This is a genomic window from Nonomuraea sp. bgisy101 (genome assembly GCF_057708945.1).
The window spans coordinates 170,142-227,812 of record NZ_JBYITD010000017.1 but is presented as its reverse complement, the minus strand read 5'-3'; the positions used below and the strand labels follow the sequence as shown (position 1 = coordinate 227,812).

At 72.1% G+C, this 57,671-nt stretch carries 43 protein-coding genes (1 of these 43 only partly in view); 16 read left to right on the top strand and 27 right to left on the bottom strand.

Annotation, left to right across the window (positions count from 1 at the left end; translation table 11 throughout):
* Positions 1–156: 156 nt before the first annotated feature.
* The 8 genes from AC3EO4_RS30260 to AC3EO4_RS30225 form a co-directional block, all read right to left on the bottom strand.
* Entirely contained in the window at positions 157–504 is a 348-nt protein-coding gene (locus AC3EO4_RS30260) for a hypothetical protein (RefSeq protein ID WP_431898769.1), read from the bottom strand.
* Between the two features lie 151 nt (positions 505–655).
* On the bottom strand, positions 656–1,297 hold the full coding sequence (locus tag AC3EO4_RS30255; protein ID WP_379574259.1) for a TetR/AcrR family transcriptional regulator: 642 nt from the start codon (positions 1,295–1,297) through the stop codon (positions 656–658).
* Positions 1,298–1,358: 61 nt separating this feature from the next.
* Complete coding sequence (locus AC3EO4_RS30250) at positions 1,359–3,530, bottom strand: glycosyltransferase family 39 protein (protein ID WP_431898768.1); 2,172 nt, start codon at positions 3,528–3,530, stop codon at positions 1,359–1,361.
* Positions 3,527–4,699 (bottom strand): bifunctional glycosyltransferase family 2/GtrA family protein, encoded by a 1,173-nt coding sequence (locus AC3EO4_RS30245; RefSeq protein ID WP_431898767.1) that lies wholly within the window; start codon positions 4,697–4,699, stop codon positions 3,527–3,529. The genes AC3EO4_RS30250 and AC3EO4_RS30245 overlap by 4 nt, the downstream gene beginning before the upstream one ends.
* Positions 4,700–4,744: 45 nt before the next feature.
* Complete coding sequence (locus tag AC3EO4_RS30240; protein WP_379574256.1) at positions 4,745–6,118, bottom strand: sensor histidine kinase; 1,374 nt, start codon at positions 6,116–6,118, stop codon at positions 4,745–4,747.
* Positions 6,115–6,810: a response regulator transcription factor gene (locus tag AC3EO4_RS30235; protein WP_431898766.1), complete on the bottom strand. Its 696-nt coding sequence runs from the start codon at positions 6,808–6,810 to the stop codon at positions 6,115–6,117. Before AC3EO4_RS30235 ends, AC3EO4_RS30240 begins: the two co-directional genes overlap by 4 nt.
* A gap of 33 nt (positions 6,811–6,843) precedes the next feature.
* Positions 6,844–8,337, bottom strand: coding sequence for a phytoene desaturase family protein (locus AC3EO4_RS30230; RefSeq protein ID WP_431898765.1), 1,494 nt, complete (start codon positions 8,335–8,337; stop codon positions 6,844–6,846).
* Between the two features lie 41 nt (positions 8,338–8,378).
* Positions 8,379–9,269 (bottom strand): LysR substrate-binding domain-containing protein, encoded by an 891-nt coding sequence (locus AC3EO4_RS30225; RefSeq protein WP_431898764.1) that lies wholly within the window; start codon positions 9,267–9,269, stop codon positions 8,379–8,381.
* A gap of 70 nt (positions 9,270–9,339) precedes the next feature.
* On the opposite strand from AC3EO4_RS30225, the gene AC3EO4_RS30220 reads away from it, so the two are divergent.
* The 4 genes from AC3EO4_RS30220 to AC3EO4_RS30205 all read left to right on the top strand — a co-directional run bounded on the left by AC3EO4_RS30220 (position 9,340) and on the right by AC3EO4_RS30205 (position 14,746).
* Complete coding sequence (locus AC3EO4_RS30220; RefSeq protein ID WP_431898763.1) at positions 9,340–10,374, top strand: YeiH family protein; 1,035 nt, start codon at positions 9,340–9,342, stop codon at positions 10,372–10,374.
* A gap of 95 nt (positions 10,375–10,469) precedes the next feature.
* Positions 10,470–11,396: a pseudouridine-5'-phosphate glycosidase gene (locus AC3EO4_RS30215; RefSeq protein ID WP_379574251.1), complete on the top strand. Its 927-nt coding sequence runs from the start codon at positions 10,470–10,472 to the stop codon at positions 11,394–11,396.
* Complete coding sequence (locus tag AC3EO4_RS30210; protein ID WP_379574250.1) at positions 11,393–12,319, top strand: carbohydrate kinase family protein; 927 nt, start codon at positions 11,393–11,395, stop codon at positions 12,317–12,319. The genes AC3EO4_RS30215 and AC3EO4_RS30210 overlap by 4 nt, the downstream gene beginning before the upstream one ends.
* Positions 12,320–12,388: 69 nt before the next feature.
* A complete protein-coding gene (locus tag AC3EO4_RS30205; RefSeq protein ID WP_431898762.1) occupies positions 12,389–14,746 on the top strand; it encodes a hypothetical protein in 2,358 nt (785 codons plus the stop codon).
* A 456-nt stretch (positions 14,747–15,202) separates the two neighbouring features.
* Here the strand turns inward: AC3EO4_RS30205 and AC3EO4_RS30200 are convergent, their stop codons facing one another.
* The 6 genes from AC3EO4_RS30200 to AC3EO4_RS30175 form a co-directional block, all read right to left on the bottom strand.
* A complete protein-coding gene (locus tag AC3EO4_RS30200; protein WP_431898760.1) occupies positions 15,203–18,439 on the bottom strand; it encodes a helix-turn-helix transcriptional regulator in 3,237 nt (1,078 codons plus the stop codon).
* Positions 18,440–18,472: 33 nt separating this feature from the next.
* Positions 18,473–18,907: a GNAT family N-acetyltransferase gene (locus tag AC3EO4_RS30195; protein ID WP_379574247.1), complete on the bottom strand. Its 435-nt coding sequence runs from the start codon at positions 18,905–18,907 to the stop codon at positions 18,473–18,475.
* Between the two features lie 80 nt (positions 18,908–18,987).
* Entirely contained in the window at positions 18,988–20,124 is a 1,137-nt protein-coding gene (locus AC3EO4_RS30190) for an acyl-CoA dehydrogenase family protein (RefSeq protein WP_431898759.1), read from the bottom strand.
* Between the two features lie 6 nt (positions 20,125–20,130).
* Positions 20,131–21,036: a hydroxymethylglutaryl-CoA lyase gene (locus AC3EO4_RS30185; RefSeq protein ID WP_431898758.1), complete on the bottom strand. Its 906-nt coding sequence runs from the start codon at positions 21,034–21,036 to the stop codon at positions 20,131–20,133.
* Positions 21,037–21,041: 5 nt separating this feature from the next.
* A complete protein-coding gene (locus tag AC3EO4_RS30180; RefSeq protein ID WP_431898757.1) occupies positions 21,042–22,982 on the bottom strand; it encodes an acetyl/propionyl/methylcrotonyl-CoA carboxylase subunit alpha in 1,941 nt (646 codons plus the stop codon).
* Positions 22,983–22,984: 2 nt separating this feature from the next.
* On the bottom strand, positions 22,985–24,505 hold the full coding sequence (locus tag AC3EO4_RS30175) for a carboxyl transferase domain-containing protein (RefSeq protein WP_431898756.1): 1,521 nt from the start codon (positions 24,503–24,505) through the stop codon (positions 22,985–22,987).
* A gap of 38 nt (positions 24,506–24,543) precedes the next feature.
* Here AC3EO4_RS30175 and AC3EO4_RS30170 point away from each other — a divergent pair, with 38 nt between their 5' ends.
* The 4 genes from AC3EO4_RS30170 (at position 24,544) to AC3EO4_RS30155 (ending at position 27,530) form a co-directional block, all read left to right on the top strand.
* Complete coding sequence (locus AC3EO4_RS30170) at positions 24,544–25,122, top strand: SACE_7040 family transcriptional regulator (RefSeq protein WP_431898782.1); 579 nt, start codon at positions 24,544–24,546, stop codon at positions 25,120–25,122.
* A 130-nt stretch (positions 25,123–25,252) separates the two neighbouring features.
* Complete coding sequence (locus tag AC3EO4_RS30165; protein WP_431898755.1) at positions 25,253–25,714, top strand: PadR family transcriptional regulator; 462 nt, start codon at positions 25,253–25,255, stop codon at positions 25,712–25,714.
* Positions 25,711–26,676 (top strand): ATP-binding cassette domain-containing protein, encoded by a 966-nt coding sequence (locus AC3EO4_RS30160; protein ID WP_379574242.1) that lies wholly within the window; start codon positions 25,711–25,713, stop codon positions 26,674–26,676. The genes AC3EO4_RS30165 and AC3EO4_RS30160 overlap by 4 nt, the downstream gene beginning before the upstream one ends.
* The gene (locus AC3EO4_RS30155; RefSeq protein ID WP_379574241.1) at positions 26,676–27,530 is read left to right on the top strand and encodes an ABC transporter permease; all 855 of its coding nucleotides are present in this window, start codon (positions 26,676–26,678) and stop codon (positions 27,528–27,530) included. Before AC3EO4_RS30160 ends, AC3EO4_RS30155 begins: the two co-directional genes overlap by 1 nt.
* 63 nt (positions 27,531–27,593) lie before the next feature.
* Here the strand turns inward: AC3EO4_RS30155 and AC3EO4_RS30150 are convergent, their stop codons facing one another.
* A complete protein-coding gene (locus tag AC3EO4_RS30150; protein WP_379574239.1) occupies positions 27,594–28,850 on the bottom strand; it encodes a hypothetical protein in 1,257 nt (418 codons plus the stop codon).
* Between the two features lie 295 nt (positions 28,851–29,145).
* Here AC3EO4_RS30150 and AC3EO4_RS30145 point away from each other — a divergent pair, with 295 nt between their 5' ends.
* Entirely contained in the window at positions 29,146–31,368 is a 2,223-nt protein-coding gene (locus AC3EO4_RS30145) for a thiamine pyrophosphate-dependent enzyme (RefSeq protein WP_431898754.1), read from the top strand.
* A gap of 60 nt (positions 31,369–31,428) precedes the next feature.
* Here AC3EO4_RS30145 and AC3EO4_RS30140 read toward each other — a convergent pair whose 3' ends face one another.
* The 3 genes from AC3EO4_RS30140 to AC3EO4_RS30130 are packed head-to-tail and all read right to left on the bottom strand — an operon-like array spanning position 31,429 to position 33,902.
* The gene (locus AC3EO4_RS30140; RefSeq protein ID WP_379574237.1) at positions 31,429–32,523 is read right to left on the bottom strand and encodes a magnesium and cobalt transport protein CorA; all 1,095 of its coding nucleotides are present in this window, start codon (positions 32,521–32,523) and stop codon (positions 31,429–31,431) included.
* Between the two features lie 10 nt (positions 32,524–32,533).
* A complete protein-coding gene (locus AC3EO4_RS30135) occupies positions 32,534–33,007 on the bottom strand; it encodes a nuclear transport factor 2 family protein (RefSeq protein WP_431898753.1) in 474 nt (157 codons plus the stop codon).
* Between the two features lie 16 nt (positions 33,008–33,023).
* Complete coding sequence (locus AC3EO4_RS30130) at positions 33,024–33,902, bottom strand: amidohydrolase family protein (RefSeq protein WP_379574235.1); 879 nt, start codon at positions 33,900–33,902, stop codon at positions 33,024–33,026.
* Positions 33,903–34,080: 178 nt separating this feature from the next.
* On the opposite strand from AC3EO4_RS30130, the gene AC3EO4_RS30125 reads away from it, so the two are divergent.
* The gene (locus tag AC3EO4_RS30125) at positions 34,081–34,797 is read left to right on the top strand and encodes a M50 family metallopeptidase (RefSeq protein ID WP_379574234.1); all 717 of its coding nucleotides are present in this window, start codon (positions 34,081–34,083) and stop codon (positions 34,795–34,797) included.
* A gap of 71 nt (positions 34,798–34,868) precedes the next feature.
* Positions 34,869–36,671: a serine/threonine-protein kinase gene (locus AC3EO4_RS30120; RefSeq protein ID WP_431898752.1), complete on the top strand. Its 1,803-nt coding sequence runs from the start codon at positions 34,869–34,871 to the stop codon at positions 36,669–36,671.
* On the opposite strand, the gene AC3EO4_RS30115 is transcribed toward AC3EO4_RS30120, so the two are convergent.
* From AC3EO4_RS30115 to AC3EO4_RS30095, 5 genes are all read right to left on the bottom strand, one after another.
* Complete coding sequence (locus AC3EO4_RS30115; RefSeq protein WP_431898751.1) at positions 36,649–37,674, bottom strand: winged helix DNA-binding domain-containing protein; 1,026 nt, start codon at positions 37,672–37,674, stop codon at positions 36,649–36,651. The two genes, AC3EO4_RS30120 and AC3EO4_RS30115, sit on opposite strands and share 23 nt — an antisense overlap.
* A gap of 79 nt (positions 37,675–37,753) precedes the next feature.
* On the bottom strand, positions 37,754–39,814 hold the full coding sequence (locus AC3EO4_RS30110) for a transglutaminase TgpA family protein (protein ID WP_431898750.1): 2,061 nt from the start codon (positions 39,812–39,814) through the stop codon (positions 37,754–37,756).
* A gap of 60 nt (positions 39,815–39,874) precedes the next feature.
* A complete protein-coding gene (locus AC3EO4_RS30105; protein ID WP_431898749.1) occupies positions 39,875–40,948 on the bottom strand; it encodes a DUF58 domain-containing protein in 1,074 nt (357 codons plus the stop codon).
* Position 40,949: 1 nt separating this feature from the next.
* Positions 40,950–41,885, bottom strand: a complete 936-nt coding sequence (locus AC3EO4_RS30100) for an AAA family ATPase (protein ID WP_379574566.1) — start codon at positions 41,883–41,885, stop codon at positions 40,950–40,952.
* A 25-nt stretch (positions 41,886–41,910) separates the two neighbouring features.
* Positions 41,911–44,025, bottom strand: a complete 2,115-nt coding sequence (locus AC3EO4_RS30095; protein WP_431898748.1) for a hypothetical protein — start codon at positions 44,023–44,025, stop codon at positions 41,911–41,913.
* 258 nt (positions 44,026–44,283) lie between these two features.
* Here AC3EO4_RS30095 and AC3EO4_RS30090 point away from each other — a divergent pair, with 258 nt between their 5' ends.
* The 4 genes from AC3EO4_RS30090 (at position 44,284) to AC3EO4_RS30075 (ending at position 51,285) form a co-directional block, all read left to right on the top strand.
* A complete protein-coding gene (locus tag AC3EO4_RS30090; RefSeq protein ID WP_379574228.1) occupies positions 44,284–45,483 on the top strand; it encodes a hypothetical protein in 1,200 nt (399 codons plus the stop codon).
* Complete coding sequence (locus AC3EO4_RS30085; protein WP_431898747.1) at positions 45,480–46,766, top strand: hypothetical protein; 1,287 nt, start codon at positions 45,480–45,482, stop codon at positions 46,764–46,766. The genes AC3EO4_RS30090 and AC3EO4_RS30085 overlap by 4 nt, the downstream gene beginning before the upstream one ends.
* Positions 46,767–49,892, top strand: a complete 3,126-nt coding sequence (locus tag AC3EO4_RS30080; protein WP_431898746.1) for a coiled-coil domain-containing protein — start codon at positions 46,767–46,769, stop codon at positions 49,890–49,892. It abuts the gene before it with no gap.
* Between the two features lie 97 nt (positions 49,893–49,989).
* Complete coding sequence (locus AC3EO4_RS30075; RefSeq protein WP_379574225.1) at positions 49,990–51,285, top strand: threonine/serine exporter family protein; 1,296 nt, start codon at positions 49,990–49,992, stop codon at positions 51,283–51,285.
* A gap of 384 nt (positions 51,286–51,669) precedes the next feature.
* Here the strand turns inward: AC3EO4_RS30075 and AC3EO4_RS30070 are convergent, their stop codons facing one another.
* Entirely contained in the window at positions 51,670–53,463 is a 1,794-nt protein-coding gene (locus AC3EO4_RS30070; protein WP_488186359.1) for a citrate/2-methylcitrate synthase, read from the bottom strand.
* Between the two features lie 53 nt (positions 53,464–53,516).
* Here AC3EO4_RS30070 and AC3EO4_RS30065 point away from each other — a divergent pair, with 53 nt between their 5' ends.
* Complete coding sequence (locus AC3EO4_RS30065) at positions 53,517–54,740, top strand: homocitrate synthase/isopropylmalate synthase family protein (protein ID WP_431898744.1); 1,224 nt, start codon at positions 53,517–53,519, stop codon at positions 54,738–54,740.
* A gap of 559 nt (positions 54,741–55,299) precedes the next feature.
* Here the strand turns inward: AC3EO4_RS30065 and AC3EO4_RS30060 are convergent.
* The 3 genes from AC3EO4_RS30060 to AC3EO4_RS30050 all read right to left on the bottom strand — a co-directional run.
* Complete coding sequence (locus AC3EO4_RS30060) at positions 55,300–56,589, bottom strand: MFS transporter (RefSeq protein ID WP_431898743.1); 1,290 nt, start codon at positions 56,587–56,589, stop codon at positions 55,300–55,302.
* Positions 56,586–56,957 (bottom strand): VOC family protein, encoded by a 372-nt coding sequence (locus tag AC3EO4_RS30055; RefSeq protein WP_379574221.1) that lies wholly within the window; start codon positions 56,955–56,957, stop codon positions 56,586–56,588. The genes AC3EO4_RS30060 and AC3EO4_RS30055 overlap by 4 nt, the downstream gene beginning before the upstream one ends.
* A gap of 160 nt (positions 56,958–57,117) precedes the next feature.
* A protein-coding gene (locus AC3EO4_RS30050; RefSeq protein WP_431898742.1) for an AAA family ATPase crosses the window boundary here: on the bottom strand, positions 57,118–57,671 show its final stretch. 3,841 nt of this gene lie beyond the right edge of the window; the window shows 554 of its 4,395 coding nt (coding positions 3,842–4,395); the start codon falls outside the window, past its right edge; its stop codon occupies positions 57,118–57,120.

The following is a 57,671-nucleotide window of genomic DNA, read 5'->3' as shown; positions in this document are numbered from 1 at the left end:
CGCGGGTCCGGAGATGCGATCAACACCGGACCTGGACCGTGCGCAGGCGGTGGACGGCTGTGGTGGTCGTCAGCCACGACGCCGTCCTGCTGCCGTCGCTGTGCGACCGCGTGCCGCGGATGCGCGACGGTGCCCCGGCCCATCCGGACCGACGCCTCAGACGGAGAAGAGCACCTGGGTCGCGACGAACAGGCCGGTGACGAGCAGGACGTGGCTGCCCAGGAGGAGCCCCAGGCCGATGGCGAACACCCGCTCGTCGCTGGGACGTCCCGTCGCTAGCAGCCGTCCCGTGCACAGGCCCGACAAAGGCACGCCTATGGTCAGCGACAGCGCCACGACCAGCGGCGCGCCCACGAGCCACTCGCGCAGCGTCCACAGGAACCAGGCGTGCGCGGACAGCGGCAGAGCCGCGAGAGTCGCGCAGACCAGCCCCGCGCGCTCCAGCGGGGCCCTGTTCGCGGCCGACGGGATCAGGGCTCGCGGAGACTCAGCCGGTGCGGTCATGGCCGACGGCTCACGGTCGGCGGGATCACATCGGACGCGGTCACAACAGACGCGGTCACAACGGACACGGTCACTCGTTTCACAGTCGGCGCGGCCACCGTCAGCGCGGTCACCGTCAGCGGGTCACGGCTGGGGCGTCACGGCTGGGGCGTCAGGGCTTGGGGGCGAAGGCGTCGGGGGAGATGCCGACCTCGCGGGCCGCGGCCATGTGCGCGTGTTCGAGCAGCCTGGGACGGGAGAGCACGTTCGGGTGGAGCGTGTAGCGGATGATGAGCCCGTCCAGCATCGCGTCGATGCGTTCGGCCGCCCCCGCGGGATCCTCGCAGGTGAACTCGCCGGAGTCGGCGCCCTCGGAGATCACCTGCTCCAGGGCGCGCATCCAGGTCGTCTCCAGCTCCAGCACGATTGTGCGGACCGCGGGCTCCCTGAGCGCGGCGTTCCACGCGTCGATCCACAGCAGCCAGCTCTGGTCGGAGCGCGACTGCGGGATGTAGAAGCGCAGCACCCTGTCGAGGCGCTCGACGGCGTCGCCCTCGCCGGAGACGAGCTGGTCGAGCCGCGCGCTCTCGATGTCGAGCGTGGCCCGCAGCATGGCGGTGATCAGCTCGTCCTTGGTGGCGAAATGGTAGTGGATGAGCCCGCCGCTGACGTTGACCGCCTTGGCGATGTCGGCGACCCTCGTGTTGGCCAGCCCCCGTTCGAGCACGACCTTGCGGGTGGCCTCCAGCAGCTCGGCCCTGCGCTGGTCAGCCTGGTCCGCCCTGCTGCCTCGGGCACTGTCCGCACGTCGCACCGGCCAAGAGTAGCCGATGGCGGAACGGCCGGCGCCCGAGGCCGCCCTGGGTCATGAGGGGTCACGGGCTGCAGCGGTACAGACCCTCCTGTCCCTCCACGGGCGGGCAGTTCTCCTCCACCCACGCGGTGACCTCTGCGCTGCCGCCGTCCCGCCCGCCGCCACCGCCGGCCAGGACGTATGTCAGCTGCCCTGAGGAGACGAGCTCCCGCAGCCGGTCGGCGGTCATCGCGGGGTCGGCGCCGGTGAAGCCGCCCATCGCGATCACGGGCTCGCCGGTCTCCAGGATGAGCGACGAGGCCTGCCCCGCGCTGCCGACCGCGACGAGCCAGGTGGCGCCGTTCCGGTGCTCCTTCAGATAGGCGGTCAGCTCGTCGCTGATCTCCCACCCAGGACCACCACCCCGCATCCGCCCCGCATCCTGCCCACCCTGCCCGCTCTCGCCCCGCCGCCCGTCCTGCCCGCTCCACCCCGGCTGGCCGTCCTGCGCGGCCTCGCCCGACTGGCCGCTCCACCCCGACTGGCCGAGCTGTGCGGCCTCGCCCGACTGGCCGGTCTGGTCCGACTGGGCGGACTGGCCTGTGGGAGGCGGGCCGTCCTGGCCCTGCTGTCCCGCAGGCGGGCGGCCCATCGCGCCGGACCCGCCAGGGCCGCCGCCGAAACGATCAGCTCCGCCCGAAGGTCCCGCCGTCGGGTTGGTCCCGTTGACCGGTGAGCTCAGCGGCGTCACCGCGTACGCCGCGGGCCCCGCCAGCCCCGCGAGCAGCGCCACGGCCACCGCCCACGCCGCCGGCCGCCACGGCCCCCGCCGCCCCGACCCGCCGGCATGCGGCGCACCCGCCCAAGGCCCACTCGCACGCGGCCCACCCGCACACGACCCGCCGGCACGCGGCGCACCCGCCCCGAGCGCGGCGACGATCAGTACGGCGACCGCGAGCGCCGCCGCGGCCGCCACCGCCCACGCCAGCCACGGCACGAACGAGGGCGTACGGCGCAACGCCACGAACGCCCACGCACCGGTCAGCGCCACCGACGCAGGCAGTACCCACGCCCACGCCCTCGACTCCCCGTAGGCCCGCCACATCAGCACCCCGCCCATCCCGGTCACCGCGGCCACGGCCGGAGCCATGGCGGTGGCGTAGTACGGATGGAAGGTGCCGCTGGAGAAGCTGAACACCGCGTAGTGGACCAGCAGCCAGCCGCCCCACACCGCCCATGCCGCCCCCTGCCCCCGCAGCGCCCGCCACCTCGCCGCCGCGAACACCAGCGCCACCGCGCAGAACGGCAGCAGCCACGAGATCTGCCCCGCCATGACGTCGTTGAACAGTCGCCCCGCTCCCGGCTCGCCGCCGAAGGAGGGCCCGCCCCGCCCGCCGCCCTGCCCGAAGATCCGGCCGAGCCCGTTGTAGCCGATGACCAGGTCCCACACCGAGTTGTCCGTCGAGCCGCCCACGTACGGCCGTGACGCGGCGGGCCACAGGTCGACGATCACCATCCACCACGCGCTGGAGGCCACCAGAACGACGCCGGCCGCCGACAGGTGAAGGAGCCGCTTCGCGAACGGAGCCCGGGCGAACACCGCGTAGGCGAGCGCGAAGGCGGGCACGACCAGGTAGGCCTGCAACATCTTGGTGTTGAACGCCAGCCCCACGAACAGCGCGCACAGCAGCAGCGAGCGCGGCCGTCCCCGCCTGACCGCCTCCAGGGCGAACCAGGCGCCCGTCACCAGGAGCAGCACCAGGACGGTGTCGGGGTTGTTGTCGCGGTTGATCGCCACCGTGATCGGCGTCAGCGTCATGACGAGCGCCGCGACCAGCCCCGCGGCGTGGCCCGCGCTGCGCCGTACCGCGGAGGAGACGACGGCGACGGCGGCCACGCCCGCCACGGCCTGGGGCAGCAGCATGCTCCAGGTGCCGAACCCGAACACCCGCGCCGACAGGCCCATCACCCACAGCGCCAGCGGCGGCTTGTCGACGGTGATGAAGGAGCCCGCGTCGAGGGCGCCGAAGAAGAAGGCCTTCCAGCTCTTGGTCCCCGACAGGATCGCGGCGGCGTAGTACTCGTTGGCCATGCCGCTCAGCGCCCACGCGTACAGGACGAAGGCGACGGCGAGCACGCCCCACAGGGCGGGCCGCGACCAGCGCGGATCGTCGACCGGGCCGAGCAGGGCGCGGGCGGGCCATCCACGGCTCGCCTCGGCCCCGGGGGAGGGCGGCTGCGCGGTGACGGTCATCGGGCGTTCCTCCGCTTCGGGTTGAACACCCACACCCGCAGGAGCAGGAAGCGTGCCAGCGTGGCGAGCCCGTTGGCGACGATGACCGTCATCAGCTCCGCCCAGTGCGGCGCGCCCTCGGGCACCATGGCCAGCCCGCCTGTGGTCAGCGCGAGCCCCACGAGGAAGGCGATCAGCCCTTCGACCTGGTGGCGCAGCACGCCTGCGCTCCCCTTCACGCCGAAGGTGAAGCGACGGTTGGCGGCGGTGTTGGCCACGGCCGTGGTGAACAGCGCGACCGCGTTTGCGGCGAAGGCGGGCACGACCAGGCGCAGCAGGGAGTAGAGCACCAGGTAGCTGACCGTGCTGACGACACCGATGACCGCGAAGCTGGGCAGTTGCCGTGCCATGCCCTGGGGCAGCTCGGCCTGCTGCACGCGCGGCGGGACGGTGAGGTTGGCCGCTCCCGACAGCGCCTTGCGGGCCACTCGCGTCATGCCGCGCAGGTCGTCCATGGCCGTCTTCACGATGTCGACCCTGGTGTCCGGATCGTCCACCCAGTCGACGGGCACCTCGTGGATGCGCAGGCCGTGCCGCTCGGCCAGGAGCAGCAGCTCGGTGTCGAAGAACCACTCCTGATCCTCGACAGCGGGCAGCAGCGCCTGGGCGATCTCGGTGCGCGCGGCCTTGAATCCGCACTGCGCGTCGGAGAACCGGGCGCCCATGACCCCGCGCAGCAGCAGGTTGTACACCCTGGAGATGAACTCGCGCTTGGGCCCGCGCACCACGTTGGCCGTCCTGGCCAGCCGGGTGCCGATCGCCAGGTCGCTGTGTCCTGACAGCAGCGGCGCGACCAGCGGCAGGAAGGCGTCCAGATCGGTCGACAGGTCGACGTCCATGTAGCTCACGACGTCGGCGTCGCTACCGGCCCACACGCTGCGCAGCGCCCTGCCGCGGCCCTTCTCGTCGAGGTGGACGGCTCGCACCTCGGGGTAGTGCGCGGCCAGCTCCTGCGCGATCCGCCAGGTGGAGTCCGAGCTGGCGTTGTCGGCGATCGTGATGCGGAAGCCGTAGGGGAAGGAGGTCGTGAGGTGCTCGTGCAGCCGGGCCACGCACACCGGCAGCGCCCGCTGCTCGTTGTGTACCGGGACGACCACCTCGACCAGGCGCGTCCTGAGTGCTGTCTTCATGTGTACAAGGTCGCGACAGCGTCTTGGACGCGACTGAGGTCGCTCTTAAGAGTGAGTGAGAACGGGCGAGCCTGGCAGCGTGATCCGCGCGATCGTGCCGCCGCCGTGGGCGTTGTCCAGCCGGACCTCACCCCCGGTCTCCTGTACGGCCTGCGCCACGATGGCGAGCCCGAGCCCCGATCCGGGCAGGCTGCGGGCCGAGGGCGAGCGCCAGAACCGTTCGAAGACGTGCGGGAGCTCGTCGGCCGGGATGCCGGGGCCGTGGTCGCGGACCGTCAGCTCGCCCTGGCGCAGCTCCACCTCGACCTTGCCGCCGGGGCTGAACTTGGCGGCGTTGTCGAGCAGGTTCATGACGGCGCGTTCGAGAGAGGACGGGTGGCCCTCGACGTACCAGGGCTCGAGGTCGGTGGTGACGTCGGCGCCGCGCAGCCTGGCGCGGGCGACGGCGGCGTTGACGACGTCGTGGAAGGCCAGTTCGACGTGCGGCTCGTGGTCGGACTCGCCGCGCGCCAGCTGCAGCAGGTCGCCGACCAGCGTGGACAGCTCCTCGAACTGCGCCTTGAGGTTGACGAGCAGGCGCTCCTTGGCCTTGGGCTCGATGGCCCTGCCGGTGTGCTCGCTGCGCAGCAGCAGGTCGATGTTGGTGCGCAGGCTGGTGAGCGGGGTGCGCAGCTCGTGTCCCGCGTCGGCGACGAGCTGCTGCTGGCGTTCGCGGGATCCGGCGAGGGCGGCGGTCATGGCGTTGAAGGAGCGGCTGAGCCTGGCGATCTCGTCGGTGCCGTCGACGGGGATGCTGGTGTTGAGGTCCTCGGTCTTGGCGATGTGCTCGACGGCTCTGGTGAGGCGGCCGACGGGGCGCAGGGCCGTACGGGAGACGAGCAGGCCGGCGGAGGCCGCCCCGAGCACGCCGATGGCGGCGACGGTGGTCAGCAGGACCGCGAGGGTGCGCAGCGTGCCCAGGATCTCGCCGAGCGGCCGGGTGTCCATGATCGCCATGCCGGGGCGTGGGGACTCGACGAAGACGCGCACCGGCTTGCCCGTGGCCGTGGTGCCGTCGTAGAGGTCCCATCCGCCCTCGGCGGCGATCCGCAGGTCCTTGGGACGGACGGTCAGTCCGGGGCCCATGTAGCAGTCGTGGCGTGACCTGTTCGCGTAGATCACCATGGTCGACTGCGGAGGGCGGCCGCCGTAGTGCGGGGTGGAGTCGGGTGTCGGCCGGCACTCGTGGAGCAGGCGGTCCACGTCCTGCTGCTTGATCCAGGCCGGCTTGGTCCGCTGCTCGTCGAAGGTCCGGTCGATCTGGTCGTACAGCTCATGCTCGACGATCACGTAGCAGCCGACGGCCGAGACGGCGATCGCGGCCGCCACCGCCAGCGTCACCAGCAGTGTCAACCGCGAGCGCAGGCTGCGTCGCCTCACGTGGCGGCCCGCAGCACGTACCCCACTCCTCGAACGGTGTGGATCAGCCGGGGCTCGCCCTCGGCCTCCAGCTTGCGCCGCAGGTACATCACGTAGACGTCCAGCGAGTTCGAGGTCGGCTCGAAGTCGAAGCCCCACACCTCGGTCAGGATCTGCTCCCTCGTCAGCACCTGGCGCGGATGGGCGAGCAGCAGTTCGAGCAGCAGGTACTCGGTCCTGGTCAGGTCGAGGCGGCGCCCGCCTCTGGTGACCTCGCGCGTGGAGCCGTCCATGCGCAGGTCGCCGAAGGCCAGCGCGTTGTCCGTGTTCGGCCCGCCGAGCGAGCTGCGGCGCAGCAGCGCCCGCACTCTCGCCAGCAGCTCGTCCAGTTCGAAGGGCTTGACGAGGTAGTCGTCGGCCCCAGCGTCGAGGCCCGAGACGCGGTCGCCGACCGCGTCCCTGGCGGTGAGCATCAGCACGGGTACGTGGTTGCCGGCCGCGCGCAGCCTGCGGCACGCGGTCAGGCCGTCCAGGCGCGGCATCATGACGTCGAGCAGCACCGCGTCGTAGCCCTCGCGGGCCAGCGCGTCGAGCGCGGCCTGGCCGTCGGAGGCGGTGGCGACCCTGTAGCCCTCGAACTCGAGGCTCGACTGCAGCGCCTCCCGCAGGGCGGGCTCGTCGTCCACCACCAGCAACCGCGCGCCATCACTCATGGTCACCAACGGTAGACCGCCTTCATGAGAACGTCATGAAGGTCCGGTCAGAACCGCCATGGCGGCGTTGTGTCCTGGAATGCCGCTGACGCCGCCGCCCCGCCTGGCTCCCGCGCCGCACAGCAGGATGCGCGGGTTCTCGGTTTCGACGCCCCAGGTGCCCGTCTCGCCGTACGGCCAGGTGAGGTCCCGGTGGAAGATGTGGCCGCCGGGCAGCCCCGCCTCCGTCTCCAGGTCGTGCGGCGTCTTGGCCTCGATGCACGGCTCGCCGTCGGGCCCGATGAGCAGGCAGTCCTCCAGGGGCTCGGCGAGGACGGAGTTGATCGACCGCAGGGTCGCGGCCACCGCCTCGTCACGATGTTCCGGGAACAGCCTGGCAGGCATGTGCAGGCCGAACAGCGTCATCGTCTCCGCCTTCAGGCCCGGTCCCAGGATGGAGGGGTCGGTGAGCGAGTGGCAGTAGACCTCCGCGGGCGGCAGGTCCGGCACCTCGCCGCCCGCGGCCTGCGCGTAGGCGCGAGCGAGCTGTTCGCGGCTCTCGTTGATGTGGAAGGTGCCGCTGAAGGCTTCGCGCGGGTCGACGTCGGCGTCCTTCAGCCTGGGCAGCCTGCTCAGCACCATGTTGACCTTGAGCTGCGCGCCTTCGGGGGTCGCCGGAGCGCGTCCCGTCAGCCGGTCGAGGACGGCGGGGGGCAGGTTGACCAGCACGTGCCGGCCGTTGACCGCGTGCTCGCCCTCCGCGTCGCGGAAGGTCACCTCACCCGAGGGGTCGATGCCCACGATCTCCGCGCCCGTCCTGATGGTGGCGCCAGCCTGCCTGGCGGCCTCCTCCAGCGCCCCGGTGACCGCGCCCATCCCGCCGACCGGCACGTTCCACTCGCCCGTGCCGTCGCCGATCACGTGGTAGAGGAAGCACCGGTTGGCCAGCAGGTCCTCCGCGGGATCGGCGAACGTGCCGATGAGCGCGTCGGTCAGCACCACGCCTCGCACGGTGTCGTCGGCGAACCGCTCGTCGACGACCTGCCCGATGGGCCGCTCGAACAGGTCGCGCCAGGCAGCCTCGTCGCCGATGGTCGCGCGCAGCTCGTCCGCGGAGCACAGCGGTTCGAGAAGGGTCGGGGCGACCCGCTCGGCGACGCGCGCCGTCATGGCGTAGAACTCCTGCCATGCCCGGTAGTCGGACTCTCCTCCTGTGACGCGCCTGAACGACGCGGCCGTGCGCTCGTCGTCGGCGTTGTCGACGAGCAGGCCGCCGTCGCCGACGGGCGTGTAGGAGGCGTAGCGCCGCCTGCGCAGTTCGAGGCGGAGTCCCAGATCCTTGACGATCTTCGTGGGGAGCAGGCTGACGAGATAGGAGTAGCGCGACAGGCGGGCGTCCACGCCGGGGAAGGCCCTGGTGGAGATGGCCAGGCCGCCCACGTGGTCCTGCCGTTCGAGGACGAGCACGCTGCGCCCTGCCCTGGCCAGGTAGGCGGCGGCGACCAGGCCGTTGTGCCCGGCGCCTGCGATCACGACGTCATATGACATACGACCTATTTGTCCTAGATATGCCTCGAACCGTCAAGGCGTCACGGACGGGAGGCGATCGCCAGCAGCGTGGCGGCCGGCCCGGTCAGCGACCTGCCTCGACGCCACACCGCCCGCAGGTTGCGCACCAGGTTGAGCCCGGCCAGCGGCACCTCCACCAGCCGCCCCGTGGCCACCTCGGCCTCCACCGCGTGCCCGCTCAGCACCGCGGGCGCCGCCCCCGCCTGGGCCGCGCCCTTCACCGCCGCGTTCGATCCGAGCTCCAGCCGGGGGCTGGCCACGCGCTGCCCCGCGAAGGCGAGGTCCAGGGTCTCCCTGGTGCCCGATCCCGGCTCGCGCACCACCAGCGGGGTACCTGCCAGCTCCGCCATCCGCAGCACCGTACGGCGGCGCGCCCACGGATGCCCCGGAGCGACCACGACGACCAGCCGGTCGGTGGCCACCACCCTGCTGGCCAGCCCGTCCGGGACCGACGGCCCCTCCACGAAGCCCAGCTCGACCTTCTCACCGAGCACCCGTACCGCCACGTCGGCGGAGTTCATCACGTCGAGCCCCACCTGGATGTCGGGCTCGCGGCTCTGCAGCTCACCCAGCCAGCGCGGCACGAGGTACTCCGCCACGGTCATGCTGGCCGCCACATGGAGCTGGGCGGCCTCGCCCTGCCGTACCGCCTCGACCGCGCGCATCAGCTCGTGCGCCGCGTCCAGCACCTGCGCCGCCCAGCCCGCGACCATCCTGCCCTCGGCGGTCAGCGTCGAGCCGCGAGGCGTGCGTTCGAGCAGCGGCACGCCGAGGCGGCGTTCGAGTCTGGCGATGCGCTTGCTGGCCGAGGGCTGCGCGATGCCCGCGGCCCTGGCCGCCTGCCCGAGGCTGCCGAGCCCGCCGACGTCGACCAGAAGCCGCAAGGACTCCAAGTCGGGCAATTCACTCATAGCCTCAGGCTATGACCTCCCAGTCAAGATCGGCCTACTGAACGCCGATACCGGCCCGAAGACTGGGAGCATGACTCTCACCGCCGGCCCACCCGCCGCCCGCGCCCGCACCTCGAACGTCCGCGGGCTGCTGCCAGGGCTCGGCCTGACCGCCGCCGCGGTCGTCGTGGCGCTGACGGTGAACAGGCTCGTGCCGGTGGTCAGCCCGGCCATCGTCGCGGTGGTCCTGGGCGCGGCCCTGGCCAACACCGTCGGCGTGGGCGCCGCGTTCGCCCCTGGCGTCAGGTTCGCCGCGCGGACGGTCCTGCGCGTCGCGATCGTCGTCCTCGGCGTGCAGATCGCCGTGCCGGACGTGCTGGCGCTCGGCTGGCAGCCGCTGGCGGTCATCGCGCTCGCCACCGGGGTCACCTTCACCCTCACCCCGCTGATCGGCCGGCGACTCGGCCTGTCGCAGGGCACCTCGCTGCTGGTCGCCACCGGCGTCTCCATCTGCGGCGCCGCGGCGGTGGCGGGCATGCACGAGGCCACGGGCGGCGAGGGCGGCGTCAGCGACGACGACGACGTGGCCGGCGCGCTGAGCGTGGTCGTCCTGTACGGCACGGCGCTGATCGTGCTGCTCCCCCTGATGGCCTCGTGGCTCGGCCTGACCGCGCACCAGCTGGGCGTGTGGGCGGGCGCGTCGGTCCACGAGGTCGCCCAGGTCGCCGCGATCGGCGCGGCCGGCGGCGCCGCCGTGCTCGCCGTGGCGGTGACGGTGAAGCTGGCCAGGGTCGTGCTGCTCGCACCGCTGGTGGCGCTGACCTCGCTGCGCCTGCGTGGCCAGGGCGTGGGCGCGGACAGGAAGCGCACGACGCCGCTGGTCCCGCTGTTCGTGCTCGGCTTCCTGCTGATGGTCGCGGTACGCGGCACAGGACTGGTCCCGCAGCCGATCACCGACGTCGCGCCCCAGATCAGCGGCCTGCTGCTTGCCGCCGCGCTGTTCGGTCTCGGCACCGGCATCGACGTGCGCAAACTCGCCAGGGGCGGGCGTGCGCTGCTGCTCGGCGGCATCGCCACCACCATGATCGTCGTGCTCTCGCTGGGCGGCGTGGCGCTCCTCGTCTGACCAGGGGTAACCTGCTCCTTTTGGAACAATTCCCGGCCATTGGCCCGTTCCAGAAGACACCAGCACCAGCGCGTCCAAGGAGCACGAACCACCTCATGCCCAGCACGACTGACCCCATCCTCCGCCCGTCCGCCGAGGTCGCGGAGGCGCTCGCCTCCGGCGCGCCCGTGGTGGCCCTGGAGTCCACGATCATCTCCCACGGCCTGCCCCAGCCGCGGAACCTGGAGGTCGCGAGGGAGCTGGAGGAGATCGTCCGCAAGACGGGCGCGGTGCCCGCCACGATCGCCGTGCTGGACGGAGTGGCCAGGGTGGGCCTGGACGAGGACGAGCTGGTCCGCATCGCCACCGAGCCCGGCCTACGCAAGCTGGGTCAGCGTGACCTGCCCGTCGCCGCGGCCCTCGGGGCCAGCGGCGCGACCACCGTGTCGGCGACCTCTTTCCTGGCCGCCCGCGCGGGCGTCAGGATCTTCGCCACCGGCGGCCTGGGCGGCGTGCACCGCGGCTGGACGCAGGACCAGGACGAGTCTGCCGACCTCGACACCCTCGCCCGCACCCGCATCACCATCGTCTGCGCGGGCGTGAAGTCGATCCTCGACGTGCCCGCCACCCTGCAGCGCCTGGAGACGCGTGGCGTCACCATCGCAGGGCTGCGCACCGACACCTTCCCCGGCTTCTACCTCCACAGCTCCGGCCAGCCGATCGACTGGCGGATCGAGTCGCCCGAGCAGGCCGCCGCCATCATGCGCGGCCAGGACGCCCTCGGCGGCCCCGAGACGGCCCTGATCGTCGCCAACCCCGTGCCGGTGGCCGAGCAGCTCGACCCCGCTCTGCACGACCGCGTGCTGGCCGAGGCGCTGGCCGCCGCCGAGCGCGAGGGCGTGACCGGCCAGGCCATCACCCCGTTCCTGCTCTCCTACCTGGTGCGCGGCACCGACGGCGCCTCCCTGGAGGCCAATCTCGCCGCCGTCCGCGGCAACGTCCGCGTCGCCGGCGACATCGCGGTCGCGTGGGCACGGGGATGAGCGCCGGACTCCTGGTGATCGGCGACGTCGTCACCGACGTCGTCGCCATCCACGGCTCCCCGGTCCGCACGGGCACCGACACCGCGGCCGACATCGTGCTACGACCCGGCGGCTCGGGCGCGAACACCGCCTCGTGGGCCGCCCACCTGGGCGCCGACTCGCGGCTGCTGACCAGGGTGGGCTTCGACACCGGCGAGTGGCACACCGCCGAGCTGGCCAAGGTCGGCGTGCGCCCGCACGTGCGCGTCGACCCCGACCACCCGACCGCTGTGGTCATCGCGATGGTCGACGTCACGGGCGAGCGCTCCATGCTCACCAACCGCGGCGCGGGTGGCCGCATCTCCGCCGACGACTGGTCACCCGACCTGCTGGACGGCGTGCGTCACCTGCACATCTCCGGCTACACGCTGTTCGCCGAGCCAGGACTCCAGCTGGCCAGGCTGGCCATGAGGGCGGCGGCGGAGCTGAACCTCTCGATCAGCGTCGACCCCGCCTCGACCGGCCCCCTGCGCGAGTTCGGCGTCGAACGCTTCCTGACCGAGACCGCCCCGGCGGGACTGGTCATCCCCAACAGGGACGAGGCGCTCCTGCTGAGCGGCGCCGGCTCTCCCGAGGCGGCCGCCGAGAGGCTCAGCACCCTGTACGGCACGGCGGCGGTCAAGCTCGGCGCGGACGGCGCGATCCTGGCCAGAAATGGACGTGTGACGGCCACGACCAAGGGCAGGGAACGCGCCGTGGTCGACTCCACCGGAGCGGGAGACGCCTTCGCCGCGGGTTTTCTCACGGCGATGCTCGCCGGTGCCGATGACCTGGCATCTCTCGACGCCGGATGCGACGCGGGAGCCGACGCTGTGGCCATCGTCGGGGGACGCCCACGGTACGGTTTGGGTGCCAACCGTCTTTACCCTATTCACACCGATTGATAGCTTGCGGCGTAGGCTGCACCATTAGCCACACGCGTCACAACTTTCTGGGGAGGATGCGGTCCGCCGATGGACGTCGAGTCATCGATCTGCCTGAGCGACCTGGTCCCAGCGCTGCGCTGGAGCCGTCCTCAGCAGGTCGCCGAAGCCTTGGCCGACCCTCGCCTCCCCACCGGCTGGTGGGGCTCGCTCTCGCTGTCGCGGGCGCTCGGCACCACCGGCGTCGAGTGGATGTGCGAGCGGCTCGCGCGACTCGCCGCCTCCCGATGGGACCACCTGCCGCTGGCGGACGTGCTGCCCGCGCTGCACGTGCACCACGTGGACCCCTCGCTGCCCGGCTGGCCCGAACCCGCCAGGACGGTGATCTCCGACCTCGGCGGGTGGCGGGTGCTGCGCCGGTTGAGCACCGGGGACCTGGGCTCTCCGGCCTCGTCGGCCTCGACCGAGGTCGTCGTGGAATCGGTGTTCAGAGAAGTACTGGGGCGCATCCCCGCGACCTCTGACGCTTCAGCCGTACGTCCCGCGGGAGCGCTCCCCCAACGACCGGCGGAGCGGCCGCAGACGCCGTCGCAGCCGCCTGAGGGCGGGTTCTTCGCCCCTCAGCAGGGTCAAGACCCAGGACAGGGCGCCCCGCTTCCCCAGCGGCCCGGCGCCCAGGGGCCGGGGCTACCCCAGCGACCCGGCGCGCAGGACCCCGCCGCCGCACGCCCCGGCGAGCCCTCCACCGGGTCGTTCCCCGCGGTTCCAGGCGGCCCCTCGACCGGGTCCTTCCCCGCCGTTCCCGGCCGGACCTCGACCGGCTCGTTCGCCTCCCAGCCCGGCGGCCCCTCGACAGGCTCCTTCCCCGCCGTCCCGGGCAGGACGCCCGCAGGCTCCTCTCCCTCCCCGTCCGGCGGTCCCTCGACGGGGTCCTTCCCGGCCGTTCCCGGCAGGCCCTCGACCGGGGCCTTCCCCGCCCAGCCCGGCGGGGCCCCAGGCCAGCCGGGTCAGCCAGGCCAGCCGGGTCAGCCAGGCCAGCCGGGTCAGCCAGGCCAGCCGGGTCAGCCGGGTCAGCCGGGCGGCGTGCCCGGAGCCGGTGCGCCCGGCCAGCCTGGCGCACCCGGCCAGCCTGGTAGGCCCGGCCAGCCCGGCATGCCCGGGCAGCCTGGTGGGCCGGGGCAGCCTGGTATGCCCGGCCGGCCCGCAGGCGCGCCCGGGCAGGGCACCGGCGCTCCCCCGCCCGCCCAGCAGGGCGGTGCGGCCGCTCCCCCGCCGAGCCAGACCTCGCCGTTCGCCGCGCAGCAGGGCGGCTCCTATCCGAGCCAGCCCCTCGCGGCACCCCCCGTGTCGGCTCCCGCGGGGACTCCCGACGACGACTACCCGATGGTCCGCGTGGTCGACGGCCTGTTCCGCTCCTTCGACCGGCTGGAGCTGGCGGTGGCGGTCAACCGCCTGTTCGCCGCCGAGCCCGACACGCTGCGCACCCTCGCTCACAAACTCCTGGTCGACAGGGACGTGCTGTCCCAGTCCCAGCGCACCGCCGAGGAACGCGTCCTGCACTGGCTGCGTTCCTCGGAGTCCGCGCCCGTCACGGGGCACATGTTCCGCCTCACCGAGTGGCTCGGCACCGCGGCCACCGAGGAACAGCTGATCGGCGCCGACCCCGCCCACCCCGTCATCGTGCCGACCCTGCGCAGCCCGCTGTGGCGGGTGCTGGTCACGCTCATGCCCGACCGCCGCTTGCAGGACGGCTGGCTCGTCGTCGGCGACCTGACCGGGTTGCAGGCGCGCACCAGGCAACTCCTCGCGGCCCATCCCGCCGACGCCGACGTGGAGGAACTGCTCGGCGAACTCGGCATCAGGCGGCACTCCGCCAAGGCATGGCTCGACGCCCTCCCCGCCGAGGCGCCCATCGAGGCGGCCTTCGCTCAGCCCGCCGTACAGCAGCCGCTGCCGCGCCGTACGCCGGGGGCCAACGGTCACCACCACAGGGGCGGCCAGCCCGTCCCGCCCACGCCCCAGGGACAGATCGACCCGAGCGCCGCGCTGGCGACGCTGTCGGCGCTGTCAGGCGGGCGCTCGCCGCTGCTGGCAGGAGCCTCCGCACCACCCCCGCTGCTGGCCGGCGCGCCCTCCTCGCCGCCGCCCCCGCCGCCGAGCCCCACCTCCGACCCGCGCCGCTGGCAGCGCATCGACGTCACCCCCGAGCATCTGCGCGGCGGGCCCGTGGCCGTCCCCGAGGGGTACGCGGCCCAGCTCGGCATGCGCCCGGGCACCCTGCTGTCGGTGACAGGGCCGGGCGACAACGCGGTCGTCCTGGTGTGGCGCGACCAGCAGCCGGTCTTCGACTCGTTGCAGCCGGTCCTGATGCGCCTGAACGCCCGGCCCGGCGACCAGGTCTACGTCACCGTCGACGGCTACCGCCTCGACGCCCAGCTCACCAGCTGACCCCAGGCTCTCACCCCGCCGAGGGCCCCACGACCCGAACGTCCCCTCCACCGCCGTCCCCTCCACTGCCCGGGTCCTCCCGTGGAGGGCCCGGGCACCCCCAAGAGGTCTACTCCCGATCTTTACGATCCCCCGCGGCCCCCTCGAAGCGTCCCCTCCCTGACTCCGCGAGCCTCGGGACGGCCGTGCCCCTTCGCTCCGTGCGCCTCCGCGGAGCGGTGCGATGGATCAGACCGCGCCGGTCACGCCGCGCCGATCGCTACGGGCCAGTCAGGGCGCGTCACCCCGCGACAGGCCAGTCAGGGCGAGTCGCCTGGCGACGGGCCGCGCCGATCACTACGGACCGGGCAGGGCGAGTCTTCCGGCGACCGGCCGCGCCGATCGCTACGGGCCAGTCAGGGCGCGTCACCCGGGGACAGGCCGCGCCGGTCACTGCGAGGCAGGCGAGGTGAGTGGTCAGGGGATGGGGGTGTCGTACAGGTGGAGGCGGTGGGCGGTGGCGGCCGCCTCGCCCCGGGACGCGGCGCCCAGCTTGCCCAGGATGTTGGAGACGTGCACGCTGACCGTCTTCACCGAGATGAACAGCTCGGCCGCGATCTCCTTGTTGCTCAGCCCGCGCGTGACCAGCTTGAGCACCTCGAACTCCCTCGCGGTCAACCCCAGCCTGCTGTCCTCGACCGGCGCCTCGCCCGTCAGCGGGATGCGCGCCCTCCGGGCCAGCGAGTCGATCTCCGCCAGGAGCGGTGCGGCGAGCAGGCGCTCGGCCAGCGTCCGCGCCACGGACAGCCGCTCGGCCGCCGCCTCCCTGCCGCTCGAAGCCGTGAAACCACCCGAGCCCGAGCCGCCCGCGCCAGAGAAACCGCCCGAGCCAGAGCCGCCCGAGCCAGAGCCAGAGCCACCGTCCGAGCCCGAGCCGTCCGTGCCGCCCACGGCCAGGCCGCCCGGCATGGCATCGGATCCTGGCATGCGACCGGATCCCGGAGCGGCGCCGGATCCCGGGGTACCGCCAGATCCCGGAGTCGCGGCAGATCCCGGGGTACCGCCAGATCCCGGAGTCGCGCCGGATCCGGGGGTGCCGACCGGCTGGGCCGAGGGGTCGGCGATCGCGGCGTGGGCCGCGCCGAGCAGCGCCACCGCCCGCTCGTACGGCTGGTCCAGCGCCTCCCACGCTCCCGCCGCCAGGTCCCACGCCGCCACGTCGTGCCCGAGCAGGGCCGCGAAGTTGAGGCGCAGCGCCCGCTGCAGGTCGCCCTTGACGTCGACCTTGGCCGCGATCCCGCTCAGCGCCGCCACCATCTCGTCGGCTGACGGCACGGGCTCGGCGGGGTCGGACAGGCCGAACCGTGGGTCCGCGCTCGAGCCTGCATACCCGGCCAGCCCCCGTGGCGGCACGGTGGTGAGGGCGTGCATCGCGGCGACCATGAACGGCCACGCGTAGCGCGGGCTGGCGGGCAGGTCCTGGGTGCGCAGCGCCCGCGCGATCACCTCGAGCGCGGCCTCCTGCCGGCCGCCGGCCAGCCGGAGCTTCAGCTCCCTGCCCAGGTTGGGCAGGATGGTCTGGTCACGGTAGAAGCCCGAGGACAGCAGCCCCGCGGCCTCCTTGAACTGCGTCTCCGCCCGGTCTGCGTCGCCGCGCGCGAGTGCGATGTCGGTGGCGAACCCCAGCAGGCTGGCCCGGTACGGCGGCGGCGGCGCCAGGTCGAGCGCGTGCTCGATGACCTCGAGCGCCTCGTCCCAGCGACCGAGCGAGACCAGCGGCTCGGCCAGGTTGATCGCGAGGAACGCGCCCGAGGTGCGGGCGAGGCCGTAGTCCTCGGCCTGGGCGATGCCCTGTCTGGCGACGACGGCGGCCGCCTCGTGGCGCCCCCAGCCCTCCAGCGTGTCGGACTCGGAGATGGCCGCCCGCATCAGCGCGTTGTAGGCGCCCGCCGCGCCGGCGATCCGCCTGGCCTCGGTGTAGCCGCCGAGCTGCTGGTCGGCCTCGGCGTTGTGGCTGGAAGCCCAGGTCAGCGTGATGAGAGCCTGTGCCTCGGTGGTGCCGTCGCCGATCCGGCGGGCGATGCGCAGCGCCTCCTCGGCGTGCGTCTGCCTCTCCGTCCAGACGTCCGGCGTGTTGAGCATGCGCGCGAGGGCTTCGAGGATCTTGGCGCGCAGCGGTGTCGGCGGCGAGGCGGGTACCAGGCGCGCCGCGGCGCGCAGGTCGTCGACGTATCCCTTGCGGCCGAGGTCGTAGCTGGCCAGGCCCCTGTGGCGCAGGAGCTTGGCGGTGGTGATCGGGTCGCTGTCGGCGTCGACCAGGCGCAGGGCGGCCCGTGAGAGGGAGATGGCCCGTTCGAACTCGCCCGCCAGATGGGAGACCATGATCTTGGCCCGCAGGACGTCGATGTAGGAGATCTGGATGAGCTCGGCGGCGTCGGGCACCTGCTCCCACAGCTCCAGCACCCGGGTGAGCATGGTGAGCTGCTCGTCGTAGGCGGTGGCCTTGCGCGCCGCGGCCGCCGCGCGCCACGCGCTGACCAGCGCGTGCTTGACGTCGTGGGCGGCGTGCCAGTGATGGGCCAGTTCGATGGCGGCCCTGGTCGCGGGGAGCAGCAGCGGGTTGTCCTCCAGCGTCCTGGCGAAGCGGGTGTGGAGGCGGGTGCGCTCGCCTGGCAGCAGGTCGTCGTGGACGGCCTCGCGGATCAGCGCGTGCCTGAAGGAGTAGCCCTCGCCGTCGACGACCAGCACGTTTCCCGCCACGGCGGGGCGCAGTGCCCTCGACAGGTCGCCGTCGTCGAGCCCCGCGACGGCGGTCAGCAGCGCGTGATCGATCCGCGCGCCGCCCGCACTGGCCACTCTCAGCAGTTCCTGGGTGTCGTCGGGCAGCCGCTCGACGCTGGCCAGCAGCAGGTCACGCAGCGACTCGGGGACGCTGTCGTGCCCGTCGCCCGCCAGCAGCGCCTCGACGAACAGCGGGTTGCCCTCGCTGCGGGAGTAGACGTCGTCGACGTCGAACCTGCCCGGCAGCCTGCCCAGGATGCCCGTGGCCTGCTCGACGACCTCGCGGCGGCTCAGCCTGCGCAGCTCGAGGCGCCTGACCCAGGCGACCCGCCCGAGCTCGGCGAGCAGCGGCCGCAGCGGATGGGTGCGGTGCAGGTCGTCGGCGCGGTAGGTGGCGATGATCAGCAGCGGCAGGTCGGAGCGCTGGTAACGCACGAGGAAGGACAGCAGGTCCCGGGTGGAGCGGTCGGCCCAGTGGACGTCCTCCACGATCAGGACGGTGGGCTCCCGCTCGGCCAGCCCCTCCAGCAGGCCGAGGACCTGCTCGAACAGCCTCGCGCGCGCCTCGGGCCCGTCGCCCTCGGGCTCGCCGAACTCGGGGAGCAGCCGGCCGAGGCCCCTGGTGGAGCCGCCGGGCACCATCGCGGCGATCGCGTCGCGGCCCAGGTCGCGCACGAGCCTGCGGAGCACCGCGGTGAAGGGAGCGAACGGCAGGCCGTCGGTGCCGAGCTCCAGGCAGCCGCCGACGAGCACCCTGGCATCGGTGACGCGCTCGGTGAACTCGCTGATCAGCCTGGTCTTGCCGACCCCCGCCTCCCCGCCGACCAGGACGGTGGAGGACGCGCCCTCGCGGGCACGGCGCAGCGCCGACTCCAGAGCGGCCAGTTCGTCGGTGCGGCCGACGAACCGGGGACTCACCGTATTGATGCTCACGCCCAACAGGATGCCATCAGATACTGACGAAACTCAGCGGAGCACCTTGCGGTAGAAGCTCGCCGACTGCTCGTAGCCCAGTGCCCGGTAGAACTCAGGGGCGCGGCGGGTGGCGAGGGCGACGTAGCCCGCCTGCTTCTCCCGTGCCCAGACCTCGAACTCCTCCAGCAGGCCGCGGCCGATGCCCTGCCTGCGGAACCCGGTCTGCACCATGGCCTCCTCCACCCATGCGACCGGCCCGTTGGCGAACAGGGTCAGGTGCACGTAGCCGAGCAGGTAGCCGTGGACGCGGCCCTCGGCCACCGCGGTGAGCACCAGCGCGTCCTTGTTCTCCAGCAGCTGCGGGAAGGCCAGGTCGAAGGCCGCGCGCTCGGGCCTGAAGGTCAGCCCGAACTCCCGCGCAAGCGCGAAGATCTCATCAGCGTCGCTCGGCTCCGCCCTCCGAATGTGCAGATCGTCTGAGGTCATGACGTGGACCATAGATCGTTCCCACTGGGTCGTCCAATTCGGAACTCCAGAATCACGAGCATATGCCCCCGATCCGGGCATCAGAGGTCCGCCATGCCGAGTTGCCTGGCGATGAGCATCCGCTGCACCTCGCTGGTTCCCTCGCCGATCTCCAGGATCTTCGCGTCGCGGTAGAAGCGACCCACGGGGAACTCGTTCATGAACCCGTAGCCGCCGAAGATCTGCGTCGCGTCGCGGGCGTTGTCCATGGCCGCGTTGGAGGAGACCAGCTTGGCGATGGCCGCCTCCTTCTTGAACGGCTTGCCCGCCATCATGAGCGAGGCGGCGTGGTAGTAGGCGAGCCTGGCGGTGTGGGCGCGGGCCTCCATGTCGGCGACCTTGAACTGGATGGCCTGGTAGTGGCCGATGGGGTGGCCGAAGGCGCGCCTGTCGCGGACGTAGCGCAGTGACTCGTCCACGCAGCCCTGCGCCAGGCCGACGCTCAGCGCGGCGATGGCGATGCGCCCCTCGTCGAGCGTCTGCAGGAACTGCGCGTAGCCCCTGCCCCGCTCCCCCAGCAGGTTGGCGGACGGCACGCGGCAGTCGGCGAAGGACAGCTCGCGGGTGTCGGAGGCGTTCCAGCCGACCTTGGAGTACTTCTTCGACACGGTGAAGCCGGGCGTGCCCGAGGGCACCAGAATCGTGGAGATCTCACGCTCGCCCGTCAGCGCGGCGACGGCGACGACGCCGGTGATGTCGGTGCCGGAGTTGGTGATGAACGCCTTGGTGCCGTTGATCACCCACTCGTCGCCGTCCAGCACGGCGGTGGTGCGCATGCCCCCGGGCACGTCACTGCCGCCTCCGGGCTCGGTCAGCCCGAAGGCGCCGAGCATGCGTCCCGAGGTCAGCTCGGGCAGCCACTGAGCCTTCTGCTCGGCCGTGCCGAACCGGTAGATCGGCATGGCGCCGAGGGAGACGGCCGCCTCCAGGGTGATGGACACGCTGGAGTCGACCCTGGCGAGCTCCTCCAGCGTGAGGCACAGCGCGAAGTAGTCGCCGCCCATCCCGCCGTACTCCTCGGGGATGGGCAGGCCGAACAGGCCCATGGCGCCCATCTGGCGGACGATGTCGTAGGGGAACTCCTCGCGCTCGTAGTAATCGCCGATCACAGGGGCGACCACGTCGCGGGCGAAGGCCTCGACGGTCTTGCGCAGCTCTTCGTACTCGTCGTTGAGCATGGTTGTTCAGCCTTTCGAGAGGGCCTGGACGACCCGGGACGGGCTGGGACGGCCGAGCCGTTCGGCGAGCCAGACGCTGGTGGCGACGAGCTTGCCGAGGTCGAGTCCCGTGTCGACGCCGAGTCCTTGGAGCATCCACACCAGGTCCTCGGTGGCGAGGTTGCCTGTGGCCGACTCGGCGTAGGGGCAGCCGCCGATGCCTCCGGTGGAGGCGTCGACGACGGTGACGCCCGCCTTGAGCGCGGCGAGCGTGTTGGCCAGGGCCTGGCCGTAGGTGTCGTGGAAGTGGACGGCCAGCCGGTCGGGCGACGGGAAGGCCTCGATGAGCGCGGTGGCGTGGCCCGGGGTGCCCACGCCGATCGTGTCGCCCAGCGACAGCTCGTGGCAGCCGAGGTCGAGCAGCCGGGTGCCGACCCGCACGACCTGCTCGACCGGCGTCGGGCCTTCCCACGGGTCGCCGAAGACCATCGACACGTAGGCGCGCACCTTCACGCCCGCGGCCAGGGCGCGGGCGATGACCGGCTCGAACATCTCGAACTGGCTGTCCAGGCCGCGGTTGAGGTTCTTGTTGGCGAAGGTCTCGGTCGCGCTGGCGAAGACGGCCACCTCGTCGACGCCGCTTTCCAGCGCCCTGTCCAGCCCGCGCTCGTTGGGGACGAGCACCGGATACCGGATGCCGGGGCGCCGCTCCAGCATGGCCAGCAGCTCAGCCGAGTCGGCCAGCTGAGGCACCCACTTCGGGTGGACGAAGCTGGTCGCCTCGATCACGGAGTGTCCCGCGTCGGCGAGCCTGTCGATGAAGGCGGCCTTGACCTCGACGGGGACGACGGCCTTCTCGTTCTGCAGGCCGTCGCGCGGCCCCACCTCGTAGACCGTGACCCGCTCGGGAAGCCCGTCCATGGCGTACGGCATGCGACTCACTCCTCCGATGAGACGACGGCGAGTACCGCGTCCATGTCGACGGGCTGGCCGGCCCTGACCGGCAGTTCGGTGACCGTGCCCTGGACGGGGGCGGTGACGGTGTGCTCCATCTTCATCGCCTCGACGACGACCAGCGGCTGCCCCTCGCTCACCTGGTCGCCGGCCGCGACCTTGACCAGCAGCACGGTGCCTGGCATGGGACTGCGCACGATCCCGTCGCCGCCGCCCGCTGCTCCCGGTCTGTCGCCGGGGTCGCCGATCCTGTGCCTGGTGAGCGTCCAGGCCGCGCCCTCGCGCCCCAGCCATACCGTGTCGCCCTCGCGGACCACGACGAACCGGAGGGAGCGGGCGCCGAGCGTGACGGCGAGTTCGCCGCCCTCGACGACCGCCCTGGCGCTCGTGACGCCGGTGGGCTCCAGGCGGACCTCGGCGCCGGAGGCGGGCAGGCCGCGCACCGCGACCTCGTGGACGCCGTCGCGCGACTCCAGCCGCCAGGTCGTCCACGCCCGCTCGCCGACCCGCCAGCCGTCGGCGACCTCCCACGGGTCCGTGGCGGGCGGCGCGGTGTGGAACAGCAGCGCCGCGGCGGCCACGACGTCGTCGGGGACGTCCGCGGTCGGTTCGAGCGCCGGCAGCACCCGTTCGACCAGGCCGGTGTCCAGCTCACCCGCGACGACGTCGGGGTGCCCGGCGAGCGCCCGCAGGAACGGAATGTTCGTCGTCACCCCGAGCACGGTCGTCTCCGCCAGAGCCCTGTCGAGGGTCCGCAGCGCGGTGGCGCGGTCCTCGCCCCAGGCGACCACCTTCGACAGCATCGGGTCGAAGTGGCTGCCGACGACCACGCCCTCGGCCAGCGAGGAGTCGACCCTGACCGTGGTGGGCTCGCGCAGGGCGCGGACCCTGCCGCCGGTCGGCAGGAAGCCGCGGGCGGGGTCCTCGGCGTAGACGCGCGCCTCGACGGCGTGGCCGCGCAGCCGTACCTCGTCCTGTCCGAACGGCAGCGGCTCGCCCGCGGCCACCCGCACCTGGAGCTCGACCAGGTCCAGTCCGGTGACCAGCTCGGTGACGGGGTGCTCGACCTGCAGGCGGGTGTTCATCTCCATGAAGTGGTAGTCGCCGGAGACGCCGTCGACGATGAACTCGACGGTGCCCGCGCCGGTGTAGCCGACCGAGCGGGCCGCCTCGACCGCCGCCGCGCCCATGCCCTCGCGCATCGCCTCGGTGACGAAGGGCGAGGGCGCCTCCTCGATGATCTTCTGGTGCCTGCGCTGCAGGCTGCACTCGCGCTCGCCCAGGTGGACGACGCCGCCGTGGGTGTCGGCGAGCACCTGGATCTCGATGTGCCTGGGGTTCTCGATGTAGCGCTCGATGAGCAGGGTGCCGTCGCCGAAGGCGGCCTCCGCCGTTCGGCGGGCCGAGGCGAGCGCCTCGGGCAGCTCGCCCGCCGTGCGCACCAGCACCATGCCCTTGCCGCCGCCGCCCGCCGATGGCTTGATCAGCGCGGGGAAGTCGGTCCACGTCTCCAGGTCGGCGCCGATCCCGCCGGGCACGACGGGCACGCCCGCCTCGGAGACGGTCCGCTTGGCGCGGATCTTGTCGCCCATGGCCTCGATGGCGTCGGCGGGCGGCCCGATGAAGACCAGCCCCTCGGCGGCGCACCTGCGCGCGAAGGCGGCGTTCTCGGCGAGGAAGCCGTAGCCGGGATGGACGGCCTGCGCGCCCGACGCCCTGGCCGCCGCGACCAGTGCCTCGATGTCCAGGTAGTGAGGGATCTGGAGTGCCTGGTCGGCCATGCGCACGTGCAGCGGGGCCGCGTCAGGGGCGGTGTAGTCGGACTCCGTGTAGACCGCGACAGAGGTGATCCCCATGGCGCGGAGCGTCCTGATGATCCGGACGGCGATCTCGCCCCGGTTGGCGATCAGTACGGTGCTGAACATCATCACATCCGGAAGACGCCGTAGCCGATGGGTTCGAGCGGCGCGTTGGCCGCCGCGGACAGGCCCAGCCCCAGGACGGTGCGGGTGTCGATCGGGTCGATCACGCCGTCGTCCCACAGGCGGGCCGTGGAGTAGTAGGGGTTGCCCTGGTCCTCGTACTGGGCCCTGATCGCGTCGGCGTCCGCTGTGCCGACGGTGGTGAGCACGTTGGCGGCCTGCTCGCCGCCCATCACCGAGATGCGGGCGTTCGGCCACATCCACAGGAAGCGCGGGGAGTAGGCCCTGCCCGCCATGGCGTAGTTGCCCGCTCCGAAGGACCCGCCGATGACGACGGTGAACTTGGGCACGCGGGCGCACGCCACCGCGGTGACCATCTTCGCGCCGTGTTTGGCGATGCCGCCGGCCTCGTACGCCTTGCCGACCATGAAGCCGCTGATGTTCTGCAGGAAGACCAGGGGGACGCGTCGCCGGTCGCACAGCTCGATGAAGTGCGCGCCCTTCAGCGCCGACTCGGCGAACAGGATGCCGTTGTTGGCGATGATCCCGACGGGGTGGCCGTGGATGTGGGCGAACCCGGTGACCAGCGTCGTGCCGTACTCGGCCTTGAACTCGAGGAAGCGGGAGCCGTCGACGATCCTGCGCACCACCTCGCGCACGTCGTACGGCGTGCGGGTGTCGGGCGGCACGATGCCGTACAGCTCCTGCGGGTCGAGGTGCGGCTCCTCGGGTGCCCGGCGCTCCCACGGCGCGGCCTGCCTGGGCGCGAGCGTGGAGACGATGTCGCGGACGATCGCCAGCGCGTGGGCGTCGTCCTCGGCCAGGTGGTCGGTGACGCCGCTGACGCGCGCGTGCAGGTCTCCCCCGCCGAGCTCCTCCGCGGTGACCTCCTCGCCCGTGGCGGCCTTCACCAGCGGAGGCCCGCCGAGGAAGATCGTGCCCTGGTTGCGCACGATCACGGCCTCGTCGCTCATGGCGGGGACGTAGGCGCCGCCCGCCGTGCACGAGCCGAGGACGGCGGCGATCTGCGGGATGCCGCGCGCCGACATCGTGGCCTGGTTGTAGAAGATGCGGCCGAAGTGCTCGCGGTCGGGGAAGACCTCGTCCTGCTTGGGGAGGAACGCGCCGCCCGAGTCGACCAGGTAGAGGCAGGGCAGGTGGTTCTGCAGCGCCACCTCCTGCGCGCGCAGGTGCTTCTTGACGGTCAGCGGGTAGTACGTGCCGCCCTTGACCGTCGCGTCGTTGGCCACGACCACGCACTCGCGGCCCGAGACCCTGCCGACCCCCGTGATGATGCCCGCCGCGGGAGCCTGGTCGTCGTAGAGGCCGTTGGCGGCCAGCGGCGACAGCTCCATGAAGCGGGACCCGGGGTCGAGCAGCCCGTCGACCCTGTCGCGTGGCAGCAGCTTGCCGCGCTCGACGTGGCGCTGCCTGGACCGCTCGGGACCACCCTTCGCGGCCTCGGCCAGGCGCTCGCGCAGCTCGGCCGCCAGCCGCTCGTTGACCTCGGCGTTGCGCTTGAACATGCCCTGAAGGTTAATCATCATTAACGTCTGTGTCTAGAATGTGGGATGTGAGCACTCCTACCCGCAATCGCCGAGGCGAGATCCTGGAGGCCGCGGCCACGCTGTTCGCCGCCCGCGGCTACCACGGCGTGTCCATCGAGGACCTCGGCGGCGCGGTCGGAGTGTCGGGGCCCGCGCTCTATCGCCACTTCAGCGGCAAGGAGGCGCTGCTGGTGGAGATGCTCACCGATATCAGCACGCGCCTGCGCGAGGCCGCGGTCGCCGTCGTGACGAGCGCCCACGACGCCACGTCAGCGCTGGAGGCGCTGCTGGACGTGCAGATCACGTTCGCGCTCGAGCAGCCCGCGCTGATCACGGTGCACGACAGGGAGCTGGGCAACGTGCCCGAGCCGCACCGGCGGCAGATCAGGCGGTTGCAGCGGCTCTACGTCGAGGAGTGGGTGACCGTGCTGGCGGAATTGCACCCCTCCTGCCCTCCGCCGCGCCTGCGTGCGGCGACCCACGCGGTGTTCGGGCTGCTCAACTCCACGCCGCACAGCGCGGGAGAACTGCCCGCCGAGGCGATGCGCGACCTGCTGCGCGGGATGGCGACGGCCGCCTTCGCCACCCTCGGTTAACGACCATTAACGACTGACCCGGCCCCCGAGCGAGCCTTCGGCGCCACATCCCCGTAGCCGTCCCGAAAACGGGTTGTTCTGCCAACTATCTAGATATATCTTTCGGGTATCTCGATAGTTGGAGAGCGACATGCCGGATTTCGCACCTCGAGTGCGCAAGGGTGATGTGCGGGCTGCGCTGCTCAGCCTGCTGGGCGAGGAGCCCAGGAACGGCTACCAGATGATCCAGGAAATCGAGGAGCGCAGCAGAGGCGTGTGGCGGCCCAGCCCCGGCTCGGTCTACCCGGCGCTCCAGCAGCTCGAGGACGAGGGGCTGCTCACCGGTGACGAGGCCGGCGGCAGCCGTACCTACCGGCTCACCGAGCTCGGGCGGAAACACCTCAGCGAGCGGGCGCAGACGCTGTCACCATGGGAGCAGGTGGCCGGCTCGGTGCCTGAGGACAGGCACGAGCTGCGGCTGCTGTGGGGACAGGTCAGCGAGGCGTTCGGACATCTGGCGCGCATCGCGGACGACCGCCAGGTCGCCGCGGCCAAGCAACTGCTCCAGCGAACCCGCAGGTCCATCTTCAAGATTCTGGCGGAGGGCGAATGAGCGCGGTCACGGTGAAGGGCCTGACCAAGACCTACGGCAAGGTCGAGGCCGTCAAGGGAGTCGACTTCGAGGTGCGGGCGGGCGAGGTCTTCGGCTTCCTCGGCCCCAACGGCGCCGGCAAGACCACCACGATCAGCATGCTGTGCACGCTGGTCAACCCCACGGGCGGCACCGCCGGCGTCGCGGGCCACGACGTGGTCAGGGAACGCGACCAGGTCCGCCAGAACATCGGCCTGGTCTTCCAGGACCCGACGCTGGACGGCTATCTGACCGCCGAGCAGAACCTCCGCTTCCACGCCGAGCTGTACGGCGTGCCCAAGAGCGCGGTCCCCGGCCGCATCCGGCAGGTCATGGAGATGGTCGCGCTGTGGGACCGCAAGGACGCCAAGGTGATGACGTTCTCCGGCGGCATGAAGCGCAGGCTGGAGATCGCCCGCGGCCTGCTGCACTCGCCGCGCGTGCTCTTCCTCGACGAGCCGACCGTCGGCCTCGACCCGCAGACCCGCTCGGCCATCTGGGGCTACATCAACAAGCTGCGCCACAAGGAGGACATCACGATCTTCATGACGACGCACTACATGGACGAGGCCGAGTACTGCGACAGGATCGCGATCATCGATCACGGCGAGATCGTCGTCATCGACTCCCCTGAGGCGCTGAAGGCGAGCGTCGGCAAGGACAGGGTGCAGATCCACACCGGCGACGACACCAGGGCCATCGCGGCGCTCCAGAGCAGGTTCGGCATCGAGGCGGCCGTCCACGAGGGCGCGGTGACGTTCGCGGTCGCCTCGGGCGAGGAGTTCGTGCCGCGGCTGTTCGCCGAGCTCGGGCTGCCCATCAGGTCGGTGAGCGTGTCGCGTCCCTCCCTCGACGACGTGTTCATGTCCTACACGGGCTCGACGATCAGGGACGCCGAGTCCGGTTCGGGCAACGAGTGGATGAAGGCGATGGTGAGGCGTTGATGGCGACCGACGTGGTGAGCGTGCGGATGCCCGCGCGCGGCATGGCGCACGACCTGCGCGCCGTCAAGGTGGTGCTGCACCGCGAGATGCTGCGCTTCGTCAACGACCGCACGCGCATGCTGTCGATGCTCATCCAGCCGGTTCTGTGGCTGTTCGTGATGGGCACCGGTCTCGGCACGCTGGTGCGCGGTTCGATCCCCGGCGTCGACTTCCGCACGTTCATGTACCCCGGCATGATCTCGATGACGGTCATCATGACCGCGATGTTCTCCGCCGGGTCGATCGTGTGGGACAGGGAGTTCGGCTTCCTGAGGGAGATGCTGGTCGCGCCCGTCTCTCGCGGGTCGATCGTCGTGGGCAAGTGCCTGGGCGGCGCGGTGGTGGCCGTCGGGCAGGGCGTCATCATCCTGGCGATGGCCGGGCTGGTGGGCGTGCCGTACTCGCCGGAGCTGATGGTGACGCTGCTGGCGGAGATGTTCCTCGCCGCGTTCACCATCACCGCCTTCGGTGTGACGCTGGCGGCCCGCATGCGCAACATGCAGACCTTCTTCGGGCTGATGCAGATGGCGATCATGCCCATGATGTTCCTGTCCGGCGCGATGTTCCCCTTGGCGAACCTGCCCTCGTGGCTGCACGTGCTGACCACCGTCAACCCGCTGACCTACGCGGTCGACCCCATGCGGCAGGCGGTCTTCTCCCACCTCTCCCTGCCTCCCCAGGTGAACGCGCTGCTCAACCCGGGCGTGCAGTGGTTCGGCTGGCAGGTGCCCGTGAGCATGGAGATCGGCCTGGTGGCGCTGCTCGGCCTGGCGCTGCTCGGGATCGCGATCGCCCAGTTCAGGAAGGCCGAGTAGCGGCCCGTCTGACGGCCATGGGAAAGGGGCCTGGTCTGGCGACCAGGCCCCTTTCTCGGTCACTTACCTCTTGACGCGGACGTAGTCCCTACCGCTCTGGGAGCCGTAGGTGTCTCCGTCACCGCCGAAGACGAACTTCCAGTAGCCCGACTTGTAGGCCTTCACCTTGGTGTACAGCTTGCCGCTGCCGGTGGAGTTGGTCGTCTTGACGTACTGCCACTTGCTCGAGCCCTTGGGCAGGAAGTACAGGGCGACCTTCGCCTCGTAGCCACCGCCGTCGACCAGGAGCACGCCCCTGAACCGCAGGTACTTGCCGTACTTGACCGGCTCGGGGTAGGCGTTGAACTTGACCAGCCTGCTCGTGTCCTTCGGCGGCGGGGTGGGCTTGACGACCCTCACCCAGTCGCTGTCGCTGCTGGAGCCGTCGACGCCCCTGGCGCCTTCGAAGACCGCACGCCACCAGCCGGAGGCCTGCGCGGTGGCGCCGGCCCAGAAGCGGCCGTCGCGGCCGGTCCAGTCACCGGTCACCCGCTCCCAGCGGCTGGAGCCCTCGGCCCTGAACAGGATGGCCACCCGCTGGCCCGACAGGCCCTCCCAGCCGTGGGAGCCCTCCGCCTGGAGGGTTCCCCTGAAGGCGAGCCTGTCGCCCTTGTCGACCGGTTCGGGGTAGGCGTCGAAGCCGACGATCCTGCTGTCGCGGGACCTGGCCTTGACGTCGACCCTGTCGGTGTCGCTGACCGAGCCCTTGGTGTCGGCGTTGCCGCCGAACTCGGCCCGCCACCAGCCGGTGGCCTCGACCCTCACCTTGGTGGCGAACCAGCCGCTGCGGCTGGTGTCGACCGTGGTGATGTGCCGGTAGGCGTCGGTGCCCTTCTCGCGGAAGGTGATGGTGACGCGCTGCCCGCCGTACCCCTGCCAGCCGCCGCGCTCCAGCTGGAGCCGGCCGGACACGGAGATGTGGTCGCCCGCGGAGACCAGGTCGGGATGCGCGCCGAAATCGACGATCCTGGTGTCCGCCGCGGTCTTCCTGACCTCGACGGCGAACGTGCCGTCGGTGGACCTCTCCCCGCCATTGCCGTCATGGGCGATCGCCAGGAAGCTCCACCTGCCTTCGCTCTTGGCGTCGAAGGTCTTCTTGCCCGTCCACCTGGTCCACTGACCGTGCGGCGAGGCGGTGAGGTCGACCGGCGACCCGACACTCGCGTCGCCAGGGGGCTTGAGCTGCAGCTCGGCCTTGCCCGCTCCCCTGGTCGAGAACGAGAACGTCGCGGTGACCCGCTGGTCGCCCGTCACGACGATCGGTGATGGTGAGACATCCACCTTCGAGATGCTCGGTGCCGCCGCCGCCATCGCGGAAGGTGTCAGGGCGAGGGCCCCTGCTCCAACCGCGAGTGCAACAGCTGTCGCTCGGAAGCGTTGCAACATTCGGGTACTCCGTTCCTTTCCCCGGTGGTTGAAACGCGGCATGAGGGTGCCACGTCGTACTTAAAGTAGACGTTTAGGACAGGTAAAGCGTTTGAAAAGCTGACAAACTGTCATTCAGATCGGTCAGACAAAAACTTCGTCCTCACGTTCGGGCAGACGAAGGGACCATGCGCGCGACATAATCGGGCTTGTGGCGCGCGACACTGTTGAGACTCATTTCACCGAAGCGGTTGCGACGCTCAGGGCGGGCGCTCCCAGAGACCCGGCGGGGCCCGTCAGAGACGGCACCACGCTCACCGGGCAACGCTGCCGCGAGCTGTTCGACCGCCAACTGGGCAGCCGGCTGCTCGACGTCGCCGCCAGATGGCTGCGCGAGCAGAACGAGGGCTTCTACACCATCGGCTCGGCGGGCCACGAGGGCAACGCCGCCGTGGCGGCCGCCGTCAGGACCTCCGACCCCGCGCTGCTCCACTACCGCTCAGGCGCCTTCTACCTGACCCGCTCCTCCATGGCGGGCCGCCTGCCCGAGCAGGGGCTGCGCGACGTGCTCCTGGGGCTGACCGCCTCAGCCGACGAGCCCATCGCGGGCGGCAGGCACAAGGTCTTCGGCCATCCCGACCTCGCGATCATCCCGCAGACCTCCACGATCGCCAGTCACCTGCCGCGCTCGGTCGGCGTCGCGCTGGCCATCGAGCGGGCCAAGGCGATCGGCGTGCCGACGCCGTGGCCCGATGACGCGATCACGGTGTGCAGCTTCGGCGACGCCTCGACCAACCACGCGAGCGCACTGTCGGGGTTCAACACCGCCTCCTACGCCACCTACCAGGGCCAGCCGCTGCCCATCCTGTTCGTGTGCGAGGACAACGGCCTGGGCATCTCGGTCCGCACGCCCAAGGGATGGGTGGAGACGGCCGCCCGCCGCCCCGGCATCGAGTACTTCCACGCCGACGGCTGCGACCTGGCCGACGCCTACGACGCGGCCACCCGCGCCGCCGACCACGTCCGCTCGACACGCGCGCCCGCCTTCCTCCACCTGGACACCGTGCGGCTGATGGGCCACGCCGGCTCCGACGTCGAATCCTCCTACCGCACCCAGCGCGAGATCCGCGCCGACTACGAGCGCGACCCGCTGGTGCGCACCGCCGCCCTCCTCGTCGAGGCCGCGCTCGCCACCCCCGAGGAGCTGCTCAAGCGCTACGAGTCCGAGCGCGAGCACCTGCTGCGGATGGCGATGGAGACCACCCGCACACCCAAGCTCACCTCCGCCCGCGAGATCGCCGAACCGCTCGCGCCGCGCAGGGCGGACCTGATCGCCAAGATCAGCCCGGTCGCCGCCGAGCCCTCCGCCAGGGAGAAGGCCTTCGCGGGACAGCTCCCGGAAAAGGAGGACAAGCCGCTCACGCTGTCCCAGGCGATCAACCGCACACTGGCCGACGCGCTGGCCATCTACCCCGAGATGATGGTCTTCGGCGAGGACGTCGCCAAGAAGGGCGGCGTCTACGGTGTGACCCGCGGCCTGCAGAAGCGCTTCGGCGCGGGCAGGGTCTTCGACACGCTCCTCGACGAGCAGGCCGTCCTCGGTCTCGCGCTCGGCTCGGGCGTGTCGCGGATGCTGCCGGTCCCCGAGATCCAGTACCTCGCCTACCTGCACAACGCGCTCGACCAGATCCGCGGCGAGGCGGCGACCATGTCGTTCTTCTCCCGCGGCGCCTACCGCAATCCGATGGTGGTGCGCGTGGCCGGATACGCCTACCAGAAGGGGTTCGGCGGGCACTTCCACAACGACAACTCCGTCGCGGCGCTGCGCGACATCCCCGGCGTGGTCATCGCCTCGCCGTCCAGGCCCGACGACGCCTCCGCGATGCTGCGCACCTGCCTGGCGGCGGCGCGCACCGAGGGCTCGGTGTGCGTGTTCCTCGAACCGATCGCCCTCTACAACACGCGCGACCTGTTCGACGACGGGGACAACGGGTGGCTCGCGCCGTACGCGCCGCCGTCCAGGTGGGCGGAGACGCACGTGCCGATCGGCCGGGCGCGCGGCTACGGCGACGGACGCGACCTGACGATCGTGACGTACGGCAACGGCGTGCGGATGAGCCTGCGCGCGGCGGTCAAGCTCACCCAGGACGGGGTGAGCTGCCGGGTGCTCGACCTGAGGTGGCTGGCGCCGCTACCGCTGGAGGACCTCATGCGGGCCGCGGAGCTGACCGGCAAGGTGCTGATCGCCGACGAGTGCAGGCGGACCGGCGGGGTCTCCGAAGGCGTCATGACCGAGATGCTGGACGCGGGCTTCTCCGGACAGATCGCCCGGGTGACGTCGGCGGACAGCTTCATCCCGCTGGGCGAGGCGGCCGACCACGTGCTGCTGTCGGAGGCCGAGATCGAGCAGGCCGCCAGGAAGCTGCTCGGCTGACCCTTTCCCGGGTACGGCAGGCGGCCCGCGCCCGCCGTACCCGCGACACCCGAGGTGGGGTCACAGCCAGTCGCGGCGTTTGAAGACCAGGTAGAGCACCAGGCACACCGCGGCCATCAACACCAGCGCGAACGGGTACCCGGCCACCCAGTGCGTCTCCGGCATGTGGTCGAAGTTCATGCCGTAGATCGTGCCGACCAGCGTCGGCGCGAACAGGATGGCCGCCCACGCGGAGATCTTCTTGACCTCCTCGCTCTGCGCGTAGCTGGCCCTGGTCTGCTCCTGCGCCACCATCGTCGAGTTGATCACCAGGATGTTCTGCAGGAGCTGACGAAACCCCGCCACCCGCTCGGAGACGGTGATCGCGTGGTCGGCCACGTCCCGCAGGTAGCTCTGCAACTCCTGGTTGACCCCGTACTTCGAGGCGCCCGCGATGAACCCGTCGATCATCGGCAGCAGCGGGCTGGTGGCCCGCTGGAACTCGATGACCTCGCCGGACAGCTCGTAGACCCTTCGCGAGACTGAGGGGTCGCCGCCGAAGACCTGCACCTCGATCTCCTCGATGTCCTTCTGCAGCCCGGCCACGACGGGGGCGTAGCCGTCGACCACCGCGTCGAGGATGGCGTAGAGCACGGCCTGCGGCCCCTGGCGCAGCAGGTCGGGGTCGGACTCCATGCGACGGCGCACCGCGCTCAGGTCGGGCGACTCCGCGTGCCGTACGGTGATCACGAAGTTGGCGCCGACGAAGACGTGCACCTCCCCGAACGCGACCTCCTCGACGTCGTCCAGGTAGGTGGCGGCGCGCAGCACCACGAACAGCATCTCGCCGTAGCGGTCGGCCTTGGGGCGCTGGTGGCCGACGATGGCGTCCTCGAGGGCCAGTTCGTGCAGGCCGAACTCCTCCGCGAGCTTGGCCAGCTCCCAGTCCTTCGGCCGGTAGAGGCCGATCCACGCCATGCTGCCGGGGGTCTTCTTGAGGCTGTCGAAGGCGTCGGCGAGGGAGGCGGGCGTGCCGATGCGGTGGCCGTCGAGGTAGAGGGCGTTGTCGATGACGGTGGGGCGGTAGGGCGAGTCCTCGTCGGCGCGCGGATCCATCGAGTGCTCGGGGGCGGGCTCGCGGACGCCGCTGCGCAGGAAGCTCCTCATCCGTGCCATACCCGACCTCCTAGGACAGCTGAAACTCGTCGAGAGCCCGGTGGGCGCGATCGCGGATGGTCTTGCGGAACATCGGGGTCCAGCCGAGCAGCAGCCCCGCGGGCCTGCCGAGAGCCATCCTGGACCACAGGCGGAAGTCGAAGTCGTCACGGTGGCGCACGATCAGGTCGTCCTCGAAGCGGAAGAAGGCCTCCACCTCGTTGACGACCTCGCGGCCCGTGCTGGTCAAGGTATAGCGGGCGGTCCAATGGGCGCTACCCGCGTGGGAGGAGGCCGCGAGGTCGCGGAAGGTCACCGCGACACCGCTTCCCCTGGACAGCATCAGCCGCCACATGGCCATGACCCTGTCGCGGCCTTCGAGCTCCTGGAACAGGGGGTCGCCGAAGCTGACGTCGGGGTGGTAGCAGTGCTCCATGGTGGTGGTGTCGCCCTTGGCGAGCGCCTCGTAGAAGGCGCCGATCAAGGCCATGTGCCGGTTGTCCATGACGTCCCCCTCCAATTCAGATCATGCGTACCGCATTCTCCCAGCACACCGCGCGAAGCCAGTCATCGCCCATGTCGAGTCTGTCCAGGCCGTCGAGCTGGTGGGCGTAGGCGTACGGAATGGTGGGGAAATCGCTGCCGAGCAGCACCTTCCCCGCAAGGCCCAGTTCACGCAGCCGGGGCCTGAGCGCGGCGGGGAAGGGCATGAGCCGCGCGGCGAAGTCGGTGAACGCCATGGTGGTGTCGAGGGCGACGCGCTCGTGCCGTTCGGCCAGCGCGAAGAAGTCCTCGTACTCGGGCATGCCGAGGTGGGCGATCACCATGCGCAGGCGTGGGTGGCCGCGCATCACCTCGGCGACGGGCTCGACGCCCACGCAGCCGCCGGGGACGGGAACGGAGCTGGCGTGCACGACCACGGGGACCCCCGCGTCGGCGAGCAGGCCCCAGACGGGGTCGAGCTCGGGCAGGCGAGGGTCGAAGGCGCCGACCTGGAGGTGGATCTTGAAGATTTTGACCCCGTCGTCCAGGGCCTGCCGTACGTAGTCGAGGACGCCGGGCTCGGGGAAGAAAGTGGCCGACGGCAGGCACTCGGGTACCTTGCGGGCGAAGTCGAGCGTCCAGGCGTTGAGGTCGGCGGCCATGCCCGGCCTGTGCGCGTAGGCGAGGGCGGGGAAGGCGCGCACGCCCATGGAGGTCAGCAGGGCGACGCGCTCCTCGACCGGTTGCCGGTAGCGGATCTGCCAGCCGTCGCCCATGAGAGGGCCGCCGTGGTCGAAGTGGTGCCAGACCCGGCGTTCCATGCGCTCGGGCAGGAAGTGGACGTGCAGGTCGATGATGCCCGGCAGGCCGAGCGCCTGCCACCAGGCAGGAATGGCAGAATCTTGTTCTATCCCCACACGGCGACCTTACCCAAGGCCCCTCGCGGTCGCGGAAGCTCTCCGGCGGCTCTCTGGCGCGCGAGCTCGCACCGCCGAGCCCGGCCTTCCTCGCACACCTCGCATCGCGCCGGAAACCCCGGCCTCCAGGCGTCATCCGCTCAACAGGAGCAGGGGCAACCGGATAGGGTCGGGTTCGATGGACAAGCTATGGGCCCACCTGGTCGAGGCTCAGTCGCCGCCCGCGCTGTGGGTCGTGGCGCTCTCGGCACTGGCCGCGTTCGCGATCGTCGCCTACCGCCCCTCGTGGCACCTTTCGCGAGGCCTCGTCACGATCGCCCACGAGGGCGGCCACGCGCTGGTGGCACTGCTCAGCCGCCGCCAACTGCAGGGCATCCGCCTGCACTCCGACACCTCGGGCGTGACCCTCACCAGGGGCAGGCCCACGGGCCCCGGCATGATCTTCACCGCGCTGGCCGGCTATCTCGCCCCGTCCCTGCTGGGGCTGGCAGGCGCGTGGCTGACCGCGGAGGGGCGGGTCACGCTGCTGGTCTGGACCGTGCTGGGCTTCCTGGTCTGCATGCTGCTGCTGATCCGCAACCTGTACGGCGCGCTGATCCTGCTCGTCACCGGCGGCGCGGTGTTCGCCCTGTCCATGTACGCCCCCGGCGACATCCAGATGATCGTGGCGCACATCGCGGTGTGGTTCCTGCTGTTCGGCGGGGTCAGGCCGATCCTGGAGCTGCAGCACAAGCGGCGAAGGGGCCACGCGCCCGACTCCGACGCCGACCAGCTCGCCCGGCTGACGTTCCTGCCCGGCGGCTTCTACGTGCTGTTCTTCCTGCTGGTGGCGGGCGCCTCGGTGGCCGGCGGAGCCTGGCTCATGATCCCCGCCGCCGACGTCCCCTGGTGGTGACCTGAAATGCCCCTACGCCCCGCGAGTCACCTGAAACCACACTAAACTCGCCCGGGACGGGGGGAGGGGACGTGCTGCCAGGGGAGGACGCGCCGGGCTACCGGGTGCTCGACACGGCGGGCCAGGGCGGCTTCGGCGTGGTCTACAAGGCCTACCAGGAGCGTCTCGACCGCGTCGTCGCGCTCAAGGTCCTGACCGTCGACAGGGTCGACGCGCGCACCATGCGCCGGTTCCAGCGCGAGCTGCAGCTCACCGGGCGGCTGACCGGCCACCCGAACGTGGTCACCGTGTTCGACACCGGCACGACCCGCTCCGGCAAGCCGTACATCGCGATGGAGTTCTTCGAGAACGGCTCGCTGCGCGACAGGGTGCGCGCGCAGGGGCCGCTGCCGGTGGCCGACGTCCTGCGCACCGGCGTCAAGCTCGCCGCCGCCCTGGCCGCGGTGCACGAGGCCGGGGTGCTGCACGGCGACATCAAACCGCAGAACATCCTCATCTCCCGGTACGGCGAGCCCGCCATCGCCGACTTCGGCGTGGCCAGGGTGGTCGACTCCTCGGAGACGTCGGCCACGGCACAGGCGTTCACGCCGCTGCACGCCGCGCCCGAGGTGCTGAGCGGGCAGCCGCACAGCGCTTCCACCGACGTGTACTCGCTCGGCTCGACGCTGTACCACCTGCTCGCGGGCCAGCCCGCCTTCCACTCGGCGACCGACCCTTCGATCGCGCCGCTGATGTTCAGGGTCCTGAGCGCCGAACCACCGCCGATCAACAGAGCCGACGTGCCGTCCGCCGTCGCGGGCGCGATCGTGCGCGCGATGGCGAAGGCGCCCTCGGCACGGTACGAGTCGGCGTGGGCGTTCGCCAGGCGACTGCGGGAGGTGCAGCAGGAACTCGGCCTGCCGGTCACCGACCTCGTCGCCGCCGAGCCCGCCCCCGGAGGCGAGCCGACCTTCCCCGTACGGCAGGCCGCCCCACCCGCGATGTCGCCATCCGTGCACGCCCCTCCCGCGACGTCTCCATCCGTGCACGCCCCACCCGCGACGTCGCCATCCGTGCACGCGCCGCCCGCCGCGCCGGCATCCGGCTCGCCGTACGCCCCCGCCGGATCTCCCCCCGGCCCCGGCTCCATGGCACCCACCCCCGTGGCCCCCGCTTCAGCGGCGCCCGCATCTGTCTCCCCCGCTTCAGTGGCCCCCGCTACCGTGCCGCCCGGCGTCGCCTCCTCCGCGGTGGCGGCAGGTCCACCGCACGCGCCCGGCGCGGTCCACCCCGGGCATCCCGCGCCTCCCGGGCACCGGCCCGACGGCGGGCCGCGCGGGCATGCCGAGGCACCCGGGTACGCCGAGGCGCGCCACGCCTTCACCGCTCCCGCCCGCTCAGGCCGGTCGCCGCTGCGCGGACGCCTCCTCATCGGCGGTGCGGTCGCGACAGTCGCCACGGCCGGCGCGCTCCTCGTCCTCCTCCTCCCCGGGCGACAGCCGCAGGACCCGGGGACGCAGCCGAAGCCGCCGGTGGCCAAGGAGCCGCAGCCGGCCAAGGATCCTCAGTCGGCCAAGCCGGCCGAGATCGGCAAGGCGGCGCGCGACGCCCTCGCGCCTCGCGGGCTGCGCATGGTCGCCGACAGGGGCGCCGTGGTCACCCTCCGCTGGACGCTGCCCGCCGACGCCCGCCGCTACCCGCTCATCCTGCAGCGCGAGCCGGCCGACGGGCAGCAGCTCGCCTCGCTCCAGGCGGGCGACACCACGGCCAGAGTGGTGGGCCTGGACCCCGACACCGGCTACTGCTTCCTGGTCGGCGCGGCGCTGGAGATCAGCCAGAAGAGCACGGTGGCGTGGTCGAAGCCGTACTGCATCAGGGGCGCGGTGACCCGCTGAGGTAGGCGCGGACGTCGGCCACCTCCGCCTTCCACGGGCCCGGATCCCGCTGCTCGAACGGCGCGAGCGTCACCTCTTCGCCCTTGCGTGACCACGTGCCCTCGATGACACCGTCGGCCAGCATGACAGGGCGCAGGATCCCGCCGCCGGGGAACACCGCGCGGCGGTGCCGCTCCTCGAGGATGAGGGCGCGGTCGGCCCAGCCGAGGAGGTACTCGTCGAAGGCGGGCGCCAGCCGTACCGCGCCGTTGGTCTGCCCGCCCGCTTCCGCGTCCGCGTCCCGAAGCGTGAAGCCGCCGAGGGGTGCCGCCTCGAGGCGGGAGGCGATCAGGTCGAAGGCGGCGCGGGCCGTGCCCAGCGGAAGGCCCGACCAGGCGGCGAGGTCGTCGGGGGTGGCGGGGGCGTGCGCGCGCAGGTAGCGCAGGGCGAGCTCGGCCAGCGCCCTGTCGCGGTCCTGTTCGAAGGTGACGGGTGCGCCGAGCCAGTCGACCGCGTGCACGTAGGTGGGCTTGCCCCGGTGGAGCGGGCCCAGGACGGCCAGACCATGGAAGGCGGCGAGAGCGACCAGGTGGACGACCCCCTGGCCCTTGGCGCGGCCCGCGAGCCTCGCTTCGAGCTGGGCCTTGGTCAGCGGGCCCTGCCCCGCGAGCGCGTCGCCGATCAGGGCGGGCAGGTCGTCGCCCGTCACGCCCTCCTGGGCGAGCCTGCGCATCGTGCCGGTGTCGTTGCGGGTCAGGGCGAGCAGCCAGGGCAGGTCGTCGCGGTGGACGAAGTGGAGGGTGCCGCGCGGTCCCCACGCCCTGACGATCTCGCGGTCCTCCCATGCGGCCTCGATCTCCTTCACGGTGACCGAGGCCGACCTGGCGCGGAAGGCGAGCAGCGTCGAGGGGACGTCCTGCGCCTGGACGGCGAGCAGGTGGCGGACCATCTCGCCGGCGTCGAGGACGGACGGGCGGTGCAGCAGCTGGGCTGACAGGCGGGCTCTGCGCAGATCGTTCGGCACAGGGGGAGCCTACGGGGCGGCGCCGACAGAACCTCCGCCACCGGCTCGGCGGGGGAGCGCGCGGGCCGGGGAGGACGGGTCAGGAGCGGGTGAAGGCGCGGGGGTCGAGGCGACGGAGCAGGCGGGCGCGGACGGACCTCGTACGGCGGGCATGGGCGCGCACCGCGTCGCTGCAGCGCCAGGCGGCCTCCGCCCCCTCCTCGCCCAGCGTGTCCGGCGCGTACCTGACGTGGTTGGCCAGGTCGGCCAGCGGCCGCAGCTCCCGCGCGTCAGGGTGCCCGGCCACCACCTCCGCGGCCGTCAGCGTCCGCTCTCCGCCCAGCCCGAGGTCGTCGCAGGCCTGACGCCACGCCCCCATGACCCGGTCGGCGGCCGTCCCGCCGCGACGGCGGGATCGACGCCGCCACCACGGCAGCGCCGCCGCCACGACCAGGTACAAGAGCGGGACCGCGGCGGCCGTCCACCACCACGGGGACGCCCCGTCCGAGGCCACGGGCCCGACGGGCGTCTTCTTCGCCGCAGGCTCCTTGGCCTTCGAGGTGCCGCCCTGGCCGAACTCTCCCTCGAGCTGCTCGCTCTCCTGGATTTCCGCCGACACCACGTCGTGGTCGTCCTTCGCCCCGCTCCTGCCGGGCGTGGGGTAGAAAGGCCGCCATCCGAGCTTCTCGAACTTGATCTCGGCCCACGCCAGGACATGTCCTGAGCGCACGTGGTAGACGCCGTTCTCCGGCGCGCCTGGCCTGAATCCCACGACCACCCTGGCAGGCAGTCCCAGCGTCCTGGCCATCAGCGCGAAGGCGGACGCGAACTGCTCGGAGGTGCCCCGATAGGTCGTGTCCATGAAGAACTCCAGAGCCTTGAGCGAGTGCCCAGGCGGCGCCGTGATGTCGTACTTGGCGGTGGTCCTCAGGAACTTCTGCAACCGGTAGGCCTGGCCGATGGGCGTGTCCGCCCCCTTGGTCGCCTGCCGCGCCGTCCTCCTGAACAGCTCCTCCTGCGGACCGGGAGGGAAGGCCGTCAGGGCGGGGTCGGCCGCGGGAACCGCCGCCAGCAGGTCCTCCCTCGTGGGCGCGGCCACGCGCGAGACCACCTGGTAGCGGAACCCCCTGCCCGTCTTGGCCGAGGTGAGCAACGCCCCGCTGTCGGGGTCCACGGCCAGGCCGCGCGCGCCCGTCACTTCGGCGGGCCGTTCGGCGGCGGGCATCCACGTGCCCTGCAGCTGCTCGAAGGTGACCGTCTGCCGCACGGTCGTGGTCCTGCCCGTCCACTCGTCGGACGGCACCCTGCCGCCCGTCGGCTGGAAACGCGCGCCGGACGTCCAGCGCACCCCGTCGTAGCGATCGAGTACGGCCAGCCGCCAGTTCAGCGGCTTGTCCGCTTTCACGGTGAACAGCGGCCGGTCGGGGATCTGCAGCCACGCCGACACCCTGTCGAGCGGGCTGACGCTGCCGACCCTGACCGGCGGCGGCAGCTCGGCGTCCGTTCGAGGGTTGTACGGCTCCCGCGCCATCGGCAGCAGAGGACCGAGCAGGGAGGCGGCGAGCGCGACCACGCCGAGGGCGGGCAGCGCCGCGACCAGCCACGTGGCGGGCCGATCCTCACGCAGGACCAGCAGGACGCCGGACAGGACGAGCAGGACGGCCGTCGGTGCCAGGTTGGAGCCTTCGCCGTCGACGCCGAGCAGCAGCGCCACGCCGTACACGAGGAAGGCCGGCAGGGCGGGCGCGAGCCTCAGCCTGGTGCGGGTGATCGTCTCCGCGCCCGCGATGGCCGCCGGCCAGACCAGCGCGTGCACGAGGACGAGCAGCCTGGGCTCGGCCGGCGCGGGCAGCAGGGTGGTGAGCAGCGCCTGCCAGGCGTTCGCGAGGTCGAGAGGGAAGTGCGGGGCCAGGCCGCCGTAGAGGGGGACGGTGGCCGCGGCGAAGAGCAGGACGTTCAGGACGAGCGGGCGCCACAACGGCTTGGTCCTGGTGAGCGCGGCGACCAGGGCGGGCACGCACGCGGCGGGGACCACGACGGCGAGCAGGTCCGTCGTGGGGAAGACGCGGTGGAATCCCCATCCGGCGGTGCCGGTGATCGCGGCGACGACGGCGAGCGCGGCGAGCCGCCGCCACGCCGGGCTCGGAGTGGGCGCGGTCATCGGCTCGCCCGGACGCGGAAGAGGGCGCTCATCGGGCCGCCCAGACGAAGGGGAGGGCGCTCATCGGGCCGCCCAGACGAAAGGGAGGGTCTCGAGGTCCCTGACGCGCAGCGTGGTCACGCCCGGCACGCTGACCTCCGCCTGGCCGGTGAACACGCAGATCACCCTGTCGAACCGCTTCCTGACTCCAGCCACGCGGGCCGCCTCGGCGGGGTCGGCGGTCACCAGGACGAGGGAGCCGCCGCCGCGCGCCAGCCGCACCCCCTCATGGGAGTCGGAGGGGCCGACCAGCGCCAGCCGGTCGAGGACCAGGTCGGCGTCCGCCCTCGTCTCGGCGAGCACCCCCTCCCCCGTGATCAGCCTGACGGGGAAGCCGGCGCGCGCGGCGGCGAGCGAGACGGAGGCGGCGGCGTCCACGGACAGTTCGTCCAGGTCGCGGGTGTCGAGCACCACGGTCGTGGTCGGCAGGCTCGCGTCGATGAGCTGGCGGACCATGAGCGTGCCGGTGCGCGCGCTTGAGCGCCAGTGGACATGGCGCAGGTCGTCGCCGACGACGTACTCGCGCAACGTGTGGAAGGTGACGGTGCCGCTGGGCGCGTTGTCGCTCGTCGGGCCCTCCAGATGGTGCGCGCGTCCGGACGGCGGGACCGGCAGGGCGACCGTGCGAGGCCGTACCAGCAGGGTGACGGCCTCGCCGTACTCGCGGACCCTGCGGGTGAGGCCGAGCGGGTCGGCGCGGACGATCAGCAGCGGGCCGACCGGGATCTCGCCGCGCACGCCCGTGGGCAGCGAGTAGGAGACGGTCCTGGCCGCGCCCCTGGGCAGGCGGGGCAGTTCGACGGTGTGGTCGCTCGCGCCGAACCTGTCGCGCGCCCACAGTCCTGCCAGTGCCATGCCGCCGAGGTTGCTCACCTGGAGGACGGCCACCGCCGCGTCGCCGCGCGGCACCTTCAGCGGCGTCACCTCGCGCCGCACCTCCAGTTTGGGCTTCGGCGCCGTCCACGCCAGCGCGCCCGCCAGGGCGAGCAGGCCGCCGGTGGCCAGCACCACGGGTTCCCTGTAGCCCAAGCCGAAGCCCGCGACGTACAGGAGGAGCGACCCTGCGAGGGTGCCCCAGCCCAGCGGGGTCAGCATGTCAGGCCGCCTGCGGTACCGGCATTCCGGCCATGAGCTCGCCCAGCACGTCGGCGGCGGTCCGCTCGCGCAGCTCCGCCTCGGGGGTGAGGAGGAGCCGGTGCGCGATCACCGGGACGGCCAGGGCCTTGACGTCCTCGGGCACCACGTAGTGGCGGCCCGTCGACGCGGCCCTGACCCTGCACGCGCGCAGCAGCGCGAGGCTGGCGCGGGGGCTGGCGCCCAGGCGCAGGTAGGGGTTGGCGCGCGTGGCGGCGACCAGGGCCACGATGTAGTCGTAGACGGGGTCGGCCACGTGGATCTGGGTCGCGAAGTCGATCATCGCGGCGACGTCGGAGGCGCGGGCGACCTGCGGCAGCCGCTCGACCTGCGCGCCCGCCTTGAGGATCTCGACCTCGGCGAAGTGGTCGGGGTAGCCGACGGAGATCTTCATGAGGAAGCGGTCGAGCTGGGCCTCGGGCAGCGGGTAGGTGCCGTCCATGTCGACGGGGTTCTGGGTGGCGACCACCATGAAGGGCCTCGGCACGGGGTGCGGCTCGGCGTCGACGGTGACACGCCGCTCCTCCATGACCTCCAGCAGGGCCGACTGGGTCTTGGGCGAGGCGCGGTTGATCTCGTCGGCGAGCACGATGTTGGCGAAGACGGGACCGTGGTGGAACTCGAACTTCTGGTGCGCCTGGTTGAAGATCGACACCCCGGTGATGTCGCTGGGCAGCAGGTCAGGCGTGAACTGGATCCGCCGCCACTCGGCGTCGACGCTGGCGGCGATCGAGCGGGCCAGCGTCGTCTTCCCCGTGCCTGGGACGTCCTCCATGAGCAGGTGTCCCTCGGAGAACAGGCAGACCAGGGCCAGTTCGACGGCTTCGCGCTTGCCTCTGATGACGTGTTCGATGTTGCCCGCGAGGAGCTGGAAGCGCTGCGCGAACTGGCCCGCCATCGAGGCGGTGTCAGGGTAGCTCAACTCAGTTCTCGCATTCGTAGAGCCCGTCGGCCGCCAGGCCGCTGCCGGGGATCGCCATCAGCGTGTCGCTGATGTAGGCCACGCCGCCGTTCCACTCGATCCTGTTCCAGACGTCGCTGCTCTCGCCGCTCTCGCTCTCCGACACCGATCGGCCCTTCGTCTGGCAGATCACGGTGAGCGACCGGTACTGGCCCTTCGGGATCCTGCCGACCTCGCAGCCGCCCTGAGGACCGCACTGGATCAACGAGTCGGTCTGGTTGTTGTTGGCGTTCTGGTAGGCCTTCTTCGGATAGGCGAGGTCGGCGGTGGCCGTGGTGGCGGTCTGGCTCTCCCCCGCCGCGTTCTTGGCCTTCAGCGAGAACTCGTGCTTGGCGTCGTTCCTCAGCCCCTCGGCGCTGAACGAGGTGCCCTCGATCCCGTTGTTGCTCGCCGCGCCCGACAGGACGTAGGTCACGCCCTGTCCCGCCGCGTTCTCGGGGGCGCCCCACGTCAGGTCGGCGCCCTTGTTCTTCGCCTTGGCCTGGAAGTTCGTCGGCGCGCCCGGCGCCACGCACGGCATGGCCGACGCGGACGACTGCGACTCCACCTCGCCGCCCGCCCAGTGCGCGACGACGGTGAAACTCACCTCGGCGCACTGTTCTGAGGCGTACTCGAACTGGAAGGGCCCCTCAGGGCCCACCGACTCGGGGATGACCTTGCCCTGGCCCGACGCCTTGAGCGTGTACTTCTCGACCTTGCCACCCGTCGAAGCGCCGAACGTCACATCCACCTTGCCGGGTCCCGACTTGGCCGAGACCGATCCCGGCGCGCCCGGAGCGGAAGGGCTGGGGGTCGGAGTGGGCGTCTCGGACGGCGTGGGCGTCTGGCTCGGCGTCGGCTTCTTCCGCGCGGTCCTGGTCGGCTCGGGTGCCTCCTCCGTGGGGTCGGGCACCGTCCTGGTCGACTCTGGCTCGGGGTCGGGATCCGGCACGGTGCTGGTCGGCACCGTCGTCGGCGTGGGGCGCGGCTTGGGCGTGCGCGTGGGTCCCGGCACGTCGGTGTCGTCCTTGTCCACGGCGTGCCTGCGGCCCTCAGGATCGATGACGACGGCCCTGTCGCCGTTCTCGTCGTTGGCCCAGAGCAGGCCGTCCTTGACGAACACCTCGATCGGACCCGGCCGGTCGGCCACCTGCATCCGCACGGGGTCACCGCCGGCCGCGGTGTCCCACACGATCATCGCGCCGGCCCGCTGGTCGGGCACGTACACCTTGGTGCCGAGCACCTGCGGGACACCCGCCTCCCTGACCGAGAGGTCGGTGGTCTGCACGGCGTTCGACATGGTGTCGATCACGACGAGCAGGCCGTCGCGGCCCGGCGTGAGGATCGGCACCAGCGAGCCCTCGGTGGACGCGGGCGTCAGCACGCCGCCCTTGCCGGCCTGGGCGACCTCCTTGGGGAGCGTGATCTCGCCCGCGCCGCCGTCCGCGCCGATGATGACGGTGGAGGCCGCCCGGGTGTTGGTGATCACCGGCAGCCCGCCCGCGATGGTGATCGCGAGTTCCTCTCCTGCCTCGCCGACCTTGACCGCGCGCTCCTTCACACCCGCTCTGACGGGTACGGCCTCGCCGGTCGCGGTGACGGGCACCCACAGCCGGCCTCCGCCGTCGATGCGCGCGGAGCCGAGCGGGCCCGGCAGGTCGAGCGGCGTTCCGGTGGTGTTGAGCGTGACGGGGTCGATCCGCTGGACCCTGCCACGGGGGTCGACGGCGTACGCGTCGGAGCCGCTGACGACGAGCTGGAGTCCCGCGGCGCCGAAGTTCTTGGTCTGCGAGACGGTGAGCTGGCTCGGCTCGATCCTGCCGACGAAGCCGGTGCGGCTGTCGACGAGCAGCACGTTCGTGCCGTCCTGCACGACCTTCATGGACTTGCCGGGCTTGTCGTCAAGGTAGCCGTCGACCTCGCCCGACAGGCCGTTCACGTGGACGACCCTGCCCTTGGCCTTGGACCACAGCCACGCGCCCACGTCCGCCAGCTTCGGGTTGGCGGACGAGACGCCCACGCCGAAGACCGCCGCCGCGACCGCGAGGATCGCCACGACCCCGCCCGCGACGAGCGCGGTGACCTTATCCCCACGCACGGTAACTCCGCCCGTATACGCCTATGTCCCCCTGTTACCGGGCCTCACCCTAGCGTGATCCCGCACCACCCGGCAGCCCAACGCGCTCGTCGGCGACCGGCGGTCCACCGCGCCGACGACTCTCTCGCGGCGCTCTCACCGGTCCGCATATGTCGCGATCCGCGCTGGTCGGGATGTTCGCGGCAGGGCCGACGCGCACGGGCTTCCCGATGTCGTCACCTGAGCGAAGTGTCGGTGGGAACCTCTACCTTAGAGCGCGTGTCCGAACAGCCCCTGACCCTCGACGCCGCCCTCTCGGAGGAGGCGGTGCTGTCCACCTACCGCAGGATGTTCGCGGCGTTGGCCCGCGACAGCGGCGCGGTGGTCGACGATCCCGCCATGGTCGACGTCGCCGAGACGCTCTTCGCCGCGTTCGCGGAGGCGGGTGAGGAGTGGTTGACGCACGAGCAGATGCGCTTCGCCTGCCGCGCCTTCCCCTCCGACCAGTTCGACAACAGGCTGCGCGTCCTCAAGGGCCTCGGCGCGATCCGCGAGGTGTTCCCCAAGCCCAACCAGCTGCGCTACCGGGCCTCCTTCACCAGCGTGGTCGGGCTGATGTTCATCCGGCGGATGATGGACGACGGCGGCCAGTCGGAGATGCACCGCCTGCTCGCGCTCGAGGACCTCAACGTCGCCGACCCGCGCACCACGATGGAGCAGGCCGGGCAGAGCGCGGCCAACCTGGCCAGGGCCTTCCGCCTGTGGGCGCTCGAGCTGATCACGCTCACCACCGGCACGATCGAGGAGCTGCGCGAGCAGGCGCCCAAGCTGTGGGGCACCGAGGAGATCGCCCGTCGCGCCCAGAACCTGCACGGCACGATCCTGACCCGCTGGCCCGAGCTCGACAGGCTCTGCACGGACCTGCGCGCGGCCATCTACGCCTACAGCGACGCCTCCCGCCGCGCGGCCGGCCGACTGGCCGACTCGGCGGGCACCACCCGCAACCTGACGCTGCTGCCGTCCGAGACCTGGCGCACCTTCTCGCAGACGGCCTCGAAGGAACGGCTCGCGGCCGTCCTCGACGGGTTCGTCTTCGATGCCCCCTCCCCCTGGCACGATCCAGCGGCGATCGTGCGCGCGGTCGACGAGAGCCCGCGGCCGGCCCCCGCCCAGCCCACGCCCCCTCGTTCGGACCTGCCCGACCCAGGGCCGTCCGGCTCCCTCGACCAGTCGCCCGGCGCGGCCGTCGAGCGGCTGACGTCGGTGGCCGAGTCGGTGCTCGGCGGCGCCGACAGGGTGGCGCTGGCCGGGCTGCTGGGCTCCGACTGGGCCTCCGCCCGGCGCCTGCTGGCCGACCTGACCAGCGTCGATCTGCGTCCCGAGCTGCCCTACCGGCTCGTCTGGTCAGACGAGCTGACGGCCGACCCCTCTCACGAGCCCACGTGGCTGTCCCACGGCTTCCTGGAGCGCATCGCATGACCGCTTCCCTCGCCCACGCCCGCGCCAGGGCGGAGGGCCCGCTGCGGCTCGGCCACGGCGAGGCGACTCCCGCGGGCATGGTCCGGATGGCCGAGCTGGCCGTCCCCGTGTGGCCCGACGGGGTGACGCCTTCGCTGCTGGAGGAGCACCAGGTCGCCCCGCCCAGCGTCGAGCGGTCGGGTGAGACCAGGCGGGTGCTGGCGGCCTGCCTGAAGTGCTGCTGGGTGGACCTGTCCACCGATCCATGGCCAGGGGCGACCGCGCCGGTGGAGCTGGTGCTCGACACGTACAGGGCGCTGATCGGGCGGACCGACGACCTGATGCGCAACTGGGCGGTGGGGGCGCTGCGGCGGCTGCACGACTCGTCGTGGGTGGTCATGGCCGACGGGTTCGTCCGGCTCGGGCCGCGGTGCGCGACGTGGCCCGTGGAGTCGTACGGGCAGTTGAAGGAGCTGGTCAGGCGGCTGCCAGAGGCGGATCGGACGGCGCTGACCGTGGTCCGCGACGCCGATCTGGTCGCCGCGGCTCCTGGGGCGGTCGTGCCCGCCGCCCCACAGGAGACGCCCGCCATCCCGGCGGAAGCACCCGCCTCCCCCGTAGACGCTCCGGCGGCCGGTGACGCCCCCCGCGAGATCGAGGTGCTCGGCGGCAGGGTCGAGACGGCCAGAGCCGAGTTCGACGACCTGCTCGACGCCTTCGACGAGCGGCGCAGGGCCGAGCTGGTGGCGGCGTTCATGGCGGTGGAGTTCGCCGCCGAGCCCGTCCAGGAGGCGCGTTTCACCGCGCTGAGGGACCCCGCGCTCCGCCGTACCCTCGCCGAGATGCTCGCCAGGCGCGGACGGACGCTGATCCAGCAACGGGAGCGGTGGATCTCGGGTTACGACGACGCCGTGGCCGTCAGGGCGGGCACGACGCTGGGCGAGAGCGAGCGCGCGGTGCTGACGCTGGTGCTGGTGCACTCGGTGGCGATCCCGCGTGCGGAGGGGCTGCTGCCCGAGGACACGTGGCTGTCCCCGCACGCCACTCCCGTCGACGAGCTGCGCCGCCACACCCAGCTGCCCATCGGCGAGCTTGAGGCCGCGCTGCGCACCTTGCGGCACGCCGGGCTGCTCTCGCAGGTCAAGGCGGGCGAAGAGGCCGGAGGTTACGTGCCGGGCCCGCAGTTCCACCGGCTCACGCAGGCGGCGCGGCGGCGCCTGCAGGAAGAGCTGATCCTCGCCGCGGGGCCGCACACGCCTCTGGCGGCGGCCGTACGAGCACAGCGGAAGACGGGGGACGGGTAAGTGGCTCTGGTGGAGAACGTCGTCGGGGATCGGGTGCTGATCGCCGTCCAGGCGGTCAACATCTCACGGTTGTCGACCCATCCGGTGCCGACCGTGCCGGGCACGTTGATCGTCGTGGCGGGCGCGGGGCCGAAGGACTCCAACGGCGCGGGCAAGTCGTCGTTCATCGCGTCGATCACGGCGCTGCTCGGGGACGAGCAGTGGCGGTTCGCGTCCGGCGCGAAGGCGGTGTCGGAGCTGCTGTTCAACGCCGAGCTGGCCAGCGGCGCCGGCGGACGGCAGTGGGCCAGCGCCGACCACGGCTACATCGTGGGCGTCTTCGGCCCCTCCGCGCACATGGACGGCGCCGCCCAGACGAACGGCGCGGCGCACACTGCCGGGGGAAGCGCGCTCGACTTTCTCAGCGTGGCGGGCGGTGCAGGGGACGGATCAGGAGCGGGCGCCCAGGGCGGCGGCCGATCGGGGACGTCAGGCCCGGGCGACGGCCAGATCGAGGTGGACGGATCAGGCGACGACGGGGAGGGGCTCTTCCCCGAGCCGGACACCGCCAACGGCCCGATCACCGTCTGGTTGCGGGTCAACCAGGAGGCGCCGCACCTGGAGATCCGCTGGCGCGACGGCGTCCACCTGGCCGCCGCGAGCTCCGAGGCCGAGCGGGTGGCCAGAGCGGACGAGGTGTGGTCGGCGCTGCCGAGGTCGGCGGGCCGCCGCGACGTGGTGGCCAGGGACCTCACCAAGGTCCTGTACGGCGACCGCGTGCGCTGTGTGTCGTTCCTGTCCACGTCGGTACGCAGCAAGGTGGCCACCAACCTGCTGTCCCAGCCGCTGAACGAGATCTCCCCCGAGCGGGTCTTCGAGGCGATCGCCGCGCTGACCGGCCTCGACGCCGAGCTGGAGCAGGAGCGTGAGGCGCGCCGCGACGAGCACGCCAGGCGGGTCAAGGCGGCGCAGGCGGGCGAACGGCTGGCGGAGTTCGAGGCGGAGTCGAGCGCGCTGCTGACCACGTTCGACCGCCGCGACCAGGCCAGGGTGCGGCTCGCGGAGGCGCTGCGCTGCTGGAGGGGACGGCAGGCGCGCAGGCTGGCCGACGCCGCCGATCGTGACGAGGCGTTCGCCGCCCAGCTCGAGACGCTGGAGGCGGCGCAGGAGACGGCGGCCGAGGCGATCGCGACGGTGCGGGCCGAGATCGCCACGCTGAAGGACGACACGCTCGACCGCAGGGTGGTCGAGGCGCGCAAGGAGCTGGCGGTGTTGCAGGCCAGGGCCGCCAAGCTCGACGCCGACCGGGCGGTGGCGGAGAACTCCGCCGACGAGCTGCGCGGCATGGTGCCCTCGCTGGAGGAGCGGCGGCGGCTGGCCGACGGGCGTGACGTCCCCACGGCCGAGCGGGAGCTGGCCGAGGCGCGCGGGCGACTGAACGAGGCGCTGAAGGCGCTCGGCGTGGCCGACCGCGAGGTGTCCTCGGCACAGGCCGCGCTCGACGACGCCGAGGGCGGGCCGGCCGCCGCTCAGCTCACCGCGCTGGCGGCGGCCGGGGTGGGCGCGACCGGCCTGCTCGACGCCCTGGACGTGGCCGAGCAGGCCCGCGACCACGTCGACCTGCGGGGCTGGCCGACCGAGCACGCGGTGGTCGTCGACGCGGCCAGGCTCGAGGCCGCCGCTGAGGCGCTGAAGGACCTGCCGGGCTCGGTGCTGGTCAGCTCGGCGGGCGTCAGCGTGGTCGGGGCGTTCGACGGTGTGGCCACCGGCAGGGAGGCCCGAATCAAGGCCGCGGAGCAGCGGCTCAACCGAGCCAGGGACGTTCAGGAGGGGGCGGCACAGGACGTCAGGGCGGGTGAGGAGCGGGTGGCCGAGGCGCAGCGGCGGCTCGACGGCGCCAAGGCGGGCGTGCGGCTGCTGGAGATCGAGCAGCGCCTGGCCGAGCGCAGGGCCAAGCTGGCCGAACTGACCGAGGCGCTGCAGGAGCTGACGCCGGCGGTGGCGGTCGCCGAGCAGCAGGCCGGCGCGCTGGACTTCCGGGCCCGCACCCGCGACATGGAGATCGAACGGCTGGAGGGCCGCAGGGCCAGGCACGAGTCGGAACGCGGTCAGGCGCGCGACGCGGCGGCCAAGGTCGCGGCCGAGCGTGCGGCGCTGCGCCTCGACGAACTGGGCAGGGAGTGGGGCGGCCCCCTCGACGAGGCCAGGGCATGGCTGACGGCGCTGCAGGAGGAGGAGCGTCCGCGCAGCGCGGAGGAATGGTGGCGGGTCGCCGAACGCCACCTCGACCAGGCCTTCCGCGACACCTTCCCCGGCGACGACGAGGAGGAGGTGCCCGAGGAGCTGCGCTTCCTGATGGGCGAGCGCACGGGCCGGGCGAGCAGGGAGCAGACGACGTTCGCGGCGGTGTGCGGGTCGCTGGCCTCCTACCTTCGCGGGCAGGAGGAGTACGAAAAGCACCAGCGCCGCCAGATCGAGTCGCAGATCGTGACCCGGCAGCGTGACCTGGCGGCGGCGGAGAAGGGGGCCGAGGAGGCGGCGCAGTCGACGGCCGTGCACCGGGCGGCGCTGACGGCGGCGATCAAGGCGCGGTTGGCCAGGGTGGCCGAGGAGTTCGAGAAGCTCGACACGTCCTACGGCGGTTACGGCGCGACGCTGGAGTTCCCCGTGCCGCCCGCCCCCGCCGACCCCGAACAGCGCTGGCAGTGGCGGGTCACGCCGAAGTGGCGGCGCGGCGAGGGGCAGGGCTTCGTGCCGTACAACCGCCGGGCGAACACCGCGCTGATGGACGAGAAGGCGGTCAAGCTGGTGTGCGCGGCGGCCATCGCCTCCTCGGGCGGCGGCCACCTGTGCCTGGTGCTTGACGAGCTGGGCCGCAACCTGGGCAAGGAGCACCGCAGGGAGGCGGTGGCACTGTTCCGCAGGATCGGCGAGACGTACGGGATCACGGTGATCGGCGCGCTGCAGGACGACATGGAGCCCTACGCGATCGACGCGTGCGGGCAGTACATCAAGCTGCGCCGCAGCTCCGACGCGATGGCCTACAACGAGCCGCCGGTGATCGTCGGTCACGACGAGCACGCGGACCGGGTCCGCGCGCTGGCCTCGTACGTCGGCCGCCCCCACGCTCTGGAACCCGCCCACTGACCGGCCGCCCGCCGCCCGCGACGCGGTGCATGGCGCGCGGTGGGGCGTTCCCGAGGATGTCGATCAAAGGGCGAGAGCGCGGGTATGACGCCATGCGATGACATACTCCGCTTCGGATGCCGAGGGGCATCGTGCCATGGCGCTGGCGTTGCGGGTCGGTGAGCTGTTGCTGGGCAGCGGCGAGGCGACCGAGAACGTCGCGGGCGCCATGCGCAGGATCCTGGAGTCGTACGGCATGCGCCAGGTCGAGGCGGACGTCAACCTGTCGGCGATCACGCTGTCGCACGTGCCCACCGACGGCAGGCCGCCCGCCACGGCCGAGCGGCGGGTGCGCCGGCGCCAGCCCGACTACGACCGGCTGATCGCCGTGCACCATCTCGTCGGCGAGGTGAACGCGCAGGACCTGCCGCTCGGCGAGACCGTCGAGCGACTGAAGGAGATCACCAGGCGGGTGCGCGTCTACCCCGAGTGGGCGGTGGTCACGTCGTCGGCGCTGATCTCCTCCTCGGCGGCGGTGCTGATCGGCGGCGGCCCGACGGTGGCGGGGGCGGCGTTCGTGGCGACGGTGCTCGGCGACAGGGCGGGCGCATGGCTCGGACGGCGCGGTGTGGCCGAGTTCTTCCAGACGGCGGTGGCCGCCATGTTCGGCTCGGTGGTGGCGGTGCTGCTCATCTGGCAGCGCGTCCCCGTCGAGGCGTCCGCGGCGGTGGTCGGCGCCGTGGTCGCGCTGCTGCCCGGCAGGCCGCTGGTGGCGTGCGTGCAGGACGGCATCGCCGGCGAGTACGTCACGGCGACGGCACGGCTGACAGAGGTGGTGTTCATCGTGGCCGCGGTCATCGCGGGCATCGGCACGACGCTGACCGTCGCGGTCAGGCTCGGCGTGCCGATCACCGTGGACAGCGTGCCGTCGGCGCCGCTGTCGCTGGCGCCGGCCCAGCTGCTGGGCGCGCTGGCGCTGAGCCTGACCTTCGCGGTGGCGCTGCTGGTACCACCGCGCCACCTGCTGCCGGGCGCGTTGGGCGGCGGGCTGATCTGGCTCACGTTCGTGTCGCTGACCGCCCACGGCGTGCCGGCGCTCGGCGCGACGACGATCGCGGCGGCGGTGATAGGCCTGCTGGGCACCGCCTACGCGCGCAGGGTGCGAGTGCCGTCGGCGGTGTTCGTGATCCCGTCGATCGGACCGCTGCTGCCAGGCTCCGCGCTGTACAGGGGGATGCTGGAGTTGAGCCTCGACAACGTGCTGGCGGGCGCGCTGCACCTGGTCGAGGCGCTGTCGATCGCGGTCGGCATCGGCGCTGGGGTCATCTTGGGGGCGGAGATCCTTCGGGCCATCCGCGGGCGCGGCCTCGCCCGCAGAACCCGCCCCGCCGCCCGCCGCACCCGCGGCTACTGACCGCCGGGGCAGCGTCCCTGCTCTTGCTTGTCACCGAGGGCGAGGCTTTGCTGAGAGTGCGGGCACCCCGCCCGCCGCGCGGCCCTCCGCGCGTTCGGCCCAAGAGATCTCACCGCGATGTCTCGTGCCGGCGGCTCTCTCGGCAGGGTGTCCCGATGAAACGCTCTCACCGGCGCACCGCGCGGAAGCGCTCGCAGCCGGGCACCACACGGAAGGCTCGGGCTCTCAGCGGGGTGTCGCGCGGAGAGCTCGGACTCCCAGCCGGACGCCACACAGAGAGCTCGGACTCCCAGCCGGGCATCACACGGAAGGCTCGGACTCCAGCCGGACGCCACACAGAGAGCTCGGACTCCCAGCCGGACGCCACACGGAGAGCTCGGACTCTCAGCGGGGTGTCGCGCGGAGGCGGAGGAGCGTGCCCTTGGCGTACTCCTCCATGGCGTGGGCCAGCCAGCCCGCGATCCTGGCCACCGCGAAGATCGCCTCTCCCGCGCCGGGGATCATGCCGCTCACCGCGACCAGCCCGGCGAGGGCGAAGTCGATGTTCGGCTCGGGCAGCCTTCGGCGGCGCACCTCGACCCTGAGAGCCCGGGCGGCGTCCAACCTGTCGTGCCCCGGGGCGGCGGCCTCGACCAGTTCCATGAGGAACGCGCCTCTCGCGTCGCCGTTCTTGTAGACGCTGTGGCCGTAGCCGGGGATGCGCTCGCCGCGCCGTATGCGGTCGGCGATCACGCGGGCGGCGCGGCCGGGCTCCGTCACCTCCGCCAGGAGTCGCTCGGCTTCGTAGGACGCGCCGCCGTGCAGCGGCCCGCCGAGGACGCCGAGGCCGGTGAGGACGACGGCGTAGGGGTCGGCCTTCGCGGAGGCGGCGACCCTGGCGGCGAGGGTGGAGGCGGCCAGTTCGTGGTCGGCCAGCAGGACGAGCGCCGCCTGGAGCGCGGCGAGCAACGCTGGGGTGGGCGGCGTCGGACACAACCGCGCCCACAGTCGATCGGCCACCCCGCCGTGACCCGTAGCCTCGGCGATGGGCAGGTCCGCCAGGTCCTCCGCCACCCGAAGGCGTTGATCAGGGGTGGCCGGACCGGCGGCGGGGGCGTCCACGGAAGGCAGACGACCGGAAGGCCGCGCCGTACCCTCCGACCCCGAAAACGGCTGACCGGCCTGGCTCAGACCCGTCGCGAGCGGACCGCGCGTCGCGAGCGGACCGCGCGTCGCGAGCGGACCGCCCGTCGCGGGCAGACCGCCCGTCGCGGGCACACCGCCCGTCGCGGGCACACCGCCGGTCGAGGACAGACCCCCCGTCGCGAGCGGACCGCCCATTGCGGGCGGCCCGGTCGAGGACAGACCAGCAGCGGACTGACCGGTCGGCCGCAATCCCGCGGAGGTCACCTGGCTGGCGAACGGCAGGCCGGTCGGGCCCACGCCCGCGGACGGCAGGTCGGTCTGAGCCCGGCCCGCAGCCGGCAAGTCGGTAGGGACCAGACCTGCGGAGGGAAGACCAGTCGAGAGCTGGTCGGCGGGGGACCGGCCAGCGAAGGACTGGCCCGCGGAGGACTGCTGAGCGGAGGTCTGGCCCACAAAGGACTGGCCCGCAGAGGACTGCTGGCCGGAATCCTGGCACGCGGAGGACTGGCCGGCGATGGGGAGGGAGTCGATCAGGCCTGCGATCAGTCGGCGGCCTGTGGCGGCGACCGAGGCGGGGTCGAGCTGGTAGCGCAGCGAGTCGATGGCGCCGAGCACGGTGGTGCTCACCTGGAGCCTGTCGATCGGCAGCAGCCCCTCAGGCAGCGCCAGCTGCGCTGCGACAGCGGCCCGCACTCCCTCCGGGTCGCCTGCCCACTCGAGGGGGGCGGCCCGAGCAGGTTCCCCCGTCCAGAGCCACTCGGCGACGCTCTCGAAGGCCGCTGTCCGCGCCAGCTCCAGCGCGTCGATCCCGCGATAGTACGGCCGGTCGACGCCCAGCGTCGTCACCCGCGACTCGATGACCAGCTCCGGCGGCTGGTTGCGCGGGCGCCCTCGCCTGGCCAGTTGCTCGACCTCGGCCAGGGAGAACAGGCTGCGCCGCCCGTCGTCGGCCCGCCTGCGTCTCAGCACGCCACGGCTCACGTAGGCGTACAGGGTGGCGGGCTTCACCCCGAGCCGTTCGGCGGCCGTCCCCGCGTCGATCCACTCGTCCATGTTGATGAAAATCAATATTGATCCACCTTGATAGACGATGTCAACGTGGCGGCATGCCTCGTATTCACTTCCTTGACGTCACCAACAGGGACGGCGTGCAGACAGCACGGACCGGCCTGTCCAAGTTCGGCAAGACCATGGTCAACTTCTATCTGGCGAAGTTGGGCGTGGCGCAGTCGGAGATCGGGTTCCCGTTCCTTTTCCACGAGGTCCCGTACGTGAAGGCCCAGGTCGCCCTCGTGGAGGCGGGCGCTTTCGGCGAGCTGCGGCTGTCGGGCTGGTGCAGGGGCGTTGCCGGCGACGTCGAGAAGGCGCTCCCGCTGGGCCTCAGGCACTACAACCTGTCCATCTCGACCTCCGACTACATGATCCAGAACAAGTTCAGGGGCAGGCTCGACCGGGCCGCCATCATCAGGGAGATGAGCGCGGCCGTGGCCGTGGCGAAGGCGGGAGGCGCCGAGACAGTCGGAGTCAACGCCGAGGACGGCTCGCGCACGGACGACGGGTTCCTGCTGGAGTTCGCGCTCGCGGCCAAGGAGGCGGGCGCGGACAGGGTCCGCTACTGCGACACGATCGGCGGCGACACCCCCGGCAGGATCCGCGAGCGCTTCGCCAAGCTGGCCGCCGCCACCGGCATGCCGATCGAGACGCACTGCCACAACGACCTGGGCATGGCGGTGGCCAACTCGGTGTCCGGCGCACTCGGTGACCTGGAGGCAGGACAGGACGCGTGGATCAACACCTGTGTCAACGGGATCGGCGAGCGCTCTGGCAACGCCGACCTGCTCTCGACGATCCTGGCCTTCAGGCACGGCTTCGGGCTCGCCGCGGAGATCGGCGACGCGCTCGACCTTTCGTGGGCGCGCAGGTTCTCGATGTGGGCGAGTTACGCCTTCGGGCAGGCACTGCCGTTCAACCAGGTGGGGGTGGGTGCGAACGCCTTCGCGCACGAGTCCGGCATCCACGCCGACGGCGCGCTGAAGGATCACGGCAACTACGAGCTGTACGACGAGAGCACCCTCGGCCCCTTCCCTGAGGACTGGCACGCGCGCAGGGGGCGCGTGGTGCTGACCGGCGAGTACGGCGGGAAGGCCGGGTTCCGTCACGTCATGGACGGGCTGGAGGCCGAGGTGAAGGAGGAGGAGCTGACGTTCGAGCTGGTGCAGCTCTGCAACGCCATGACAGGCAGGCCGTTGACCGACGACGAGCTCCGCCTGATCGCGGCCTACCCTCGTGAGCTCTCCCTTCTGTTCCCCGGCCAGGTCAGCGTCAGCTGATCGCGGCCGACCCTGGCGTGCTGCCGCTCCCGTTCCCCGGTCCCGCTCCAGCTCACCCACTATGAGGTGGAACGGCCTGCGGGCTGCTGCCGGGGATCGCGGACAGCGGGGCTGGCGGACGGCGAGCAGCCAGGCGACGCGTGGGGCCAGGAGCAAACGGGCGGGCCAGGAGCGACGGGCGCCGAGCGGAGGTCACGCGCCGGACGGGTCGGGAGCGGGCGGAGGTCACGGCCGGACGGACGGCAGGCGCCGGAGGGTTGGGAGCCAGACGGAGGTCACGCGCCGGACGGGTCGGGAGCGGGCGGAGGTCACGGCCGGACGGACGGCAGGCGCCGGAGGGTTGGGAGCCGGGCGGAGGTCAGGCGCCAGGCGGGGCGGGGAGCCGGACGGGAGGCAGGCGCCGGGGCGGGAGCCGGGCGGGGGCACGCGCTGGACGGAAGGCAGGCGTCGAGGGTTGGGAGCCGGGCGCGGGCGAGCGGTCGGGGCAGGCTGGGGACAGCGGGCGAGGGGGGCGGGAGTGGGCGGTAACCGATCGGTTTCGCACGCGTCGTCGACCGGGTCACCACTCGGCTTCTGACAGCTCCAGCGTGCCCGTCTCCGGCAGGGCGAGCAGGCACAGCAGGCTGAGCACGGCCATGGCGGAGACGTACACGCCGACGTAGAAGACGGGCAGCCCGCCGGCCTGCATCTGGGTGGCGATCAGCGGCGGGATCGCGCCGCCGAGGACGCCGCCCAGGCTGTAGGCGACCGACGCGCCGCTGTAGCGGTACTCGGTGCGGAACAGTTCAGGCAGGTACGCGCCCATCGGACCGAAGATCAGACCCATCAGCGCCAGCGCGCCGGCGAGCGCGAGCCCGACCAGCGGTACGGAGGCGGTCTCCATCAGCGGGAACATCGCCAGCCCCCATCCGATCGCACCGGCGGTGCCGACGAGGAGCGTAGGGCGGCGGCCCACGCGGTCGGAGACCAGCGAGGAGACGACCGTGCCCGCGGCCATGAACACCACGCCGATCATGGTGAGGGACAGCATCGTGGTCCGCGGGATCTTGAGGGTGGCGGTGCCGTACGCCAGGCAGTAGGTGGTGGCGGTGTAGAAGAGGGTGTAGGCGATGACCATCGCGCCCGCGCCGAGCAGCACCCGGCGCCACTGGTGGCGCATCAGGCCCGCGAGCGGCACCCTGGCGAGCCTCCGCTCCTCCATCGCCGCCTGGAAGACCGGCGTCTCGGAGATCTTCAGCCGGACGTACAGGCCGATCGCCACGAGCACCAGGCTCGCCACGAACGGCAGCCGCCAGCCCCAGGTGAGGAACTCGTCGTCGGTGAGCAGGCCACCGAGGATGAGGAAGAGCCCGTTGGCGGCGATGAACCCGACCGGCGGGCCGAGCTGGGGGAACATCGCGTAGAGGCCGCGCCGGCCCGGCGGCGCGTGCTCGGTGGCCAGCAGCGCGGCGCCGCCCCACTCTCCGCCCAGCCCGATGCCCTGGGTGAAGCGCAGCAGTACCAGCAGCACGGGCGCGGCCACGCCGATGGCGGTGTATCCGGGCAGCAGGCCGATCGCCACGGTGGACAGGCCCATGAGCAGCAGCGAGACGACCAGCATGGACTTGCGTCCGACGCGGTCGCCCCAGTGTCCGAAGATCGCCGAGCCGAGCGGGCGCGACACGAACGCCACGGCGAAGGTCGAGAAGGCGGCCAGGGTCCCGGCCAGCTCGTCCATCTCGGGGAAGAAGGCGGTGTTGAGCACCAGGGCCGCGGCGGTGCCGTAGATGTAGAAGTCGTAGAACTCGATCGCGGTGCCGATGAGGCTGGCGGCGGCGATGCGCGTCCTGGTCGGCCGCGGCGTCGTCACTCGTGACTCAGGTCGATGACGCAGAACCTGTTGCCTTCGGGATCGGCCAGCACCACGAAGTCGGCGTTGTCCGGATACAGGTCCCACTGCACCAGCTCGGCGCCCAGCGCCACCAGCCGCTCGACCTCTTCCCGCTGCTCCTGTGTGGTCTCGGCGAACAGGTCCAGGTGGATGCGCGGCACCTGCTGCACCGGCGAGGAGCTGAGCCCGAGCGCCACCGGCACGCCCAGGCCGTTCACCGGATCGAGGATCGTCCATGTGTCCGTCACCGCGCCGGCGCGGGGGATGTAGTGCAGCGCCTGCGTCCAGAACCGTACGGCCCTCGGCATCTCCGTGACGCCGAGCACCACCTGTCCAATGCTCACCATGGACCCATCCTGTCAGGCCAGGGCGCATGGCAACGCTCCATCACGGGTTGGCCGCCCGGCTCCTCCTGCCGGCCGTTGGTTCGCCTCGCGCGTCACCGCGTCGAGGCCGGGTGCCGTCACGCCGTCGACGCGCGCCCCGGCAGACCGCGACGGAGGGCGGTCAGGGGGCGGTGACGGTGAGCGTCGATCCCTCCCGCGCCTTGGTGACCTTGAGCTGCGCGGGGATCCTGGTCCGCAGCTCGCCCACGTGGCTGACGATGCCGACCGCCCTCCCGCCGTCGCGCAGCCCGTCGAGGATGTCGAGCACGCCGTCGAGAGTGTCCTCGTCGAGGGTGCCGAACCCCTCGTCCACGAACAACATCCCGATCTCCGCGCCGCCCGCCTCCGCGCTCACCACGTCGGCCAGGCCGAGTGCCAGCGCCAGCGAGGTGATGAAGCTCTCGCCTCCCGACAGCGTCGCGGGGTCACGGTCGACACCCGTCCACGCGTCGAGCACCCGCAGCCCGAGCCCGCCGCCCGCCCTTCCGCGCGCGCCCGCCGTCTTCCGCAGGTCGTGCTGGAGCTGGTAGCGGCCGCCCGACATGTGGTCGAGGCGCTCGTTGGCCGCGTCGACGACCTGCCTGAGCCGCTCCCCCAGCACGTACGACGACAGGCTCATGCTCCACTGGTTGTCGCCCGAGATGCCGCTGGCCAGCGCGGCCAGCCGTTCGGCCA

Coding starts and splice junctions, on each gene's coding strand:
- AC3EO4_RS30260 (WP_431898769.1), bottom strand. CDS start 504: ATGACCGCACCGGCTGAGTCTCCGCGAGCCCTGATCCCGTCGGCCGCG.
- AC3EO4_RS30250 (WP_431898768.1), bottom strand. CDS start 3,530: ATGACCGTCACCGCGCAGCCGCCCTCCCCCGGGGCCGAGGCGAGCCGT.
- AC3EO4_RS30245 (WP_431898767.1), bottom strand. CDS start 4,699: ATGAAGACAGCACTCAGGACGCGCCTGGTCGAGGTGGTCGTCCCGGTA.
- AC3EO4_RS30235 (WP_431898766.1), bottom strand. CDS start 6,810: ATGAGTGATGGCGCGCGGTTGCTGGTGGTGGACGACGAGCCCGCCCTG.
- AC3EO4_RS30230 (WP_431898765.1), bottom strand. CDS start 8,337: ATGTCATATGACGTCGTGATCGCAGGCGCCGGGCACAACGGCCTGGTC.
- AC3EO4_RS30225 (WP_431898764.1), bottom strand. CDS start 9,269: ATGAGTGAATTGCCCGACTTGGAGTCCTTGCGGCTTCTGGTCGACGTC.
- AC3EO4_RS30220 (WP_431898763.1), top strand. CDS start 9,340: ATGACTCTCACCGCCGGCCCACCCGCCGCCCGCGCCCGCACCTCGAAC.
- AC3EO4_RS30215 (WP_379574251.1), top strand. CDS start 10,470: ATGCCCAGCACGACTGACCCCATCCTCCGCCCGTCCGCCGAGGTCGCG.
- AC3EO4_RS30210 (WP_379574250.1), top strand. CDS start 11,393: ATGAGCGCCGGACTCCTGGTGATCGGCGACGTCGTCACCGACGTCGTC.
- AC3EO4_RS30205 (WP_431898762.1), top strand. CDS start 12,389: ATGGACGTCGAGTCATCGATCTGCCTGAGCGACCTGGTCCCAGCGCTG.
- AC3EO4_RS30195 (WP_379574247.1), bottom strand. CDS start 18,907: ATGACCTCAGACGATCTGCACATTCGGAGGGCGGAGCCGAGCGACGCT.
- AC3EO4_RS30190 (WP_431898759.1), bottom strand. CDS start 20,124: ATGCTCAACGACGAGTACGAAGAGCTGCGCAAGACCGTCGAGGCCTTC.
- AC3EO4_RS30185 (WP_431898758.1), bottom strand. CDS start 21,036: ATGCCGTACGCCATGGACGGGCTTCCCGAGCGGGTCACGGTCTACGAG.
- AC3EO4_RS30180 (WP_431898757.1), bottom strand. CDS start 22,982: ATGTTCAGCACCGTACTGATCGCCAACCGGGGCGAGATCGCCGTCCGG.
- AC3EO4_RS30175 (WP_431898756.1), bottom strand. CDS start 24,505: ATGTTCAAGCGCAACGCCGAGGTCAACGAGCGGCTGGCGGCCGAGCTG.
- AC3EO4_RS30170 (WP_431898782.1), top strand. CDS start 24,544: ATGTGGGATGTGAGCACTCCTACCCGCAATCGCCGAGGCGAGATCCTG.
- AC3EO4_RS30165 (WP_431898755.1), top strand. CDS start 25,253: ATGCCGGATTTCGCACCTCGAGTGCGCAAGGGTGATGTGCGGGCTGCG.
- AC3EO4_RS30160 (WP_379574242.1), top strand. CDS start 25,711: ATGAGCGCGGTCACGGTGAAGGGCCTGACCAAGACCTACGGCAAGGTC.
- AC3EO4_RS30155 (WP_379574241.1), top strand. CDS start 26,676: ATGGCGACCGACGTGGTGAGCGTGCGGATGCCCGCGCGCGGCATGGCG.
- AC3EO4_RS30140 (WP_379574237.1), bottom strand. CDS start 32,523: ATGGCACGGATGAGGAGCTTCCTGCGCAGCGGCGTCCGCGAGCCCGCC.
- AC3EO4_RS30135 (WP_431898753.1), bottom strand. CDS start 33,007: ATGGACAACCGGCACATGGCCTTGATCGGCGCCTTCTACGAGGCGCTC.
- AC3EO4_RS30125 (WP_379574234.1), top strand. CDS start 34,081: ATGGACAAGCTATGGGCCCACCTGGTCGAGGCTCAGTCGCCGCCCGCG.
- AC3EO4_RS30110 (WP_431898750.1), bottom strand. CDS start 39,814: ATGACCGCGCCCACTCCGAGCCCGGCGTGGCGGCGGCTCGCCGCGCTC.
- AC3EO4_RS30105 (WP_431898749.1), bottom strand. CDS start 40,948: ATGCTGACCCCGCTGGGCTGGGGCACCCTCGCAGGGTCGCTCCTCCTG.
- AC3EO4_RS30100 (WP_379574566.1), bottom strand. CDS start 41,885: ATGGCGGGCCAGTTCGCGCAGCGCTTCCAGCTCCTCGCGGGCAACATC.
- AC3EO4_RS30085 (WP_431898747.1), top strand. CDS start 45,480: ATGACCGCTTCCCTCGCCCACGCCCGCGCCAGGGCGGAGGGCCCGCTG.
- AC3EO4_RS30075 (WP_379574225.1), top strand. CDS start 49,990: ATGACATACTCCGCTTCGGATGCCGAGGGGCATCGTGCCATGGCGCTG.
- AC3EO4_RS30070 (WP_488186359.1), bottom strand. CDS start 53,463: ATGGACGAGTGGATCGACGCGGGGACGGCCGCCGAACGGCTCGGGGTG.
- AC3EO4_RS30065 (WP_431898744.1), top strand. CDS start 53,517: ATGCCTCGTATTCACTTCCTTGACGTCACCAACAGGGACGGCGTGCAG.
- AC3EO4_RS30055 (WP_379574221.1), bottom strand. CDS start 56,957: ATGGTGAGCATTGGACAGGTGGTGCTCGGCGTCACGGAGATGCCGAGG.